General features: G+C 54.1%; 53 protein-coding genes, 1 tRNA gene and 1 pseudogene (2 of these 55 only partly in view). 42 read left to right on the top strand and 13 right to left on the bottom strand.

Annotated features, from left to right (window positions below; translation table 11 throughout):
• The 4 genes from NI21_RS0101980 to NI21_RS0101995 all read left to right on the top strand — a co-directional run.
• Positions 1 to 328: the 3' portion of a hypothetical protein gene (locus NI21_RS0101980; protein ID WP_033124561.1), read on the top strand. It extends 44 nt beyond the left edge of the window; only the last 328 of its 372 coding nucleotides appear in the window; its start codon lies off the left edge, out of view; its stop codon occupies positions 326 to 328.
• Positions 329 to 354: 26 nt separating this feature from the next.
• Positions 355 to 840: an RNA polymerase sigma factor gene (locus NI21_RS0101985; RefSeq protein WP_033124562.1), complete on the top strand. Its 486-nt coding sequence runs from the start codon at positions 355 to 357 to the stop codon at positions 838 to 840.
• Complete coding sequence (locus NI21_RS0101990; RefSeq protein WP_052083798.1) at positions 833 to 1,681, top strand: hypothetical protein; 849 nt, start codon at positions 833 to 835, stop codon at positions 1,679 to 1,681. Before NI21_RS0101985 ends, NI21_RS0101990 begins: the two co-directional genes overlap by 8 nt.
• Positions 1,682 to 1,913: 232 nt before the next feature.
• A complete protein-coding gene (locus NI21_RS0101995; RefSeq protein ID WP_081957936.1) occupies positions 1,914 to 2,534 on the top strand; it encodes a PepSY domain-containing protein in 621 nt (206 codons plus the stop codon).
• 153 nt (positions 2,535 to 2,687) lie between these two features.
• On the opposite strand, the gene aroD is transcribed toward NI21_RS0101995, so the two are convergent.
• Positions 2,688 to 3,455, bottom strand: coding sequence for a type I 3-dehydroquinate dehydratase (aroD, locus tag NI21_RS0102000; protein WP_033124563.1), 768 nt, complete (start codon positions 3,453 to 3,455; stop codon positions 2,688 to 2,690).
• A gap of 14 nt (positions 3,456 to 3,469) precedes the next feature.
• Complete coding sequence (locus tag NI21_RS0102005; RefSeq protein ID WP_033124564.1) at positions 3,470 to 4,369, bottom strand: shikimate dehydrogenase; 900 nt, start codon at positions 4,367 to 4,369, stop codon at positions 3,470 to 3,472.
• A gap of 175 nt (positions 4,370 to 4,544) precedes the next feature.
• On the opposite strand from NI21_RS0102005, the gene spoIVA reads away from it, so the two are divergent.
• From spoIVA to NI21_RS0102060, 11 genes are all read left to right on the top strand, one after another.
• Positions 4,545 to 6,017: a stage IV sporulation protein A gene (gene spoIVA / locus NI21_RS0102010; RefSeq protein ID WP_033124565.1), complete on the top strand. Its 1,473-nt coding sequence runs from the start codon at positions 4,545 to 4,547 to the stop codon at positions 6,015 to 6,017.
• Positions 6,018 to 6,294: 277 nt separating this feature from the next.
• A complete protein-coding gene (locus NI21_RS0102015; protein WP_033124566.1) occupies positions 6,295 to 6,993 on the top strand; it encodes an ABC transporter ATP-binding protein in 699 nt (232 codons plus the stop codon).
• Positions 6,990 to 8,558: a putative ABC exporter domain-containing protein gene (locus tag NI21_RS0102020; RefSeq protein WP_033124567.1), complete on the top strand. Its 1,569-nt coding sequence runs from the start codon at positions 6,990 to 6,992 to the stop codon at positions 8,556 to 8,558. The genes NI21_RS0102015 and NI21_RS0102020 overlap by 4 nt, the downstream gene beginning before the upstream one ends.
• 34 nt (positions 8,559 to 8,592) lie before the next feature.
• Positions 8,593 to 9,069, top strand: coding sequence for a methylglyoxal synthase (locus tag NI21_RS0102025; RefSeq protein WP_033124568.1), 477 nt, complete (start codon positions 8,593 to 8,595; stop codon positions 9,067 to 9,069).
• Positions 9,070 to 9,825, top strand: coding sequence for a class I SAM-dependent methyltransferase (locus tag NI21_RS0102030; protein WP_033124569.1), 756 nt, complete (start codon positions 9,070 to 9,072; stop codon positions 9,823 to 9,825).
• 85 nt (positions 9,826 to 9,910) lie between these two features.
• Positions 9,911 to 10,798, top strand: coding sequence for an Hsp33 family molecular chaperone HslO (hslO, locus tag NI21_RS0102035; protein ID WP_033124570.1), 888 nt, complete (start codon positions 9,911 to 9,913; stop codon positions 10,796 to 10,798).
• A 15-nt stretch (positions 10,799 to 10,813) separates the two neighbouring features.
• A complete protein-coding gene (locus NI21_RS0102040) occupies positions 10,814 to 12,745 on the top strand; it encodes an NAD(+) synthase (RefSeq protein ID WP_033124571.1) in 1,932 nt (643 codons plus the stop codon).
• The gene (locus tag NI21_RS0102045; RefSeq protein WP_033124572.1) at positions 12,742 to 13,644 is read left to right on the top strand and encodes a hypothetical protein; all 903 of its coding nucleotides are present in this window, start codon (positions 12,742 to 12,744) and stop codon (positions 13,642 to 13,644) included. The genes NI21_RS0102040 and NI21_RS0102045 overlap by 4 nt, the downstream gene beginning before the upstream one ends.
• Positions 13,625 to 14,056: a C-GCAxxG-C-C family protein gene (locus tag NI21_RS0102050; protein ID WP_033124573.1), complete on the top strand. Its 432-nt coding sequence runs from the start codon at positions 13,625 to 13,627 to the stop codon at positions 14,054 to 14,056. The genes NI21_RS0102045 and NI21_RS0102050 overlap by 20 nt, the downstream gene beginning before the upstream one ends.
• A gap of 46 nt (positions 14,057 to 14,102) precedes the next feature.
• Positions 14,103 to 14,456 (top strand): hypothetical protein, encoded by a 354-nt coding sequence (locus NI21_RS0102055; RefSeq protein WP_147581154.1) that lies wholly within the window; start codon positions 14,103 to 14,105, stop codon positions 14,454 to 14,456.
• Positions 14,450 to 16,435: an FUSC family protein gene (locus tag NI21_RS0102060; RefSeq protein WP_052083800.1), complete on the top strand. Its 1,986-nt coding sequence runs from the start codon at positions 14,450 to 14,452 to the stop codon at positions 16,433 to 16,435. The genes NI21_RS0102055 and NI21_RS0102060 overlap by 7 nt, the downstream gene beginning before the upstream one ends.
• Here NI21_RS0102060 and NI21_RS0102065 read toward each other — a convergent pair.
• Together NI21_RS0102065 and NI21_RS0102070 are read right to left on the bottom strand one after the other, a co-directional pair.
• Positions 16,432 to 17,472, bottom strand: a complete 1,041-nt coding sequence (locus tag NI21_RS0102065) for a helix-turn-helix domain-containing protein (RefSeq protein WP_033124575.1) — start codon at positions 17,470 to 17,472, stop codon at positions 16,432 to 16,434. The two genes, NI21_RS0102060 and NI21_RS0102065, sit on opposite strands and share 4 nt — an antisense overlap.
• Positions 17,473 to 17,816: 344 nt before the next feature.
• A complete protein-coding gene (locus tag NI21_RS0102070) occupies positions 17,817 to 18,500 on the bottom strand; it encodes a S1 RNA-binding domain-containing protein (protein WP_033124576.1) in 684 nt (227 codons plus the stop codon).
• Between the two features lie 192 nt (positions 18,501 to 18,692).
• Here NI21_RS0102070 and NI21_RS0102075 point away from each other — a divergent pair, with 192 nt between their 5' ends.
• Both NI21_RS0102075 and NI21_RS0102080 read left to right on the top strand, forming a co-directional pair.
• Positions 18,693 to 20,327 (top strand): putative manganese-dependent inorganic diphosphatase, encoded by a 1,635-nt coding sequence (locus NI21_RS0102075; protein WP_033124577.1) that lies wholly within the window; start codon positions 18,693 to 18,695, stop codon positions 20,325 to 20,327.
• 13 nt (positions 20,328 to 20,340) lie between these two features.
• A complete protein-coding gene (locus tag NI21_RS0102080) occupies positions 20,341 to 20,916 on the top strand; it encodes a flavin reductase family protein (protein WP_033124578.1) in 576 nt (191 codons plus the stop codon).
• Here the strand turns inward: NI21_RS0102080 and NI21_RS0102085 are convergent.
• Positions 20,886 to 22,208: a polysaccharide biosynthesis protein gene (locus tag NI21_RS0102085; protein ID WP_033124579.1), complete on the bottom strand. Its 1,323-nt coding sequence runs from the start codon at positions 22,206 to 22,208 to the stop codon at positions 20,886 to 20,888. The genes NI21_RS0102080 and NI21_RS0102085 overlap by 31 nt on opposite strands.
• A gap of 170 nt (positions 22,209 to 22,378) precedes the next feature.
• Between NI21_RS0102085 and NI21_RS0102090 the strand changes: the two genes are divergently transcribed.
• The 10 genes from NI21_RS0102090 (at position 22,379) to gpmI (ending at position 32,519) form a co-directional block, all read left to right on the top strand.
• On the top strand, positions 22,379 to 22,840 hold the full coding sequence (locus tag NI21_RS0102090; RefSeq protein WP_033124580.1) for an Rrf2 family transcriptional regulator: 462 nt from the start codon (positions 22,379 to 22,381) through the stop codon (positions 22,838 to 22,840).
• Between the two features lie 54 nt (positions 22,841 to 22,894).
• Positions 22,895 to 24,079 carry a cysteine desulfurase NifS gene (gene nifS / locus NI21_RS0102095; RefSeq protein WP_033124642.1) on the top strand — a complete coding sequence of 395 codons (1,185 nt, stop codon included), beginning with the start codon at positions 22,895 to 22,897 and terminating at the stop codon, positions 24,077 to 24,079.
• Between the two features lie 50 nt (positions 24,080 to 24,129).
• Positions 24,130 to 24,573: a Fe-S cluster assembly scaffold protein NifU gene (gene nifU, locus NI21_RS0102100; RefSeq protein ID WP_033124581.1), complete on the top strand. Its 444-nt coding sequence runs from the start codon at positions 24,130 to 24,132 to the stop codon at positions 24,571 to 24,573.
• Between the two features lie 18 nt (positions 24,574 to 24,591).
• Positions 24,592 to 25,680 carry a tRNA 2-thiouridine(34) synthase MnmA gene (mnmA, locus tag NI21_RS0102105; protein ID WP_033124582.1) on the top strand — a complete coding sequence of 363 codons (1,089 nt, stop codon included), beginning with the start codon at positions 24,592 to 24,594 and terminating at the stop codon, positions 25,678 to 25,680.
• Between the two features lie 59 nt (positions 25,681 to 25,739).
• Entirely contained in the window at positions 25,740 to 26,543 is an 804-nt protein-coding gene (locus tag NI21_RS0102110; protein ID WP_033124583.1) for a histidinol-phosphatase HisJ family protein, read from the top strand.
• 128 nt (positions 26,544 to 26,671) lie between these two features.
• Complete coding sequence (gene gap, locus NI21_RS0102115) at positions 26,672 to 27,685, top strand: type I glyceraldehyde-3-phosphate dehydrogenase (RefSeq protein WP_033124584.1); 1,014 nt, start codon at positions 26,672 to 26,674, stop codon at positions 27,683 to 27,685.
• 130 nt (positions 27,686 to 27,815) lie between these two features.
• Positions 27,816 to 29,009 (top strand): phosphoglycerate kinase, encoded by a 1,194-nt coding sequence (gene pgk / locus NI21_RS0102120; RefSeq protein WP_033124585.1) that lies wholly within the window; start codon positions 27,816 to 27,818, stop codon positions 29,007 to 29,009.
• 236 nt (positions 29,010 to 29,245) lie between these two features.
• Positions 29,246 to 29,995, top strand: coding sequence for a triose-phosphate isomerase (tpiA, locus tag NI21_RS0102125; protein ID WP_033124586.1), 750 nt, complete (start codon positions 29,246 to 29,248; stop codon positions 29,993 to 29,995).
• Between the two features lie 116 nt (positions 29,996 to 30,111).
• Positions 30,112 to 30,945: an alpha/beta hydrolase gene (locus NI21_RS0102130; RefSeq protein WP_033124587.1), complete on the top strand. Its 834-nt coding sequence runs from the start codon at positions 30,112 to 30,114 to the stop codon at positions 30,943 to 30,945.
• Positions 30,946 to 30,980: 35 nt separating this feature from the next.
• Positions 30,981 to 32,519, top strand: a complete 1,539-nt coding sequence (gene gpmI / locus NI21_RS0102135) for a 2,3-bisphosphoglycerate-independent phosphoglycerate mutase (protein ID WP_033124588.1) — start codon at positions 30,981 to 30,983, stop codon at positions 32,517 to 32,519.
• A 96-nt stretch (positions 32,520 to 32,615) separates the two neighbouring features.
• On the opposite strand, the gene NI21_RS0102140 is transcribed toward gpmI, so the two are convergent.
• A complete protein-coding gene (locus NI21_RS0102140) occupies positions 32,616 to 36,890 on the bottom strand; it encodes a 2-hydroxyacyl-CoA dehydratase (protein WP_033124589.1) in 4,275 nt (1,424 codons plus the stop codon).
• A gap of 272 nt (positions 36,891 to 37,162) precedes the next feature.
• Here NI21_RS0102140 and NI21_RS0102145 point away from each other — a divergent pair, with 272 nt between their 5' ends.
• The 7 genes from NI21_RS0102145 to NI21_RS0102175 all read left to right on the top strand — a co-directional run bounded on the left by NI21_RS0102145 (position 37,163) and on the right by NI21_RS0102175 (position 44,330).
• Positions 37,163 to 38,020, top strand: a complete 858-nt coding sequence (locus NI21_RS0102145; RefSeq protein WP_033124590.1) for a hypothetical protein — start codon at positions 37,163 to 37,165, stop codon at positions 38,018 to 38,020.
• A 160-nt stretch (positions 38,021 to 38,180) separates the two neighbouring features.
• A complete protein-coding gene (gene pyk, locus NI21_RS0102150) occupies positions 38,181 to 39,617 on the top strand; it encodes a pyruvate kinase (RefSeq protein WP_033124591.1) in 1,437 nt (478 codons plus the stop codon).
• Between the two features lie 250 nt (positions 39,618 to 39,867).
• The gene (locus NI21_RS0102155) at positions 39,868 to 40,584 is read left to right on the top strand and encodes a TrmB family transcriptional regulator (RefSeq protein WP_033124592.1); all 717 of its coding nucleotides are present in this window, start codon (positions 39,868 to 39,870) and stop codon (positions 40,582 to 40,584) included.
• Complete coding sequence (locus NI21_RS0102160) at positions 40,584 to 41,855, top strand: diaminopimelate decarboxylase (RefSeq protein WP_033124593.1); 1,272 nt, start codon at positions 40,584 to 40,586, stop codon at positions 41,853 to 41,855. The genes NI21_RS0102155 and NI21_RS0102160 overlap by 1 nt, the downstream gene beginning before the upstream one ends.
• A 69-nt stretch (positions 41,856 to 41,924) precedes the next feature.
• Positions 41,925 to 42,578: a YgdI/YgdR family lipoprotein gene (locus NI21_RS0102165; RefSeq protein WP_242842797.1), complete on the top strand. Its 654-nt coding sequence runs from the start codon at positions 41,925 to 41,927 to the stop codon at positions 42,576 to 42,578.
• A gap of 297 nt (positions 42,579 to 42,875) precedes the next feature.
• The gene (locus NI21_RS0102170) at positions 42,876 to 43,748 is read left to right on the top strand and encodes a sulfite exporter TauE/SafE family protein (RefSeq protein ID WP_033124594.1); all 873 of its coding nucleotides are present in this window, start codon (positions 42,876 to 42,878) and stop codon (positions 43,746 to 43,748) included.
• 189 nt (positions 43,749 to 43,937) lie between these two features.
• Positions 43,938 to 44,330 carry a class I SAM-dependent methyltransferase gene (locus NI21_RS0102175; protein ID WP_052083802.1) on the top strand — a complete coding sequence of 131 codons (393 nt, stop codon included), beginning with the start codon at positions 43,938 to 43,940 and terminating at the stop codon, positions 44,328 to 44,330.
• Here NI21_RS0102175 and NI21_RS0102180 read toward each other — a convergent pair.
• Positions 44,321 to 45,823, bottom strand: coding sequence for a recombinase family protein (locus NI21_RS0102180; protein WP_033124595.1), 1,503 nt, complete (start codon positions 45,821 to 45,823; stop codon positions 44,321 to 44,323). The two genes, NI21_RS0102175 and NI21_RS0102180, sit on opposite strands and share 10 nt — an antisense overlap.
• Complete coding sequence (locus NI21_RS0102185; RefSeq protein WP_033124596.1) at positions 45,820 to 46,173, bottom strand: helix-turn-helix domain-containing protein; 354 nt, start codon at positions 46,171 to 46,173, stop codon at positions 45,820 to 45,822. Before NI21_RS0102185 ends, NI21_RS0102180 begins: the two co-directional genes overlap by 4 nt.
• A gap of 336 nt (positions 46,174 to 46,509) precedes the next feature.
• Between NI21_RS0102185 and NI21_RS16845 the strand changes: the two genes are divergently transcribed.
• Positions 46,510 to 46,719 carry a hypothetical protein gene (locus NI21_RS16845; protein WP_033124597.1) on the top strand — a complete coding sequence of 70 codons (210 nt, stop codon included), beginning with the start codon at positions 46,510 to 46,512 and terminating at the stop codon, positions 46,717 to 46,719.
• Positions 46,720 to 46,860: 141 nt separating this feature from the next.
• On the opposite strand, the gene NI21_RS0102195 is transcribed toward NI21_RS16845, so the two are convergent.
• From NI21_RS0102195 to NI21_RS0102215, 4 genes are all read right to left on the bottom strand, one after another.
• Positions 46,861 to 48,111: an MFS transporter gene (locus NI21_RS0102195; protein ID WP_033124598.1), complete on the bottom strand. Its 1,251-nt coding sequence runs from the start codon at positions 48,109 to 48,111 to the stop codon at positions 46,861 to 46,863.
• Positions 48,112 to 48,453: 342 nt separating this feature from the next.
• A complete protein-coding gene (locus NI21_RS0102205; RefSeq protein WP_052083803.1) occupies positions 48,454 to 49,179 on the bottom strand; it encodes a class I SAM-dependent methyltransferase in 726 nt (241 codons plus the stop codon).
• A gap of 29 nt (positions 49,180 to 49,208) precedes the next feature.
• Positions 49,209 to 49,565 (bottom strand): nuclear transport factor 2 family protein, encoded by a 357-nt coding sequence (locus NI21_RS0102210; RefSeq protein WP_033124600.1) that lies wholly within the window; start codon positions 49,563 to 49,565, stop codon positions 49,209 to 49,211.
• On the bottom strand, positions 49,537 to 50,391 hold the full coding sequence (locus NI21_RS0102215) for a helix-turn-helix domain-containing protein (RefSeq protein ID WP_052083805.1): 855 nt from the start codon (positions 50,389 to 50,391) through the stop codon (positions 49,537 to 49,539). The genes NI21_RS0102210 and NI21_RS0102215 overlap by 29 nt, the downstream gene beginning before the upstream one ends.
• 297 nt (positions 50,392 to 50,688) lie before the next feature.
• Between NI21_RS0102215 and NI21_RS0102220 the strand changes: the two genes are divergently transcribed.
• The 4 genes and pseudogenes from NI21_RS0102220 (at position 50,689) to NI21_RS16850 (ending at position 52,976) form a co-directional block, all read left to right on the top strand.
• Positions 50,689 to 51,099, top strand: coding sequence for a cysteine-rich VLP domain-containing protein (locus NI21_RS0102220; protein WP_033124601.1), 411 nt, complete (start codon positions 50,689 to 50,691; stop codon positions 51,097 to 51,099).
• 108 nt (positions 51,100 to 51,207) lie between these two features.
• Positions 51,208 to 51,604 (top strand): annotated as a pseudogene (locus tag NI21_RS15790) (replication initiator protein A).
• A 188-nt stretch (positions 51,605 to 51,792) separates the two neighbouring features.
• Positions 51,793 to 52,734, top strand: a complete 942-nt coding sequence (gene mobV, locus NI21_RS0102230) for a MobV family relaxase (RefSeq protein ID WP_033124602.1) — start codon at positions 51,793 to 51,795, stop codon at positions 52,732 to 52,734.
• Positions 52,735 to 52,808: 74 nt separating this feature from the next.
• Complete coding sequence (locus NI21_RS16850) at positions 52,809 to 52,976, top strand: hypothetical protein (protein WP_190324812.1); 168 nt, start codon at positions 52,809 to 52,811, stop codon at positions 52,974 to 52,976.
• A 105-nt stretch (positions 52,977 to 53,081) separates the two neighbouring features.
• Here NI21_RS16850 and NI21_RS0102240 read toward each other — a convergent pair.
• A tRNA-Leu gene (locus NI21_RS0102240) sits at positions 53,082 to 53,164 on the bottom strand.
• Between the two features lie 170 nt (positions 53,165 to 53,334).
• Here NI21_RS0102240 and polA point away from each other — a divergent pair.
• The 3 genes in view from polA to NI21_RS0102255 are tightly spaced (at most 22 nt apart) and all read left to right on the top strand, a layout consistent with a single transcriptional unit that may run on beyond the window.
• Entirely contained in the window at positions 53,335 to 55,950 is a 2,616-nt protein-coding gene (gene polA / locus NI21_RS0102245; protein WP_033124604.1) for a DNA polymerase I, read from the top strand.
• 12 nt (positions 55,951 to 55,962) lie between these two features.
• Positions 55,963 to 56,574: a dephospho-CoA kinase gene (gene coaE / locus NI21_RS0102250; protein WP_033124605.1), complete on the top strand. Its 612-nt coding sequence runs from the start codon at positions 55,963 to 55,965 to the stop codon at positions 56,572 to 56,574.
• Positions 56,575 to 56,596: 22 nt separating this feature from the next.
• Positions 56,597 to 57,042 carry the 5' portion of an MBL fold metallo-hydrolase gene (locus NI21_RS0102255; protein WP_033124606.1) on the top strand. 352 nt of this gene lie beyond the right edge of the window, so the window shows 446 of its 798 coding nt (coding positions 1-446); the start codon lies at positions 56,597 to 56,599; its stop codon lies off the right edge, out of view.

The following is a 57,042-nucleotide window of genomic DNA, read 5'->3' on the forward strand; positions in this document are numbered from 1 at the left end:
CATGATCGGAGGAACAGCGGTCTTTGCGGCGGGACCCGGGTATGGCGCAGCCGGATCCGGATATGGAAGCGGCGGAAACTGCCAGGGAAGCGCTGGCTTGGCCGGGCAGAGCACACGGGTCTGCGAGTACTGCGAGCAGTATGGCGGGCATTACACGGACAGCGACGGGGACGGCATCTGCGACCACTATCAGGCCATGACAGAAGGGAATACAGTCGGTGGCAGCGGGCAGGGCAGACATCTGAGCGGACACCGGGGCGAACACTGGGGCGGGCACCAGGGTGAACACGCAGGAGGACATCACCAGGCGGAGTGTATCTGGCGCTGAAAGGCAAAGTGAGGGTATGAAGGGGCATGCGCAGTGAGGAAGAGGCAAACAGGGCCATAGAGCTCTATGCGGATACTGTGAAGAGGATCTGCATGGTACATTTGAAAAACAGGGCGGACACAGAGGACATCTTTCAGACTGTCTTTCTGAAATATGTCCTCAGCTCCCAGGTCTTTGAGAGCCCGGAGCACGAGAAGGCGTGGATCATCAGGGTGACAGTGAACGCCTGCAGGGATCTTTTGAAGAGCTTTTTCCGGACAAGGACCGTGCCCCTGGACCAGCTGCCCGAGAGGGCCAAGGGTCAGAAGGAGGACTACAGCGAGCTGCTGGAGGCGGTCCTGTCCCTGCCGGAGAAATATAAAGATGTGGTGTATCTCTATTACTATGAGGGGTACAAAGCAGAAGAGATCGGCCGCCTTCTGGGAAAAAAGGTCAACACTGTTTACACACTCCTTACGAGGGCCAGACACCTGTTAAAAGAGAAGCTGGAAGGGGTGATGGACATTGAGTGAAAAATGGAGAGAGGCCTTTGACCAGGTCCGGGCCGATGAAGAGCTGAAGGAGCACACAAGGGACTATCTGCAAAAAAGAGTGTACAGCAAAAAGAGGATCGGGGGAATTCCTGTCAGGGCAGCGGTGGCGGCGGCAGCCTGCCTTGTTCTCGTGGCTCTCGCATCGGGGGGCAGCTATGTCTTTTTCACCCCCACGGCCTACATCAGCATTGATATCAATCCATCCCTGGAGCTTGGCATCAACCGGTTTGACAGGATCGTGTCCGTGGAGGGCTACAACGAGGAGGCAAAGGAGCTGCTGGATGAGCTGGACATCCGCTTCCTGCCCTACCAGGAGGGGATCCAGGAGCTTCTGGACAGCACATGGCTGCAGGACTATCTCGCCCAGGACGGTCTTCTCTCCTTCACGGTGGCGGGAGACAGCGATGAGCAGAGCAGCCAGATACTGGACCACGTGGAGACCTGCGCCAGAGGCCACCAGAACATGCAGTGCCACTTAAGCGGCATGGATGAGATGGAGGCGGCCCACCAGGAGGGCATGTCTGTGGGAAAATACAGGGCCTACCTGGCGCTGAGGGATGTGGATCCGTCTGTGACCCTGGAGGAGGTCAGGGGGATGTCCATGCGCCGGATCCAGGAGCTGCTGGAGTCCTACGGCGTGGATCCCGAGGCGGTTCAGTCTGAAGAGGACTGTGAGAATGGCCAGACAGAGGGCAGCGGCCAGTCCGGGACAGAGGAGGATGCAGGGACCGACACAGAAGAAGACGAAGGAGAGAGCGAAGGCAACAGATACCGCCATCACGGAGAAAATGAAGAGGAGGGCGGACACGGGCACCAGTGAATGTAATCCAGTGGCTGCCCGGTATGGTGAGTGCCGGGCAGCCTGCTCTTAAAGCGGATAGCGGGCAGGATAGGGTATCCAATGCGCTACAGTTTAAAAAAATTACAAATTCTATCTTGTTTTAATCTTTCTTTAATCTTTTCTGGTTATAGTAAGTACAACAAAGGAACACAGCAATCAAATAATCAGGAAAGGGACCGGCCCGGGCAGGGCCGGGAAAGGGAAAGAAAAGATGAGAAGATATAAGAGATTGGCAACAGCACTTCTGGCCGCGGCACTGGCGGCAGGTATTGTGACAGGATGTGGAGCCTCCGGCCGGGATATCGGCCAGGACGAGGCCAAGAGGATCGCCTTTGAGGACGCGGGGGTTAGCGAGTCCGACACATCCAGGCTGAAGGTGGAAAAGGACAGGGATGACGGCATCCTCCAGTATGATGTGCAGTTCAGCGTGGACGAGAAGGAGTACAGCTATGACATCAACGGCGCCAACGGCGAGATCCTCAGCGCGGATGTGGAGACGAAGGGCACAGCCGGCCAGAGCGCAGCAGCCCCTGGCCAGGACAGTGCAGCCGCCGGGACAGGTGATGCGCCGGCCGGCGAAAACGCGGGGAATACCGGGAATGCAGGAAATGCAGCGGGGGCAGCCAATGTGGCTGTCAGTGAGGCGGACGCAAAAGCCGCGGCCCTGGAGAGAGTGCCGGGCGCCACTGAGGCGGATCTCCGCATGGAGCTGGACTTTGACGACGGCTACTACATTTACGAGGGAGACATCATCTACAACCAGAAAGAGTATGAATTTGAGATCGATGCTCAGACAGGCAGCTTCCTGAAGTGGAGTGAGGAGAGACATTAGATTTCAGCATGTTCAGACATGGCAAACACAAAAGCTAGGGCAGGCGCCGGACAAAAGAGTAAGTCCGGCGCCTGCCCTTTAAAATTTTATTTATACAGATGCCCTGCGGGATGTCCGCAGCTGTCTCGCGGCCCTTGTAAGCCTGTGCTTATTTTACACGCCAAGGGCATTGTGGACGGATGTCAGGACCTGGCGCAGCTCCTCGGCGCCGATCTGCCCCGGAGCGGATGCCATGGAGCCTGAGCCGAAGGTGAGGCAGGAGCCGAAGACCTCGCAGGAGAGACGGCTGATGCTGCCAAGGCCGGACATGGACATGGTGATGATGGGCCTGTCCGCATAGTCGGAGGCCATCTCCTCTGTGGCGGCAAGCAGAGTGAGCACGTCCTTTTTGCTTTTTGGCATAACGGCGATCTTGGGGATGTCTGCTCCCATATCCTGCATCTTGCGCAGCCGGTAGACGATGTCGGATTTGGCCGGAGTCTTGTCAAAGTCGTGGTTGGATGCCACCACCTTTGTGCCGGATGCGTGGATGGCGCTGATGAGATCAGAGACGATCTCATCTCCCGTGAAAATCTCCACGTCGATCAGATCCGCCAGGCCTGTGGCGGCCACGGCCTTGTTGAGGGATACGTAGGCGGCAGTGTCCATCTCATGGACGCCGCCCTCTTTCTTTGTGCGGAAGGTGAAAAGAAGAGGAGTGTCCCCCAGCTTTTCCCTGACGCCGGACAGCACGTCCAGCACAGCCTGGGTGTCCTCCACGGCCTCAAACCAGTCCACGCGCCACTCCATCAGGTCCATGGACATGGACTTGTACTGCTCTGTGAGGGAGAGGATTTCCTCCTTCGTCTTTCCCACATTTGGGATGCACACAGCCGGGATGCCGCTTCCCAGCTCCAGATTTCTTACCTTTACTGTATTCATGAACCTTTTCCTCCCTAGTCCTCGTCATCGTCTGTGTAGACATAGGAGATGCCAAGCTTCTCCTTCATGTACTCGCTGTCCACTCTCTGGCCCAGCATCAGCTCGATGGCCGCGATGGCCTGGAAGAGCATCATGCCCTGGCCGTTCATTGTCTTGCAGCCGGCCTTTCTGGCCATTTTCAGCATGGCTGTCTCGTGGGGAGAGTACACTACATCTGTCACGATCAGATCCGGGCGGAAGAAGGAGGCGTCCGGAATGTAGGTGATGCCCTCCAGCGGCTTCATGCCCACGCCGGTGGCGTTTGTGAACAGATAGCTGTCAGCCATCTCCGCTTTTAAGCGGTCCAGATCCTCCAGGGGATAGAAGACAGCCTTGCAGTCTGTGTTCTCGTTGATCTTTCTCACGGTCTCGATGGCGTTGTCTTTAAATTTATCATCCCTTGCGAAGATGGACATCTCGGCCACGCCGTCCAGGGCGGACTGGATCTGCACAGCTGTGGCGGCTCCGCCGGAGCCCACGATAGTGACCTTCTTGCCTGTAGGGTCAATGCCGTTGTCCTTCAGGGACTGCACATAGCCGATGCCGTCCGTGTTGTGGCCGATCAGGTATCCGTCCTTGTTCACGATGGTGTTGACGGCCCCGCAGAGCTTGGCGGCGGGAGACACCTCGTCCAGATATTTGTGGACGATGGTCTTGTTCGGCATGGAGATATTGGAACCACGCATTTTCAGGGCTCGGAGGCCTTTGATGGCGTCCTCCAGGTCGTCTGCGTCCACCTCGAATGCAAGGTTGACAATATCCACGCCCAGCTTTTCGTAGGCGGCATTGTGGGTAGCAGGTGACTGAGAATGGCGGATTGGGTAGGCCATAAGTCCGATCAGCTCTGTGTGCCCGGTGATCTGGTGTCTTTCCATAATTCATCTCTCCTTTATGATAAAAACTTTGTATGTCTTTATTTTAACAAAACAGGCATTGTCAATCAAATACTTAATATGCATGGAAATCATAGATGAAATCTATCAAATGAAAATTCTAAAAGGGACAGCGCCGGCATATATTCTAACAGCACATGTGGAAGGGGCGCGAACTATGGATCACTATAAGTTATACAAGGACATACAGGTCAGGACAAACGGGGAAATATATATAGGAGTGGTGGGGCCGGTTCGAACCGGAAAGTCCACCTTTATCAAGCGGTTTATGGATGTGCTCGTCCTTCCCCACCTGGAGGATGAGAACGTAAAGGCCAGGACGGTGGATGAGCTCCCCCAGTCTGCCTCCGGCAGGACCATCATGACTACAGAGCCCAAATTTGTCCCCAAGGAGGCGGCAAAGATCGATCTGACGGAGGATGTGTCGGTGAAGATCCGCCTCATCGACTGTGTGGGCTACATGGTGGAGGGGGCGTCGGGACACGAGGAGGAGGGGCAGGAGCGGAAGGTGAAAACTCCCTGGTTTGACTATGAGATACCCTTTACAAAGGCGGCTGCCGTGGGAACGGAGAAGGTCATCCACGAGCACTCCACCATCGGCATTGTGGTGACCACCGACGGCAGTATCGGGGAGATCCCAAGGAGCAGCTACGAGGAGGCGGAGGGGAAGACCATCCGGGAGCTCCAGGGGATCGGGAAGCCCTTTGTGGTGCTGGTGAACAGCCGCCGCCCGGCGGGGGAGGAGGCCAAAAGGATCACGCAGCACATCCGGGATACCTACCAGGTGCAGGCTCTGCCAGTGAACTGCGAGCAGCTGAAGGAGGAGGATATTCACCGGATCATGGAGGCTGTGCTCTTTGAGTTTCCTGTGTCGGAGCTTCAGTTCTTTATCCCCAGGTGGGCGGAGATGCTGCCGCCGGATCACAGGATCAGGCAGGACCTGACAGCCTGCGCCCGGGAGCTGTTGGAGAGAATCGGTCAGATACGGGACGCTGTCTCGGGAATAGACACGCCGGAGAGCCCCTACATAGAGGAGATGCGTCTGGAAAAGATCGAGATGGACACAGGCTGCGTGAAAATACGCATAGACATCGGGGAAGAGTTCTACTACGAGATGCTCAGCGAGATGACCGGGGCACAGATCCAGGGGCAGTACGGCCTCATCTGCGAGCTGAAGAAGCTGTCCGCCATGAAAAATGAGTACGAGTGCGTCAAGGGAGCCTTTGACAGTGTCAGGATGAAAGGCTACGGGGTGGTAAAGCCGGGCCGGGATGAGATCACCCTGGATGAGCCGGAGATCATACGCCAGGGCAACAAGTACGGTGTGAAGATCCGGTCCCACGCCCCCTCCATTCACCTCATCAGGGCGAACATAGAGACAGAGATCGCGCCCATTGTGGGCAGCGAGCAGCAGGCGGAGGACCTGATCCGGTATATCAGGGACAGGAAGGACACAGAGGGAGGTATCTGGGAGACGAATATTTTCGGGAAGACCATCGAGGAGCTGGTGATGGACGGCATGCAGAGCCGGATCTCCATGATCGGAGATGACAGCCAGGCGAAGCTGCAGGACACCATGCAGAAGGTGGTGAACGACATCAATGGGGGGATGGTCTGCATCATTCTGTAGAGGAGGCGTGTTTTCCCGGACTGCCTTAAGGACTTCGCAGGCGCGGAGTCCTTTTCCCGTACGGGCTGCTGACACGGACGAAGGGGGAGTACGAGCCCTATGGGAAGGGGGCGGTGGAGGCAGAGCAGATCCTCCCCTTCCTATACCGGCGGGAGAGAAAGAGTGACTGGGCCTGCCGCGTTCCATTTTTGCTGTTGACAGAGATGGTTTTCGTGCGTATAATTGTATTATAATATTAATACAAAAAACATCGCGGAATGCACAGGGGGAAGAGACCATGTTAGAGGTACAGGGACTAAGGAAAATGTATGGGAAAAACCTGGCGGTGGATCAGGTCAGCTTTTTTGTGCCGGACGGGAGGATAGGCATCCTTCTTGGCCCCAACGGCGCGGGAAAATCCACTATCATCAAGAGTATAGCGGGGCTTCTCAGGTACGAGGGGCTGATACGGATACAGGGCATCCCCTCCAGGGAGCTGGCGGCCAAAAGGATCTTTGGCTACGTGCCCGAGATCCCCTCTATGTTCGAAGCGCTGTCCGTGCGGGAGCATATCGAGTACATCCGGATGGCATACAGGAGCTCCATCACTGACCAGGAGGTGGAGAGCCTTCTTCAGAGATTTGAGATGACAGACAAGGCGGACAAGCTGGGCGGCGAGCTGTCCAAGGGGATGATGCAGAAGGTCAGCATCCTCTGCGCCCTGGCGGTCAAGCCTCAGGTCATCCTCTTTGACGAGCCCATGGTGGGCCTGGATCCCCAGGCCATCCGGGAGCTCAAGGAGGTCATACTGGAGCTGAAGAGTCAGGGGGTGACGGTCCTTATCAGCACCCACATGCTGGAGATGGTGGAGGAGCTCTGGGACGTCATGTTCGTGATGGAGAAGGGACGTATCAAGGCCTCCTTCCGGAAGGAGGATGTGGGGGACAGGGATCTGGATGACCTGTTCTTTGAAGTGACAGGCGGTGAGAAGAGATGAGGGCGCTTTTGTATCTGACAAAGAGAAGCTTTATCAACCGGGCGAGGAAGGCGGTGCGCAAGCCGGTGACCTACCTCTATATCGCGCTGGGCATCTTCTATGTGGTGGGGATCCTGGCAGCCTTTGCCTCCCTGGCGGCGGCCGGTGGCATTGCCTACAAGCAGGGGATCGTCTACGTCATGACAGTGTGGCTCTACTTTATCTTCTGCAGCAATTTTCTGTCCTACGCAAAGCTGAAGGGCGTGATCTTCAGGCCCAGCCACGCCCATTTTATCTTCACCGCGCCCATCAGCTCCAAGCTGGTGCTGCTCCACGGGGCGATTTTGAACTACACGGTATCCCTTGTGGCAGATTTTTTGTTCTCCGTGGCGGCAGTGACGATCTTCCACGTGGAGCCGGTCAGGGCTATTCTGCTTTTTGTCTTCTGCTTTGTGTTTGAGACGGCATTTGAGACCAGCCTGATGGTCTTTCTCTACTCCGGGGAGGAGAGGTTTCAGGGGCTGATCCGCCTTCTGCGGCTTCTGATCTATGTCCTTGTGGGAGCGGTGGCCGCGGTGGTGGCCTGGTATCTTGTGAGAGGAGGGCTGAATAAGGAGTCAGTCCTTGCCCTCTTTGAGTCCCCGGCCCTCAGGCTCCTTCCGGTGGCGGGCTGGGAGGTGTCGGCGGTAAGCCTTCTCGTGACGGGGCCGGACCGGTGGAATGTGATCGGGACTGTCCTCTTTCTTCTGGCCTGCGCGGGGATGCTCCTGGTGGCCCGGAGGATCCGGTGTACAGGAGCCTACTACGAGGACGCGGCTAAATTCGCGGATGACTACGCGGAGCTGAAAAGGAGGAACCAGAAGGGGGAGAGCAGTGTAGGCTTTGGAAAGAAGAAGCTGAAAAGGGCGTCCCTCGCGGGCTGGGGCACGGGGGCCAAGGCGATCTTCAGCCGGCAGCTCCTGGAGTACAAAAAGGAGCGGTTCTTCATTTTTACAGGCTTTACCCTGGCAGCCCTCATAGGGGCAGTGGTCTGCATCTTCTTTGTGGGCAGGCCCGACGAGGAGCTGCCACCGGATCTTCTGCTCATGGGGATCGCCGTCTACATGGTCTTTGTGGGCACCGGGTACATGGGAAAATGGGGGAAGGAGCTGGAGCTGCCCTACATTTACCTGATCCCCGAGCCGGCGGCAAAGAAGCTCTGGTACGCCACCTGCACGGAGCACCTGAAGGCCCTGGTGGACGCGGTTATCTTCTGCGTCCCCGTGGGACTGGCCTGGGGCATTTCCATCTGGAAGATCGCGGCCATCATCCTGTCCTATGTGGTGCTCCAGGCCAACCGGCTCTACATCAAGGTGCTGGGGGACAGCCTTCTGGGCGATACCCTGGGGACTACGGGAAAGCAGTTCTTCCTGCTGGGAGTCCAGGGAGGCATCCTGGGCATCGGAGCCCTGGCCAGCATCCCGGCGGCCTACCTGATAAATGCAAATTTGCTCTTTTTAATCGTGCCGATTTATAGTATGATAATTACAGTGCTGATTGCTGCTCTCACCGTTCCGAGATTTGAGTGCATGGAGCAGTGGGATTAGGAAAATAAGGACAGCATGCAAGGAGGGTCACACAATGTTGGATGAAGAATTTGTCACGCTTGAGATCGGAAAGACAAAGCATATCGCTCTGGTCGCTCACGACGGCAAGAAGAAGGAGCTGGTGGACTGGTGCGACAGGAATAAAGAGATACTGAAGGGCCATTTTCTCTGCGGGACAGGGACCACGGCCAAGCTCATCGCCGAGAAGACGGGGCTGCCGGTGAAAGGGTTCTGCAGCGGTCCCCTGGGAGGAGACCAGCAGATCGGTGCCAAGATCGTGGAGGGACAGATCGATTTCATGATTTTCCTGTGGGATCCGCTGGAGGCACAGCCCCACGACCCGGATGTGAAGGCGCTTTTGCGCATCGCTGTGGTCTATGACATCCCCATCGCCAACAACCTGGCTACCGCGGATTTCATGCTTAATTCCAGATACATGTCAGAGCCCTACGCGAGAAAGATCGAGAATTTCAACAGGACGATCCAGCAGCGTGTGGAGAGGATGAAATAGATGGCTGAGGCATACGGCAGCTTTTCGGAGGTCTATGACACTTTCATGGATAATGTGCCCTACCGGGAGTGGGCCGGCTACATAGAGGAAAAGCTGAGGCAGCAGGGGATAGAGGAGGGCCTTGTCCTGGATCTGGGATGCGGGACGGGCAGCATGACCGAAGAGCTGGCGGACGCCGGTTACGACATGATCGGGGTGGACAGCTCCACGGAGATGCTGGAGCAGGCCTTTGAGAAGAAGGAAACAAGCGGCCACGACATCCTCTACCTTCTGCAGGATATGCGGGAGTTTGAGCTCTACGGCACCGTCCGGGCAGTTGTCAGCGCCTGCGACTGTGTCAACTATATCACAGACCCGGAGGAGCTTCTGGAGGTGTTCCGGCTTGTGAACAATTACCTGGACCCGGGAGGCATCTTTCTCTTTGACTTCAACACAGAGTACAAGTACAGGGAGGTGCTGGGCGAGCAGACCATCGCCGAGGACAGGGAGGATTGCAGCTTCATCTGGGACAACTATTACGATGAGGAGGGGCGGATCAACTCCTACGAGCTGACTCTGTTTATCCGGGAGGAGGGGGATCTCTACCGGAAATATAAGGAGCAGCATTTCCAGAGGGCCTACACTCTGGAGGAGATGAAGGAGCTCCTTAAAAGGAGCGGCCTGACCTTTCTGTCAGCCCAGGAGGGCTACACGGACAGGGAGGCGGGGCCTGGCAGCGAGAGAATAACCATCATGGCGAGGGAGTGCGGAAAATGATCCGCGCTCCCTTGTCAAGTATGGGAAAAAATATTAAAATGGTACATGAGTCAAAAAAGAGAACAAGAGAAAGGATCAAGAATAGATGACACAGAACACAGATTACATCGTAAGGGCAACCGCCGCGGGAGGGCAGATCAGAGCCTTCGCGGCCACCACAAGGGACCTGGTGGAGGAGGCCAGGAGACGCCACAACACAAGTCCGGTGGCCACAGCGGCCCTGGGGCGCCTGCTGACAGCGGGCGTTATGATGGGCAGCATGATGAAAAATGACACCGACGTGCTGACTCTCCAGATTAACGGCGACGGCCCCCTGGGAGGCATCACAGTGACAGCGGACAGTCAGGGGAATGTGAAGGGCTACGTGCAGAACCCGGACGTGATCCTGCCCCCGAAGAACGGGAAGCTGGATGTGGGGGGAGCCGTGGGCATCGGCCTTCTCACCGTCATCAAGGACATGGGCCTTAAGGAGCCCTACTCGGGCCAGACCATCCTTGTGACAAGCGAGATCGCAGAGGATCTGACCTACTATTTCGCCAATTCAGAGCAGGTGCCCTCCTCTGTGGGGCTGGGCGTGCTCATGGAGAAGGACAACACGGTAAAATGCGCGGGGGGCTTTATCGTGCAGCTCATGCCCTTTGCCGAGGAGAAGGTGATCAGCCGCCTGGAGGAAAATGTGGGAAAGATCACCTCTGTGACAAAGCTTCTGGAGGAGGGCTACACGCCCCAGCAGCTTCTTTCGGATCTGACAGAGGGGCTGGATCTGGAGGTCACAGACACCATGCCCGCCCGGTTCTACTGTAACTGTTCCAAGGAGAGAGTGGAGCGGGCCGTGGCCAGCATCGGGGCAAAGGATATCCAGGAGATGATCGATGAGGGGAAGGATATTGAAGTGAAGTGTCACTTCTGCAATACAGCCTACAATTACTCAGTGGACGAGCTGAAGAGCATACTGAAAAGAAGCAGAAAATAGAGAGGAGTGTGGACCTTGAGACATGGTTTTGTAAAGGTGGCGGCAGCCACCCCGGACATCCGTGTGGCGGATGTGGCGTATAACAAAGAGCAGATCTGCCGTCTCATCGATGAGACGACAGCGGAGGGAGCCAAGATCGTGGTGTTTCCCGAGCTGGTCCTCACCGGCTACACCTGCGGGGATCTCTTTACCCAGGATGTGCTCCTCGGGGAGGTAAGAAGAGCCATCAAAGAGGTGTCAGCGGCCACGAGGGAGAAGGATGCCCTCATCTTTGTGGGCATGCCCCTGGCAGTGGAGGGGGAGCTCTACAATGTGGCGGCGGCCCTGAACAGGGGGAGGATCCTGGGATTTACCACCAAGACCTTTCTGCCCAACTACGGAGAATTCTACGAGATGCGCCAGTTCCGGGAGGGGCCGGAGGACGTGCGGTACATCCCGTTTGAGGGGGAGAAGATCCTCTTTGGCCCCCGGATCCTCTTTGAGGCAGATGCCATGCCGGACCTGATCGTGTCGGCGGAGATCTGTGAGGACGTCTGGTCTCCGGTGCCGCCCAGCATTGACGCGGCCAGAGAGGGGGCCACGGTCATTGTCAACTGCTCCGCCAGCGACGAGACTATCGGCAAGGCGGCCTACAGGAAGAGTCTCATCGAGGGACAGTCGGCCCGGCTCATGGCGGCCTACATTTACGCCAACGCCGGGGAGGGAGAGTCCACCACAGATCTTGTCTTTGGCGGCCACAACATCATCTCCGAGAACGGTACCACCCTGGCGGAGGGAGAGCGGTTCAGAAACGGCGTCATCTACGCCCAGATCGACGTAAAGCGGCTGATCAGCGAGCGGAGGAAGAACACCACCTTCAAGACAGCCCGGGACCGCCATCTTCTGAGAGTTCCCTTCCATGTGGAGATGACCCGGACGCAGCTTTCCAGAAGGTTTCCCTCCCGTCCCTTTGTGCCGGACGCCAAGGAGGAGAGGGACAGAAGATGCGAGGAGATCCTCACTATCCAGGCTATGGGGCTGAAGAAGCGCCTGGCCCACACCCACGCGAAGAGTGCGGTGGTGGGCATCTCCGGAGGCCTGGACTCCACCCTGGCCCTCCTTGTGACAGCCCGGGCCTTTGACAGGCTGGGCATGGACCGGGGACAGATCATCGCTGTCACTATGCCCTGCTTCGGCACCACAGACAGGACCTACAACAACGCCTGCCAGATGGCGCTGAAGCTGGGGGCCAAGCTCCGGGAGGTGCGGATCGCCGACTCGGTTGCCAGCCATTTCAGGGATATCGGCCACGACATGGAGGATCACAGCGTCACCTACGAGAACTCCCAGGCCAGAGAGCGGACCCAGGTGCTCATGGACATCTCCAACCAGACAGGGGGCCTTGTGGTGGGCACAGGGGATATGTCTGAGCTGGCTCTTGGCTGGGCTACCTACAACGGGGACCACATGTCCATGTACGGAGTCAATGCCTCCGTGCCAAAGACGCTGGTGCGGCATCTGGTGCGCTACTGCGCGGACACGGAGAAGGATCAGGAGCTTAAGGCTGTGCTCTACGACGTGCTGGACACGCCGGTGAGCCCGGAGCTCCTTCCTCCCAAGGACGGACAGATCGCCCAGAAGACGGAGGATCTGGTGGGGCCCTACGAGCTTCATGATTTCTATCTGTACTATTTCCTCCGCTTCGGGTACGAGCCCTCCAAGATCTACCGCATCGCCAAGGAGGCTTTCGCGGGCGAGTACGATGAGGAGACCATCTACAAATGGCTGCGCACCTTCTGCTGGAGATTTTTCAGCCAGCAGTTCAAGCGGTCCTGTCTTCCCGACGGCCCCAAGGTGGGTACGGTGGCCCTCTCGCCCAGAGGGGACTGGCGGATGCCCAGCGACGCCTGCGTGGATGTGTGGATCCGTGACCTGGAAAAAGAGGCGAAAGGAGATGGGGTACAATGACAGTGGAAGAAATGACAGCGGTGGATCAGCGGGAGGTTGACAGGAGAGTGCGGCGCTGCCGCTTAAGGCAGTGGCTGGGATGGGCTGCCTACGCTCTGGTAGCTATCCATCTTCTCTGGATGATTTTGAGCAGCAATTTTCCCGTCCGGCTCTGGGTGAGTGGATATAAATGGGATATGCTGCAAATCTGCATGATCATCACACACTTTGCGGTGCTCTTTATCCTGGCTCTTGTAGCGAAGACCGGGACCACCTGGATCTACGGGGCGCTCCAGAAGGAGTGCGACCCCTTCCTCTTTGAGGCCTGCGTCTACCACATGGGCTTTATGGGAAATGAGAACCTGAAGCGGCTGAACCTGGCCATTGCCCAGTACTACCAGGGGAATTTCCAGCAGGCCATGGACACCATCATGCACACGGATCCCTCTTCCTTCAAGAAGACCAACCGGCTGAATTACTATGCCCTAAAAAGCGGCCTCTGCTTCCGCTTTGGCATGGGGGACAAGGTAAGGGAGCTGGAAAACGAGTTCCAGAGAAGAATCAGCGGCAAGCAGGACACAAAGAACATGCGGCTCCTCTGCGCCATGAACAATCTGAAGCGGGCCCGGGCGAACAAAGACTATGAGTCCGCCTGGCGCTTCTACCAGGAGTGGCTCCACCTGTCCGACCCGGTAAGCCAGCAGCTCTGGTCAAAGGTGGGAAGAGCCTGGCAGCAGGCGGTTCTGGAGCAGGACTGCGGGAACGAGGCGGGGGCACGGGCGGCCTTTGCCTATGTGGAGAAGTACGGGAACCGCCTGATGTTCGTGAAGGACGCGGCCCGTTTCCTGCACCCCCAGGAGACGGCTGCGGATAAAACAGAGAGCGAAGGAGTGAAACGCGATGGAGGAACTGAAGCTTAGGGAGAAAGCGGCGGAGAATTTTAATAAGATCTACAACTGCTGTCAGTCTGTGGCCTGCACGGTCTGTGAGAGATACGGGGTGAGCCAGGAGGATATGTTCCGCATGACAGAGGGGTTCGGGTCCGGCATCGGCGGGTTGAAGGACACCTGCGGAGCGGTCGTGGGGATGTTCCTCATCATCAGCCTGGCGAACAGCGCCGGGGACATGGAGGATCCCACCCGGACAAAGCTGGATACATATGCTAAATTCCAGGAGGCGGCAGAGATCTTTAAGGAGAGGAGAGGGTCGCTGTACTGCCGGGACCTGAAGACCCAGGACGGTCCCCAGCCCCTTCCCTGCTGCATGGCCTGCGTGGAGGACGCGGCCCAGATTTTGGAAGAGCTTCTGAAAAAATGGGACATTCTGTCATAAAATAGAAAACAGGCGCATATATATGATCACAGGAGGAAATCAGATCATGGGAACAGAAAGAGAAATGAAAGCTGTCGTATGCCTGCACCACATTGCCACCTTTATGTCTGTGGCAGCCGGCGGATGGGCAGTCATAAAAGGAACGGGAAGCAAAGTGAAGGATGCGCTGGCAGGGATATTCCTGGCAGTCCAGCTCTTTGCCCTTCTCAAGGTCATTCTGGAGACGGCGGGGAAGAGGGAGGAGACGCTGGGGGACCAGGTCGGGCGGCTGCGGGCGCAGATTGAGAAGACCAGGGGCGGCCGGGCGGCCGCGGAGGCCTGCACAGCGCTGATGCTTCTTTTGTCTCTTCTCTTTAAGATCGGTGTTCCCCTCTGCCTTCTGGAGAGGAAGAAATGCTAAGAGAGCGTCTGGAAGGCCAGGCCCGGCTTGTCTGGAAAAGCTTCCTTAACGCCCTCCCTGTGATCTGCTTTTACCTGTTTTTGTTCTGCACGGTTTTGCTTTTGTTCGGGACACAGTACATCATGGTGGTGTCCCTCGTGACAGTGCTCTTCCAGACCAATTACCGGAAGAGAAGGTCCTGGGGGAGTCTTGCCCGGGCGGCGGCAAGCCAGCTGGGCCTCAGTCTGCTGGCCTGGATCGCCACCTGGTCCTTTCCGCTGTCTGCAGGGCTCAACCTGATCGTGCCCTTTGCCCTTGTGTTCCTGAAGGCCACCCGGTTCAACCGGATGGGCTATTTTTCCGGGCTCATGACCTTTACCTTTCTGCAGCTCCTGCCAGTGGACCTGGCGGGATTTTTTGTGCAGACAGAGGCCATGCTGTATTCCCTGGCCTGCTTTTTCCTGTTGGTGAAGCTGTACCAGTGCCGGTATCCCCAGGAAAAGAGCTACAGAAGAGAGCAGGAGGGTCTGTCTGTCCTGGCAGATTGCCTGCGCCGGCAGCTCCGGGGAGAGGAGAAATCCCCGGAGAGCCTTGGGGATCTCTATGAGCTGCAGCAGCTCCAGTACCAGGAGACCTACGCCAAGCGGGGCGTCAGGGAGGTGGCTACCCGGGAGGGGAAGATCTCCTACATGTTCGCCCTCCTGTTCCAGCGGGCCTCCTACTTTGTGGGCAGCAGGTACGCCCCGGCCATGCTGGAGCAAAAGGGAGCCGCCGAACTGGTGGAAAAGACAGCCGTCTATCTGGAGAGGGCAGCATCCACAGCCTTCTGGGAAAAGACGGCGAGAACGGCGTTGGAGGAGGCGGGAGAGGCATTGCTTCTGGAAGCAGGGGCAGGGGAGGACGAGATCCATATCTCGGTTCAGAATTTTCTCCAGCCCTTCCTCATCATCCTCCGGAAATTTGACGAGGGAGAGAGGGAGGAGGCAGGGGCTTCCTGGCCCATGCCAAGGCACCAGCGGCCTTTGGGGAAGCTGCTGTACCAGATGCGGCCGGACGGCTTTGAGATGCGGTTTGCCCTGCGGATGAGCGCGGTTTTGACCCTCAGCTTTCTCTTTGTGCACATAAGCGGCGCCGACCACGCCTACTGGCTGCCCCTCAACGCCTTTCTGCTCCTGCGGCCCATGTACGAGGACAGCCGCTATCGCATGCTGACCCGGTTTCTGGGAACTGCGGGAGGCTGCGTCATCATGAGCCTGCTCTTTCCTGTCATGCCCGGAATGGCAGGACATTTTGTCCTGGCGGCACTCATGGTCATCTGCATGTACACCGCCACGCCGGGAACCTGCGTGCACGCGGTCTGTGTGACTTGCTTTGCCCTCTCCATGGTGACCCTGGCCATGGGGGAGGAGACAGCTGTGGAGCTTCGGATGATCTATGTGATGGGGGCTGTCGCCCTTGTCCTTGTGATCAACCGGTTTTTCTTCCCCACCAGCATGGGGCAGCAGTTCCGATACAATCTCACCGTGGTCTTCCATATGCACCACATGTACCTTAGGATGCTGGAGAGGGCTCTGGAGCGGCCCACGGATTACGGGACTATCTGCGATGCCCAGGTGGAGTACCATCTGGTTCACGGACAGATGATGGAGTATCTGGACAAGAGGCGGGGACAGCCCTGGGAGACCTACCGGGAGCTTCTTAAGATATCCTGGGAGATGGTGGCGGAGATGGAGCAGATTCTGCTCTTTGTCAATTCCGGACACTTGAGCGAGGGGGAGGATGAAGAGATGGAAAACTATATTTCCCACGCCCAGTATGTGCTGGTGCAGATCCAGAGGCTGCTGGGTCTGCGGGGCGAAAAGACGCTGCCGGAGGTGAGAAGGGTCAGCTACAGCCGGGCGGATGCCGGGCAGCAGGAGCTGTCCTATTTTCTGACAGCCTACTCAAGCCATGTCTCCAGGATGTACCGGCTTGCGCTGGAACACAGATCCGATATTTAAGCCTTTCGTTGTGCCAGCAGCTCTTCAAATTCCGGACCGCCGCGGAGAAATGCGTACTCCTCATCGTTTGCCAGCTCATCGGTGATCGCCTGGGTCAGCTTGCCTGAAAAGAATGTGGAACTGCCGGCATCTGTATGACGATATAAGGGGCAATCCTGCGGAGCCCATTCCTGCTTCATGGCAGGCAGCATTTTTTGGAGGACAGACAGGCTCCTGTCCTTATCTTTTCTTGCGAGGGCGAGTTGCAAATGGGCATTGTAGCGCATCCACTCCGGAAGACAGAACCAGCGGGTAAGGGACTCGTACCTATCAGCGAAAAAGTCCGCGTCCTTTTCCCGGTTTTCCAGTAACGCGATTTCCAGCATGTTTAGTAAAGCGGTCTGTATCCCGGTCACGCCGTTAAGCACCCGGCGCTCCCAGATTTTTTCCGCCTCCTGGTATCGTTTCTGCTGCTGGCAGAGGATGGCGGATTGCTCCTCTCTATCTATTGAGGAAAATGGCAGTGCGTTTATCAGCGCCTCTGCCTCTGCAAAATCTCCCCGGTTACGGGCATAGGAGATCAGCATACTGGTTGCGGTATCCTTTATTTCCGGATTTTCACTTGCAGACAGACGCCTGTAAAATGCTTCAAATGTCTCCCGGTATTGCGGGGCTTCAGGTGCGTTGTAGAGAACAAGCGCTCCCTCCAGATAGAGAGTGACCGAATAGATCAGCTTTTCACAGGTGGGGTATTCCTGTATTTTGCGGATCGCTTTCTGGAAAGCGGCATCATAGTCCTGCTCCCGGACCGTCTGGTCGACTTCGTCAACAAAATCTTCAATCTCAATATCTGTCAGATCGTTATGGAAGGACAGCAGGGTGTTCAGGTCGGTCTTGAGCAGACGCGCCAGCGCCGGCAGGAGGGTGATGTCAGGGTAGGTGCTGCCTTTTTCCCACTTGCTTACAGCCGGCGTGGAAACGCCCAGATAATCTGCAATCTGCTCCTGTGTCAGGGACAGCTCCTTTCGCTTTTCCCGAATGACCTGGTTAATCTTCATGGCGGACCTCCTTTGCGTTTATGCCCTTATGATAGCAGAGCGGGTTTTACAGGACAATAGAGCTGTCGTTAAATTGCTGACTGAAAAAATGAACCGGAAGTTAAAAAACGGGTAAATTCAAATTCGGAGCGTTTAGAATAATCGAGAAAAATTGCGAAAGAGATAACCAGCGCATATGCTGAGATTGGTTTGAAAGGGGGAGGGGAGTGATGAAAGATATGATAAAGAATAGTGGAAGAGAATGGCAGGTATTGGCCAATCATTTGAATTGATGATTGGCCAATACCTGCTTCTTTTGATATTTGTACGGCTGCGGTAACGGCGTTACCGCCTGCCAGGAAGATTTACAGCTTGATGTTCTTGAACAGGTCGCCCAGGCTTGTGCCGATGTTCTCGGACTTGGGGATCTCCACCTTGATGTCTTCCTCCTCGTCCTTCTCCTCCAGAGCCTTCATGCTGAGGCTGATCTTGCCGTCCTTGAGGCCGATGATCTTCACAGTCACCTCATCGCCCACAGAGAGAACGTCCTTGGGGGATTTCACCCGCTTTCTGCTGATCTGGGACACGTGTACAAGTCCGGAGAGTCCGTCCTCCAGACGGACGAAAGCGCCGTAGGTCTGCAGGCTCTCCACCTTGCCCTTCACAACGCTGCCCACCTTCACGTTAGCGATCTTCTCCTCCATGGCCTTTTTCTCCTTCTCCCGGAGGATCTCTCTTGCGGACAGGATAAGGCGGTTCTCAGCCTGGTTGACTTCGATGACCCGGACCTCGATGTCCTTTAAAAGATATGTCTCCAGATCCTCGATATAGGATAAGGATAACCTGGATGCGGGGATAAATCCGCGCAGGCCTTCCACCATGGCGATGGCGCCTCCGTTCACGATCCCCTCCACCTTTACCGGAAGGGTAGTCTTGTTCTCCATGTAGCGCTGTACCACGTTCCACGGATTGGCATCGTCAAGATGCTCCTCGTAGTCAGCCATTGTCTCTTCCGGTTTGTTTTCCTCTTGTAATAATTCTTCGCTCATTTTGTTAGTCCTTTCTCATAACCGTATTTATGTGTTTCCACATACTAGTAACAGTATATCACGAAAAGGGGACTTTGTTCAAAGAAAAAAGCAAAGTATCCGGGAATTTTTAGTTGACTGGAAGTGGAAAAAATGGCAAGCTTATTTTACAGATCAAAAATTTGGAAAAGATACAAGCAGGGAGTTGAAGATATGAGAAAAGTTTATGTTGTAGGGCACAAAAATCCGGACACGGATTCCATCTGCTCTGCCATTGCATATGCCGGGCTGAAGAAGGAAGTCACGGGGAAGGAGTTTGTGGCAAAGCGGGCTGGCCAGATCAATGAGGAGACACAGTACGTGCTGCGCAGGTTCAAGGTGGACGCTCCGAGGCTTCTCCAGGATGTGAAGCTCCAGGTGAAGGACCTGGACATCCACAAGATCACCGGGGTGGCCCCGGGCGTGTCCATCAAGGAGGCGTGGGAGCTGATGAAAACCCAGTCTGTCAAGACCCTTCCGGTGCTGAAGGACGGGGAGCTGGTGGGGCTGATCTCCACCGGGGACATCGCGAAATCCTACATGGACGTGTACGACAACACCATCCTGGCAAAGGCCAGGACCCAGTACCGCAATATTGTGCGCACCCTGGACGGGGAGATCGTCACAGGAAATGAGCACGGCTGTTTTGTGAAGGGAAAAGTGGCTGTGGGGGCTTCCACCACGGACAGAATGGCCGAGTTCATAGAGAAGGACGACCTGGTGATCCTGGGAAACAGGTACGAGTCCCAGGCCTGCGCTGTGGACATCAACGCCAGCTGTCTGGTAGTCTGCCATGGGGCGGAGATCTCCGAGGAGCTGATCCAGAAGGCGGAGGAGCAGAGCATCGTGGTCATCAAGACGCCTCACGACACCTTTACCGCGGCAAGGCTCATTAACCAGAGCATCCCGGTGAAGTATTTCATGAGCAAGGGCCCCCTGACCGTGTTCCACATGGACGACTATGTGGACAACATCAAGGAGGAGATGACGAAGAAAAAATTCCGCGATTTCCCCATTCTGGACCGGCACGGCAACTTCAAGGGCTTTATCTCCAGGCGGCGCTTCCTGGACGCCAGGAAGAAGCAGGTCATCCTTGTGGATCACAACGAGAAGTCCCAGGCTGTGGACGGCATCGAGGAGGCGGACATCCTGGAGATCATCGACCATCACAGGATCGGGAGCATTGAGACCATGGGGCCGGTGTTCTTCCGCAACCAGCCTGTGGGCTGCACGGCCACCATCGTCACCCAGATGTACGAGGAGTACGGCGTGGAGATCCCGCCGACGACGGCAGGGCTCCTCTGCGCGGCCATCATCTCGGACACCCTCCTTTTCCGCTCCCCCACCTGTACCGAGATGGACAGAAGGACCGCAAATAAGCTGGCCGAAACGGCGGGGGTCGTCCTGGAGGATCTGGCCGCGGAGATGTTCAACGCAGGCAGCAACCTGAAGGGCAAGAGCGCAAAGGAAATCTGCTTCCAGGACTTCAAGCAGTTCACAGTGGGCGACACAGTGTTCGGCGTGGGGCAGATCAACTCCATGAGCAGCGATGAGCTGGAGGATATCAGGGAGAAGCTGCTCCCCTATCTGGATCAGGCCCGGGAGGAGCACAAGCTGAACATGGTCTACTTCATGCTCACCCATATCCTTCACGAGTCCACAGAGCTTCTCTGCTCCGGGGCAGGGGCGCGGGAGACTGTGCTGGAGGCCTTTGAGCTGCCGGAGGATATGGACCCTGTCCTCCTGAAGGGAGTCGTGTCCAGAAAGAAGCAGCTCATCCCGGCGCTGGTGAGCGCGCTGCAGCAGTAAGGAGGAGAGAGGTATGGCAAAAGAGATATGGAAACCGGGCAATATGCTCTATCCCCTGCCCGCAGTGATGGCAAGCTGCGGGGACCAGGAGGGAAGGACCAATATCATCACTGTGGCCTGGACGGGAACGGTCTGCACTAACCCTGCCATGGTCTACATCTCTGTCCGGCCCCAGAGGTACAGCTATGACATCATCCGTAGGAGCGGAGAATTTGTCATCAACCTGACCACAGAAAAGCTGCTCCGGGCGGCGGACTGGTGCGGCGTCAGATCCGGCAGGGACGTGGATAAATGGAAGGAGATGCACCTGACGCCGGGAAAGGCCGCTAAGCTTGCCTTTGCCCCGGTCATAGAGGAGTCCCCTGTCAACATCGAGTGCCGGGTGACGGAGGTGAAGGAGCTGGGGAGCCACCACATGTTCCTGGCCCGGGTGGAGGCTGTGCAGGCGGACACAGCCTACATGGACGAGGCCGGACGGTTTCATCTGAATGACGCAGGTCTTGTAGCCTACTCCCACGGGGAGTATATGGAGCTTGGAAAGAAGCGGGGCAGCTTTGGCTACAGCGTGAAGAAGAAAAAGCGCAGGTAGGCCAGGCAGAGGGCGAAGACGGTGGCCTGGCTGGCCAGCAGCCCCCACAGATACCCCTGGATGCCGAAGAGGGGAATGAGGAGGAACACACTGCCGATGCGAAGGAGGAGCCCCGTCACATTTACGGCAAAGGAAATATTGGTTTTCCCCAGGCCGTTCAGGATGCCAAGGAGGCACCCGTTTGTGTAGAGAAAGGGGCACATCCAGGCCAGGGTGATGATGAAGTGTCCCGCGGCGGCGCTGTGAAAGAGGAGCCTGCCTATGAAATTTCCCGTCACTACAAGGGCCAGGCAGAAGAGGAGCCCCAGGGAAAAGCAGCAGAAGAAGACCTTCTTTATGACTCGCTTCATAGCCGGGACATCCCCGGTGACCTGGATCTCCGCCACTGTGGGCAGCAGCATAGTGGCGATGGAGTTTGTCATGGCGGAGGGAAAGAGGACGCAGGGGAGGGCCATGCCCGTCAGGACGCCGTAGGTGCTTAAGGACTCCCCGGCGCTAAGGCCGAAGGCCTGAAGCTTTACAGGGATGGAGACGGCCTCCACGCTCTGCAGGATATTGAGGAGCACACGGCTGCCGGTGAGAGGGACTGCCAGGGAGAGGATCTCCCCCAGTCCCTTTTTGTATGCCCCAAGGGGCAGGCGCCCCGGGGAGGCCATGTCCCCGGCTTTGCACAGATTTCCCAGGCAGTACAGGGCGGCGGCCGCCTCCCCGGCCACGATGCCGGCGGCTGCCAGGGCGATCCCGGTGTGGACGGAGCGGTCCATGAAAAACCAGTACAGAAAGACCACAGCCCCTACCCGCACGGTCTGTTCAAGGAGCTGGGACAGGGCGGGGAGCTTTGTGCGCTTCTGGCCGATATAGTAGCCGTAGATGCAGCTGTGCATCACCGAGAAGGGGAGGGCCAGGGAGAGAATTACAAGGAGAGGGGCGCACCGGGGCTCACCCAGAAAGCGGCAGGAGAGGTAGTCCGCCTCCTTCTGGATGAAGAGCATGAGGGCAAAGGCAAGGAGGAGGGACAGGGTGAAGCCGCTGTACAGAGCGGCCTTTGTGCGGCCCGGATCCTTCAGGGAGCGGCTGGCGGCGGTGCTGCGGGCGATGGCTGTCTCTATGCCGGCGGCGCAGAAGGAGAAACAGAGGGCGTAGATCGGGAAGGCCAGCTGGTAGAGGCCCACGCTCTCCTCCCCGAAGGCGCGGCTTAAAAAGATCCGGTAAAAAAAGCCCATCAGGCGGGTGACGACTCCGGCCAGGGTCAGGACAAAGGCCCCCTTTATGATCGTATTTTTCTGTATCATGGCAGACTCCGGAACATTTTTATTACAGCATATTCAGAAAAATGGGAGTATATGCGGACGTCCGGATGCAAAAAATGAGGAAAGGTGCTTGACAGACAGACAGGCCGGTGCTATCCTACTAACAGGAATTCCAAGTAAAATACTAGGAATTAAAAAGGAGGGTGAGGACAATGAAGCTATCCACAAAAGGGAGGTACGGCCTGGGGGCTATTGTGGATCTGGCCAGGTTCAGTGAGAGCGAACCGGTCTCCATCAGCAGCATCTCCTCCCGGGAGGACATCTCCGAGGGATATCTGGAGCAGCTCATGGCTCTCCTGAAAAAAGCCGGTCTCGTAAAGAGCATCCGGGGAGCCGCGGGGGGATACGTGCTGGCCCGCCCGGCCGGACAGATCTCCGTGGGGGATGTGCTCAGGGCCCTGGAGGGAAAGCTGGAGCCCGCCGAGTGCGCGGCCTACCACCCGGATGAGGGCTGCCAGGCAGCGGACAGCTGTGTCACCAAGTACGTGTGGAAGAAGATCAACGACAGCATCAACGACACGGTCAACGGGATCATGCTGGATACCCTGGCAGAAAAGAGCAGACAGCTGCGGCCTGAGGAAGAGGAGAAAGAAAAGGCCTGCAGCCGGAGATAGACCTGGAAAAAGAGAACAAAAAACAAAATGAAATACAAGGCAGGAGGATACAAGATGGACAGACTGATTTATCTGGATAACGCGGCGACAACAAAGACAGCCCCTGAGGTAGTGGAGGCCATGCTCCCCTATTTCAGCGAAAACTACGGAAATCCGTCCAGCGTCTACAGCTTTGCTTCAAAGAACAAGGACGCGGTGACAGGGCAGAGGGAGATCATCGCCCGGGCGCTGGGAGCAAAGACCAATGAGATCTATTTCACAGCAGGCGGCACGGAGAGCGACAACTGGGCCCTGAAGGCAACAGCCGAGGCCTACGCCTCAAAGGGAAAACACCTCATTACCACAAAGATCGAGCACCATGCCATCCTTCACACAGGAGAGTACCTGGAGGGGAGAGGCTTTGAGGTGACCTATCTGGACGTGGATGAGAACGGCCTTGTGAGGCCGGAGGAGGTGGAGGCGGCCATCCGTCCGGACACCATCCTCATCTCCGTCATGTTCGCTAACAATGAGATCGGCACCATCGAGCCTATCAAAGAGATCGGCCGGATCGCCCATGAGCACGGAGTCCTTTTCCACACAGACGCGGTGCAGGCCTTCGGGCAGGTGCCCATCGACGTGGACGAGCTTGGCATTGACATGCTCAGCGCCAGCGGCCACAAGCTGAACGGGCCGAAGGGGATCGGCTTCCTCTACATCCGCAAGGGCGTGAAGATCCGCTCCTTTATTCACGGCGGCGCACAGGAGAGAAAGCGCCGGGCAGGCACAGAGAATGTACCCGGCATCATCGGCCTTGGCAAGGCGGTGGAGAGAGCCGTTGCCACCATGACAGAGAGGTCCGCAAAGGAGATCGAGCTTCGGGACTACCTTATCGGTCGGGTGCTGGAGGAAATTCCCTATTGCCGTCTCAACGGAGACCCGGTGGACAGACTGCCCAACAACGCCAACTTCAGCTTTGAGTTCATTGAGGGAGAGTCCCTTCTCATCATGCTGGACATGAAGGGCATCTGCGCTTCCAGCGGCTCGGCCTGCACATCAGGCTCCCTGGATCCCTCCCACGTGCTGCTGGCCATCGGCCTGCCCCACGAGATCGCTCACGGCTCCCTGCGCCTGACGCTTGGCGAGGAGACCACAAGGGAGGATATTGACTACGTGGTGGACAGCCTGAAGGAGATCGTGGCCCGGCTGCGGGAGATGTCTCCTCTCTACGAGGATTTTGTAAAGAAGAACAGCCTGTAAAAACAGAAGAACAGCCGCCCGGCGGGGCGGCATATTAAGGAGGAATAAACATGTACACAGAAAAGGTAATGGATCATTTTCAGCATCCCAGGAATATGGGAGAGATAGAGAACGCCAGCGGCGTGGGAACAGTGGGAAATGCAAAGTGCGGGGACATCATGAGGATTTATCTGGACATTGACGAGAACCAGATCATCCGGGACGTGAAGTTCAAGACCTTTGGCTGTGGTGCCGCGGTGGCCACCAGCAGCATGGCCACAGAGCTGGTGAAGGGCAAGAACATAAAGGAGGCCATGGAGGTCACCAACAAGGCGGTGATGGAGGCCCTGGACGGACTTCCGCCGGTGAAGGTACACTGCTCGCTTCTGGCAGAGGAGGCCATCCATGCGGCTCTCTGGGATTACGCCCAGAAGAACGGCATCAAGATCGAGGGACTGGAAAAGCCCAAGTCTGACATCCACGAGGGCGAGGAAGAGGAAGAAGAGGAGTATTGATCCGGAAGGATAAAGACAATGGAGAAGAAGAAGGTTGTGGTCGGCATGTCCGGGGGAGTGGACTCCTCCGTGGCGGCCTGGCTTTTAAAAGAACAGGGATATGACGTGATCGGCGTGACCATGCAGATCTGGCAGGACGAGGAGGAGGCAGTCCAGGAGGAGAACGGGGGCTGCTGCGGCTTAAGCGCCGTGGACGATGCCAGGAGGGTGGCCGCAAGACTTGAGATCCCCTACTATGTGATGAATTTTAAGGATCAGTTCCGGCGCAGCGTCATCGACTATTTTGTGGGCGAGTACGTTTGCGGCAGGACCCCCAACCCCTGTATTGCGTGCAACCGGTACGTGAAGTGGGAGTCCCTCTTAAAGAGGAGCCTGGATATCGGGGCGGACTATATTGCCACCGGACACTATGCCCGGGTGGAGCAGCTGCCGGGGGGCCGTTGGTCCCTTCGGACCTCCGCCACAGCCAGGAAGGATCAGACCTACGCCCTCTACAATCTCACCCAGGAGCAGCTTGCGAGGACGCTGATGCCGGTGGGGGCCTACGCGAAGGAGGAGATCCGGCAGATGGCCCTTAATCTGCAGCTTCCCGTGGCATCCAAGCCGGACAGCCAGGATATCTGCTTTGTGCCTGACGGGGACTACGCCTCCTTTATCGAGAGAACCGTCTGTCACAAGTTCCCGGAGGGGAATTTTGTTCTCTCGGACGGGACAGTGGTAGGGAGGCACAAAGGCATCATACACTATACTGTGGGGCAGAGGAAAGGGCTGGGACTGGCTCTTGGACGCCCGGTCTTTGTGCTGGAGATCCGCCCCGACACCAACGAGGTGGTGGTGGGCACGGGCGAGGAGTCCATGTCCAGGTACGTGACGGCGGATCACATCAACTTTATGTCCGTTTCCGACCTGCCGGAGCCCAGGCGGCTTTTCGCCAAGATCCGGTACAATCACAGGGGAGCCTGGTGCCAGGTGGAGAAGACAGGCGACGACCAGATCCTGTGCACCTTTGACGAGCCTGTGCGGGCCATCACGCCGGGACAGGCGGTGGTTCTCTACGACGGGGAGTACGTCCTCGGAGGAGGGACTATCACAGGCAGCAGGCCCTAGCCCGGCCTGGCCTGGGGCGGGGATAACAGGCAAAATAAGAAGGAAAGAAGGGTAAGATAATGAGGGCAGACGTACACATGCACACATCCTTTTCCCACGACTCAGAGGCGGAGCCAAGGGAGATGATCGAGGGGGCCATCGCCAAGGGCCTGGAGGTCATCTGTTTTACCGATCACTACGACAAGGACTACATGGGCTGGGGGGACGAGAGCATCTTTGACGCGGACGACTATTTCCGGACCCTGCGTCCGCTTCAGGAGGAGTACAGAGGAAGGATCGACATCCGTATCGGTGTGGAGCTGGGCATGCAGCCTCATCTGGGCGGATTTTTTACAGAGTTTACCAGGAAATATCCCTTTGATTTTGTCATTGGCTCCCTCCATGTGGTGGACGGGGACGACCCGGCGCTGGGAACTGTGTTTGAGGGACGCACCGATGAGGAGGTGTACAGAAGCGCCTTCCGGGAAATGCTGGAGGATATAAAAAATACGCCGGACTTTGACGTGCTGGGCCACATCGACTACGTGGTGCGCTACGGGAAGAACGGCGCGGCGGACTACTCTTACCAGAAATACGCCGACGAGATCGACGCCATTCTGCGGGCGGTCATCGAGCGGGGAAAGGGCATTGAACTGAACATGGCCGGGCTCAAGTACGGCCTTCCCTTTGCCCATCCCCATCCGGACATCCTGCGGCGCTACCGGGAGCTGGGAGGCGAGATCATCACCGTGGGGGCCGACGGACACAGGCCGGAGCACATTGCCTGGGATTTTGAAAAGGCGGATGACATTTTAAAGTCCTGCGGTTTTCGGTATTACACTGAATTTAAGGGGAGAAAGCCTGTTTTCAAACTCCTTACATAAAATTGGAAAATGCTCTTGAATTTTTGTATGAGATTTAGTACAATTGGTAGTGGTTGAGAGTTCTTTAACAAAGTTGAAGGACGACAAGAGCTGTGAAACAGTAAATAGACTTTAGGAGGAATGTAATCATGGCAGTAAAAGTAGCAATCAACGGATTTGGACGTATCGGACGTCTTGCTTTCAGACAGATGTTTGGAGCTGAGGGATATGAGGTAGTTGCCATCAACGACCTGACAAGCCCGAAAATGTTAGCTCACCTGTTAAAATACGATTCTTCTCAGGGCAAATACGCTCTGGCTGATAAGGTAGAGGCTACAGAGGATTCCATCATCGTAGATGGAAAGGAAATCAAAATCTATGCAAAGGCTAACGCAGAGGAGCTTCCCTGGGGCGAGATCGGCGTAGATGTTGTCCTGGAGTGTACAGGCTTCTATACATCCAAAGAGAAAGCTTCTGCTCACATCAAAGCAGGCGCTAGAAAGGTTGTTATTTCCGCACCAGCAGGAAACGATCTGCCGACTATCGTATATAACGTTAACCATGAGACACTGAAGCCGGAGGATACAGTTATCTCTGCCGCTTCCTGTACAACAAACTGCCTTGCACCTATGGCAAAGGCTCTGAACGACTGCGCACCGATCAAATCCGGTATCATGTGCACAATCCACGCTTACACAGGCGATCAGATGACACTGGACGGACCGCAGAGAAAAGGCGATCTGAGAAGATCACGTGCCGCTGCATGCAACATCGTTCCCAACAGCACAGGAGCTGCTAAGGCTATCGGCCTTGTTATCCCTGAGCTGAACGGCAAGCTGATCGGTTCCGCACAGCGTGTTCCGACTCCGACAGGATCCACAACAATCCTGACAGCAGTTGTTGAGGGCAATGTGACAGTTGATCAGATCAACGCTGCAATGAAGGCTGCTTCCAACGAGTCCTTCGGATACAACACAGATGAGATCGTATCCAGCGATATCGTAGGAATGAGATATGGTTCTCTGTTCGATGCAACACAGACAATGGTTCTGCCGCTTGACAACGGAACAACAGAGGTTCAGGTTGTTTCCTGGTATGACAATGAGAACTCATACACAAGCCAGATGGTAAGAACAATCAAATACTTCGCAGAATTAGCATAATTCAGACTCACGAAAGGGTCCGGTCTTCAGTGGACCGGACCCTTTTTTATGAGATGCCCTGCCGGGAGGGAGAAGGCCCGCCTGGCATGAGCGTGACCAACATTTATAAGGTTCATAAGGAGGCAGTAGCATGCTTAACAAAAAATCAGTAGACGATATCAATGTAAAAGGAAAAAGAGTCCTTGTGAGATGCGATTTCAACGTACCTCTCATTGACGGAAAGATCACAGATGAGAACCGTCTTGTTGCGGCTCTTCCCACCATCAAGAAGCTGATCGCTGACGGGGGGAAGGTAATCCTCTGCTCTCATCTTGGAAAGCCAAAGGGAAAACCCGTGCCGGAGCTCTCTTTAGCGCCTGTTGCGAAGCGCCTTTCCGAGCTGCTCGGACAGGAAGTGAAATTCGCCGCCGATCCTGAGGTGGTAGGACCTAACGCAAGAGCCGCTGTGGAGGCTATGAAGGACGGAGATGTGATCCTCCTCGAGAATACGCGTTACAGAGCGGAGGAGACAAAGAACGAGGACGCCTTCTCCAAGGACCTGGCTTCCCTTTGCGACGTGTTTGTAAACGATGCCTTTGGAACAGCTCACAGAGCGCACTGCTCCAACGTGGGCGTGACAAAATATGTGGACACAGCGGTTGTTGGATATCTGATGCAGAAAGAGATCGATTTCCTCGGCAATGCGGTCAACAATCCGACAAGACCTTTCGTAGCCATCCTTGGAGGAGCAAAGGTTTCCAGCAAGATCTCCGTGATTGAGAACCTGCTTGACAAGGTGGACACATTGATCATCGGCGGTGGCATGGCCTACACATTCGCAAAATCCCAGGGAGGAAAGATCGGTACATCCCTCTGCGAGGATGATTACCTTGACTATGCTTCCAACATGCTGAAGAAGGCCAAGGAGAAGGGCGTGAAGCTGCTTCTTCCCGTAGACAACAGGATCGGAGATGAGTTCTCCAACGATGCCAACATCAGGATTGTGCCCACAGGGGAGATCCCGGACGGATGGGAAGGCATGGACATCGGACCGGAGACAGAGAAGATCTTTGCTGACGCTGTGAAGGATGCAAAGACAGTTGTCTGGAACGGACCTATGGGATGCTTTGAGATGCCTAACTTTGCACACGGCACAGAGGCAGTGGCAAAGGCGCTTGCTGAGACAGATGCAGTGACCATCATCGGCGGCGGCGACTCCGCAGCGGCTGTAAACCAGCTCGGCTACGGCGACAAGATGACACACATCTCCACAGGCGGCGGCGCTTCCCTCGAGTTCCTGGAGGGCAAAGAGCTCCCAGGCGTAGCCGCTGCTAACGATAAGTAAGCACTTAATGAGCCCAAGTCCGAAGGACGCCGGGCGAATTCTAGTGCGCACTTAGTTCACCGCACTTAGCGAGGACAAGCCCCGCAGGGGCGAAGTCCGAGCTTAGTAAGGTGAACATCCCACCCCCCTTAATGAGCCCAAGTCCGGAGGACGCCGGGCGAATTCTAGTGCGCACTTAGTAAGGTGACCACCCCACTAAAAATTTAAAAGAAATAAAGAAAAGAGTGAAAATAACAATGGCAAGAAGAAAAATTATTGCAGGTAACTGGAAAATGAACAAGACTCCCAGCGAGGCTGTTGCTCTGGTAGAGGAGCTGAAGCCACTGGTAGCCACAGAGGACGCGGACGTTGTCTTCTGCGTGCCGGCTATCGACATTATTCCTGTTGTAGAGGCTTGCAAGGGAACAAACATCCAGGTTGGCGCTGAGAACATGTACTTTGAAGAGAGCGGAGCCTACACAGGCGAGATCTCCCCGGCCATGCTCACAGACGCAGGCGTGAAATACGTTGTTCTCGGACATTCCGAGAGAAGAGATTACTTCGGCGAGACAAACGAAGATGTAAACAAGAAGGTGCTGAAGGCATTTGAGCACGGCATCACACCGATCATGTGCTGCGGCGAGACTCTGGAGCAGAGAGAGCAGGGCGTGACTATGGACTTCATCCGCCAGCAGGTAAAGGTTGGCTTCCAGAACGTGACAGCTGACCAGGCAAAGACAGCAGTCATCGCCTACGAGCCTATCTGGGCGATCGGAACAGGCAAGACAGCCACAACAGAGCAGGCAGAGGAAGTGTGTGCAGGCATCCGGGCATGTATCGCTGAGATCTACGACGAGGCCACAGCAGAGGCCATCCGTATCCAGTACGGCGGATCTGTCAACGCCGGCAACGCGGCTGAGCTGTTTGCCCAGGCTGACATCGACGGCGGACTTGTGGGCGGCGCTTCTCTGAAAGCTGACTTCGGCAAGATCGTAAACTACAAATAAAACATGAGGTTGACCCGCAGGGGACTTGAAATACCAGGCCCTGCGGGATTTTGGTTCTATACATGCAAAAGAAAGCAGCCCCTGGGCAGCTTTCGGAAGAGCTAAGGAGGCTGGATATGATACTGGAAACTGTAAAACTGAAGGAGGAGGGTTCCCTTCCGGACGCCCATGTGGTGTTCTACATCCTGGATACGCCGGGAGAAAAGCTCTTCATACAGAAAAGGCCTCTTGTGATCCTCTGTCCAGGCGGGGGATATGAGAGGACCAGCTTCCGGGAGGGGGAGCCCATTGCCATGTATTTCCTGGGAAAGGGATACCATGTGGCGATCCTGCGGTACTCCACGGCCCCGGCTGTGTTCCCGGCAGCGCTTCTGGAGCTTGGAAGGACCATGTCTCTGATCCATGAAAACGCGGAAAACTGGAAGGTGGACGAGAAGCAGATCTTTGTCCAGGGCTGCTCGGCGGGAGGGCATCTGGCCGGCTGTCTGGGCGTCATTTGGCAGGAGTCCTTTCTGGCGGAGCAGCTCCACGTAAAGGCGGAGCTCTTAAGACCTGCCGGTCTTCTTCTCTGTTACCCCGTCATCTCTTCAAAAGAGGGGGTGGCCCACCAGGGGAGCTTCCGGGCTCTTCTTGGGGAAGCCTGTGAGGAGAAGAAGGACAGCCTTTCCCTGGAGGAGAGGGTGACAGAGCATATGCCGCCCTGTTTCCTGTGGCACACCTTTGCGGACGCCACCGTGCCGGTGGAGAATTCTCTTCTGATGGCCGGGGCCCTTCACCGCTTCGGGGTGAGAACGGAGCTCCACATTTTCCAGGAGGGGATACACGGGCTGGGAGCGGCGGACGAGCTCTCCAGAAGGCCTGACGGCAGCGGAGTCCAGGAGGAGTGCCAGTGCTGGACGGAGCTGGCATACCGCTGGATGGAAGGCATCCGGCGTCAGGATCAGAAATGATAAACTAAAACAAGAGGAAAGTAGGGAGATTGAAAATGAGTAAGAGACCAACAGTGCTTATGATTTTAGACGGCTATGGCCTGAGAGATAAAGTGGAAGGAAACGCGGTGGCAGAGGGAAAGACTCCTGTCATGGACAAGCTGATGGCTGAGTGCCCCTTTGTGAAGGGAAATGCCAGCGGTATGGCCGTCGGACTTCCCGAGGGACAGATGGGAAACTCTGAGGTAGGGCATCTGAATATGGGAGCCGGCCGCATCGTTTACCAGGATCTGACAAAGATCACAAAGGCCATCCAGGACGGCGATTTCTTTGAGAACAAGGCGCTTCTTTGCGCCTGCGAGAATGTGAAGAAAAATGGCTCCGCGCTCCACCTGATGGGCCTTGTGTCCGACGGAGGCGTGCACAGCCACAACACTCACATCTACGGACTTCTGGAGCTGGCAAAGCGTCAGGGCATTGAGAAGGTGTACGTACACTGCTTCCTGGACGGCCGTGACACGCCGCCGGAGTCCGGAAAGGGCTACGTGGAGGAGCTGGAGGCAAAGATGAAGGAGATCGGCGTCGGAGAGGTAGCCACTGTCATGGGACGCTACTATGCCATGGACAGGGACAACCGCTGGGATCGTGTGGAGAAGGCATACAGAGCCCTCGTATACGGTGAGGGCGAGCAGGCCGTATCCGGGCCCGAGGGCATCCAGACATCCTATGACAAGGAGACCACAGACGAGTTCGTTCTGCCCACTGTCATCGTGAAGAATGGAGCTCCCACAGCCACAGTAAAGGATGGCGACTCCATTATCTTCTTCAACTTCCGCCCGGACCGCGCAAGGGAGATCACAAGGACCTTCTGCGATGACGAGTTCACAGGCTTTGACAGAGGAGAGCGCGTAAAGACCACATTCGTGTGCTTCACCGACTATGATGTGACGATCCAGAACAAGCTGGTGGCCTTTGTGAAGGAGGAGATCACCAACACCTTTGGAGAGTTCCTGGCTGCCAACGGACTGAAGCAGGCCCGCATCGCCGAGACAGAGAAGTACGCTCACGTGACCTTCTTCTTTAACGGCGGCGTGGAGGAGCCAAACGAGGGCGAGGACCGCATCCTTGTGAAATCCCCGAAGGTGGCTACCTATGACCTGAAGCCGGAGATGAGCGCCTACGAGGTGTGCGACAAGCTGGTGGAGGCCATCAAGTCCGGCAAATACGATGTCATCATCATCAACTTTGCCAACCTGGATATGGTGGGCCACACAGGTGTTGAGGCGGCTGCCATCAAGGCCATCGAGGCTGTGGACGAGTGCGTGGGCAGGGCCGTGGATGCCATCAAAGAGGTGGATGGCCAGATGTTCATCTGCGCGGATCACGGAAACGCGGAGCAGCTCATCGACGAGGAGACAGGAGAGCCCTTCACAGCTCACACTACCAATCCGGTTCCTTTCATCCTTGTCAACGCAGATCCCTCCTACAAGCTGAGAGAGGGCGGCTGCCTGGCAGATATCGCTCCCACACTGATCGAGCTGATGGGAATGGAACAGCCAAAAGAGATGACAGGAAAGTCTCTGATCGTAAAATAGAGAACAGCATGACAACAATAAAGAAAGTGAAAATCCCCGGCAGAAAGCTCTGCCGGGGATTTTATTATTTATCTGTATTTTTTGTATTTCTACTTTTTATCCAGCGATTTCTTCCTCTTCTCCCTCTGCCTTCTCCAGATTTTTGTTGGCAGTGGAGAGCATCAGCTTGATGCGGTTCAGCTGGTTGACTTCGCTGGCACCCGGGTCGTAGTCGATGGCCACGATGTTCGCCAGAGGATATCTGCGGCGCAGCTCCTTGATGACGCCCTTCCCAACTACGTGGTTGGGAAGGCAGGCAAATGGCTGCGTGCAGACGATGTTGGTGGCGCCGCTGTGGATCAGCTCCAGCATCTCGCCGGTCAGGAACCAGCCCTCGCCGGTCTGGTTGCCGAGCGACACGATCTCCGAAGCCATCCGGCCCAGGTCGTGAATGTCAGCCGGCGGATCGAAGTGCTTGCTCTCCTTAAAGGCCTTGCTGGCCGGAGAGCGGAACCACTCCAGAGCCTTGATGCCCAGGTTTGCCACAATGGCCTTTGACTTGGCAAAGCCCAGCTTCTCCACCTTGAAGTTCTGGTTGTAGAAGCAGTAGAGGAGGAAATCAAGGAGATCCGGCACAACGGCCTCCGCTCCCTCGCTCTCCAGCAGATCTACCAGATGGTTGTTGGCTGCCGGCAGGAACTTGACGAGGATCTCGCCTACCACGCCGACGCGGGGCTTCTTCACATCCAGCAGCTCGATGTTGTTGTCGAAATCCTGGATAATATCCCGGCAGAGCTTCTTGAATTTCCGCCTGGAAGGATAGCCCTGGGATACAAAGTCGGAGCACACCTTCACCCATTTCCGGTGCATGGCCTCCACGGAGCCCGGTACAGCCTCGTAGGGCCGCAGCCGGTACACGCACTTCATGAAGATATCGCCGAACACGGCGGCGTAAATGCCCCGCAGCGCCAGCATGGGCGTGATCTTAAAGCCCGGGTTGCCCTCCAGACCGCTTAAGTTGATGGAGATCACGGGGATGTGCTCATAGCCCGCTTTCTTCAGGGCCCGGCGGATGAAGCCGATGTAGTTGGAGGCCCGGCAGCCGCCGCCGGTCTGGCTGATGATAACGGCGATCTTGTCCGTATCGTATTTGCCGGACAGGATGGCCTCCATGATCTGTCCCACTACCATCAGAGAGGGATAGCAGGCGTCGTTATTAACATACTTGAGTCCCACGTCCACGGCCTGCTTGTTGTCGTTTGGCAGCACCTCCACGTGGTAGCCGGAGGCGTTGAATGCGGGCTCCAGCAGCTCGAAGTGGATAGGAGACATCTGGGGACAGAGGATGGTGTAGTCCTTTCGCATCTCCTTTGTAAAGGGCACCTTTGTGATGGCGGAGGAGTGGATCTCCCTCTTCTGGTTTCTCTGCTCCCGCACGCGGATGGCCGCCAGGAGAGAGCGGATACGGATCCTTGCGGCTCCCAGGTTGTTGACCTCGTCGATCTTCAGGGATGTGTAGATCTTGTCAGATCCGGTCAGGATATCAGCCACCTGGTCTGTGGTGACCGCGTCCAGACCGCAGCCGAAAGAATTGAGCTGGATGAGATCCAGGTTATCCTTTGTCTTCACAAAGTTTGCCGCCGCGTAGAGGCGGGAGTGGTACATCCACTGATCCATGACATTTAAGGGGCGCTCCACCTGGTGCAGGTGGGAGACAGAGTCCTCTGTCAGGACCGCGATGTTGTAGGAATTGATAAGCTCCGGTATGCCGTGGTTGACCTCCGGGTCAATGTGGTAGGGGCGACCGGCCAGGACAATGCCCCGGTTTCCTGTCTTGTCCAGGAAAGCCACTGTCTCCTCGCCCTTTTTGCGCATGTCGTTCCGGCACTCCTCCAGCTCGATCCAGGCCTTGTGGACCGCCTCCTTGATCTCCGATGACGTGATGGAGAACTTTTCGCCCAGCTCCTCGATGAGGCGGGAGGACAGTGTCTCCTCGCTTGCGAAGGAGAGGAAGGGGTGGATAAAGTCCACCTCCCCGTTCACGATGGGATCCATGTTGTTCTTGATGTTCTCCGGGTAGGAGGTGACGATGGGGCAGTTGTAGTGGTTGTTGGCCTCTTCAAACTCGTTCCGCTCGTAGGGGACGGAGGGGTAGAAGATGTGCTGTACGCCCTGGTTTATCAGCCACTGCACGTGGCCGTGGGCCAGCTTGGCCGGATAGCACTCGGACTCGCTGGGGATGGACTCAATTCCAAGCTCGTAGATCTTCCTTGTGGAGGCCGGTGAGAGCACCACCCGGAAGCCAAGAGCTGTGAAAAATGTGAACCAGAAGGGATAGTTGTCGTACATGTTCAGCACCCTGGGGATACCGATGACGCCCCTCTTTGCGTCCTCCTCGGCGAGAGGGATGTACCCGAAATAGCGCTGGCTCTTGTACTCGAACAGGTTGGGAAGATTGTTCTTTGTCTTCTCCTTTCCCAGACCCTTCTCGCAGCGGTTGCCTGTGACAAATTTTCTGCCGCCGCTGAAGTGGTTGATCGTCAGACGGCAGTTGTTTGTACAGCCCTTGCACTTGGTCATGGTAGTGCGGTACTCCAGGCTCTCGATGTCCTCGATGGAGAGCATGGTAGTGCCCTCGCAGTCCACATACCGTTCCCTTGCGATCAGGGCAGCGCCGAAGGCGCCCATGATGCCGGCGATGTCGGGGCGGATGGCCTCGCAGTTCGCGATCTTCTCAAAGCTGCGGAGCACGGCGTTGTTGTAGAAGGTTCCTCCCTGCACCACAATGTGCTTTCCAAGCTCAGAGGCATCGGACACCTTGATCACCTTGAAAAGAGCGTTCTTTATGACAGAGTAGGCCAGGCCGGCGGAGATGTCGGAGACCTCCGCGCCCTCCTTTTGGGCCTGCTTGACCTTGGAGTTCATGAACACAGTACAGCGGGTTCCCAGATCGATGGGGTTGTGGGCAAAGAGAGCCTCCTGGGCAAAATCCTCCACTGTGTAGTTGAGGGATTTCGCAAAGGTCTCGATGAAGGAACCGCAGCCTGAGGAGCAGGCCTCGTTGAGCTGCACGCTGTCCACGGTCTGGTTCTTGATCTTGATGCATTTCATATCCTGGCCGCCGATGTCCAGGATGCAGTCCACATCCGGCTCAAAGAAGGAGGCGGCGTAGTAGTGGGCCACTGTCTCCACTTCCCCCTCGTCCAGCATGAGGGCCGCCTTGATGAGGGCCTCCCCGTAGCCGGTGGAGCAGGAGTGGACGATCTCTACACCCTCCGGAAGCTGGCTGTAGATGTCCTTGATGGCGGAGATGGTGGTCCCTAAGGGATCTCCCTCGTTGTTGTGGTAGAAGGAGTAGAGGAGCGTGCCGTCCTCCCCCACAAGGGCCGCCTTTGTGGTGGTGGATCCCGCGTCAATGCCCAGGAAGGCCTTTCCTCTGTAGGTGGCCAGATCCTTTACGGGAACCTGATGCTTGGCGTGGCGGGAGATGAATTCATTGTACTCCGCCTCGGAGGCAAAGAGAGGCTCCATTCTCTCCACCTCGAACTCCATCTGGATCCTTCTGGCCAGACGCTCCTGCAGCTCCCGGATGGGTACCACGGGCTCCTTTTCGGAGTTCAGGGCAGAGCCGATGGCGGCAAAAAGGTGGGAGTGGTTGGGAGCGATGGTGTGCTCATCGTCCAGGTTCAGGGTGCGCACAAAGGCTGCCCGGAGCTGGTCCAGGAAATGTAAGGGGCCGCCCAGGAAAGCCACGTGTCCCCGGATGGGCTTTCCGCAGGCCAGCCCACTGATGGTCTGGTTGACCACAGCCTGGAAGATGGAGGCGGCCAGATCCTCCTTGGAGGCGCCGTCGTTGATCAGAGGCTGGATGTCAGACTTGGCAAACACACCGCAGCGGGCTGCGATAGAGTAGAGGGCCTTGTAGTTTTTCGCGTACTCATTGAGGCCGGAGGCATCTGTCTGAAGAAGAGAGGCCATCTGGTCGATGAAGGAGCCTGTACCGCCGGCGCAGACGCCGTTCATGCGCTGCTCGATGCTGCCTCCCTCGAAATAGATGATCTTGGCGTCCTCGCCGCCCAGCTCGATGGCCACGTCCGTCTGAGGCGCGTAGTCCTGCAGGGCTGTGGACACAGCTACCACTTCCTGGACAAAGGGGACGCCCAGGTGCTTGGCCAGGGTCAGTCCGCCGGAGCCTGTGATGACGGGGGATACGCGGATAGAGCCAAGTTTATAGATGGCTCTCCCGAGAAGGTCGGAGAGAGTCTCCTGGATGTTGGCATAGTGTCTCTCATAGTCGGAGAAAACGACATCGTTCTGATCGTCCAGAACAGCGATCTTCACGGTAGTGGAGCCGATGTCGATTCCCAAAGTAAATAATTCCTGTTGACTCATATTATGTACTCCTTAATCTTCAATTTGAAAATCTATGGGGAGAAGGCCTCCCGCTTGGAAATATGTGGGTTCTTTCCTATTAAAAAGTAAAACGGCTTTTCAGCCTGTAACATTATACGACAAAATAGTCTAAAAGACAATTAACAAATGTTATAGAAATATTAAAATACCGTAAAACTTAGGTGGTATAATTGACAAAAGCATAGTGAAACGGTAGAATGAACTACAGTATTTACTTTTTTTTACAATGACAGGAGGCAGGTATTTTTTCTATGAGCTGGCTGGATAAACTGGAACGCAGATTTGGCAGATATGCCATTCATAATCTGATGTATTACATTATTATACTATATGTTGTGGGACTGGTTGTTCAGCTTTTTGCCCCTTCCTTCTATTATCAGTATCTCTGTCTGGATGTAAATGCCATCCTGCACGGACAGATCTGGCGGATCGTGACCTTTATCATACAGCCGCCCCAGACCAACTACATCTTTATGATCTTTGCCCTCTATCTCTATTATATGCTGGGCAGAGAGCTGGAAAACACCTGGGGCGCGTTCCGTTTTAACCTGTATTTCTTCGCGGGGATGCTTTTCCATGTGATCGCCGCCTTTGCGGCATACTTTATAACCGGCGTGTCCTTTCCGCTTGGTACATGGTATCTGAATATGTCACTTTTCCTGGCCTTTGCGGCCATTTATCCGGAGATGCAGTTCTATCTGTTTTTCATGATCCCGGTGAAGGCGAAGTGGCTTGGATGGCTGGACGGCCTCTATTTCCTGTATACCATTGCACAGGCCTTTCTGCCTGCCTACGGGGGGAGCGTGTTTGGCTTTGTCTACCAGTCAAACGCCATCGCGGCTGCTGTATCCATCCTCAATTTTGTCATCTTCTTCCTGGGCTCCAGGAATATGCGGCGGTTTTCGCCGAAGCAGCAGAGGAGGAAAAGGCAGTTCCGGCAGAGGATGCGCCCGGAGCACCACTATGCGAACGGCGCCCGGCACCGCTGCGCTGTGTGCGGCAGGACAGAGCTGGACGACCCCTCTTTGGAGTTCCGGTACTGCTCCAAGTGCAACGGGAACTATGAGTACTGTCAGGATCACCTGTTTTCCCATATCCACGTAAAATAGCAGATGGAAACAGCGGGAAAATACAGATAAAGAGAAGGCTGGAAGGACAGCCGGGATGTTTTCGGGGCGCAAAGCCCGATCTTATAGAATGTACATCGAATGTATATCTGAGTCATGAGTAAAAAGGAGTAAAGAAGTGGAGGAAAAAAGAGAAATGCGTATGAAAAAAACAAAGATCATTTGTACCATGGGACCTAATACAAATGATGAGAGCCTTATGAGGGCGCTTGTGAAAAGTGGAATGGATATTGCCAGGTTCAACTTCTCCCACGGGGATCACCAGGAGCAGAAGATGAGAATGGACATGCTCAAGAAGATCCGGGAGGAGGAGAATAAGCCTGTTGCCATTCTTCTTGATACAAAGGGACCGGAGATCCGCACCGGCCTTCTGAAGGACGGGAAGAAGGTGCAGCTCCAGACAGGAGATAAGTTCACTCTGACTACAGAGGTGACGGCCGGAGATGAGAAGGGGGTATCCATCTCATACCCGGGCCTTGTGGACGATGTGTCTGTGGGGAGCACGATCCTCATTGACGACGGCCTGATCGAGCTGAAGGTAACTTCAAAGTCAGAGAAGGACATTGTCTGCAGGATTGAAAACGGCGGTGAGCTGGGGGAGCGCAAGGGCGTGAATGTGCCCAACGTTCCGGTGCGCCTGCCGGCCATCACAGAGAAGGACCGGGAGGACCTGCGCTTTGGCGTGGAGCAGGGGATCGACTTTATCGCCGCTTCCTTTGTCCGCAACGCGGAGTGCATCGTGGAGATCCGCGCCTTCCTGAAGGAGTGCAATGCTCCCTACATCCCGATCATTGCAAAGATCGAGAATGCGGAGGGAATTAAAAATATCGATGAGATCATCCGCTGCGCGGACGGCATCATGGTGGCCAGAGGCGACCTGGGTGTGGAGATCCCGGCGGAGGAGGTTCCCTACCTTCAGAAAATGATTATCCAGAAGTGCAATTACTACTACAAGCCGGTCATCACAGCCACCCAGATGCTGGACTCCATGATCCGCAATCCCCGTCCCACGAGAGCTGAGGTCACAGACGTTGCCAACGCCGTTTACGACGGGACAGACGCGGTCATGCTCTCCGGTGAGACAGCCCAGGGCAAGTACCCGGTGGAGGCGCTTCAGATGATGGTGCACATTGTGTGCAACACAGAGGAGCATCTGGACTACGACACACTGCTCAAGAAGGCGGAGGAGCACCGGATGAAGGGCATATCCACAGCTATCGGACATGCCTCCGTCACAACAGCCTACAATCTGGGCGCGAAATGCATCATTACACCATCCGTGTCGGGAGCTACCGCCAGAGTGGTGTCCAAATTTAAACCGAAGACCCCCATCATCGGTGTGACACCGGATGAGAGGACGCTGCGCAGGATGCAGATCTACTGGGGTGTGTATCCCATGAAGTCCATCCAGTTCAACTCCACCGAGGACATCTGCTCCAGCGCCATCGAGCTTGTGTGCGCAAAGCAGCTGGCAGAGACAGGGGACGTGGTCGTGCTGACCGCGGGGCTGCCTTCTCGCAATGCGAACAAGGGCCGTGAGGGGGCCAGCAATATGATGCGCATCGCTGTCATCGAGTAGAGCCGCAGCGGCTGAAAAAAGGAAAATACAAAAGAAGCCCGGAAGGCAGACAAAAAGGTTCTGCCGCCGGGCTTTTTCTATTCCGCAAAAAAGCCTTTCCTGTCCCCGCCTTTTGCGCCGGATGTGCCAGATTCCGAAACAGCTTCTGCGCCGGAACAGAAAAGGATTGACAAGAGGCCCCGGACGTACTATAGTGTTTCTGTAAAGAACTACTAAAGTGACAGAGAAGTGTCGGGAAAGAGGCGGATTTATGGAGCATGGGGCCTACACAGATCGACTGATGGAATTCGGACTCACGCGTCAGGAGGCCACCTTGTACTATTGCCTGCTGGACGAGGGAAAGTGCAGCGGCTATGAGGCGGCCAAGCTGACAGGGATTTCCAGGTCCAACGCCTACGGAGGGCTGGCGTCCCTGGCGGACAAGGGAGGAGCCCGCATGATGGAGGAGGGCCATACACGGAAATACGTGGCTGTGGATGTAGAAGAATTCTGCAGCAACAGGATCCGGAAGCTGCAGGAGACAGAGGAGTGGCTCCGGAGGAATGCCCCCGAGAGGAGGACGGCGGAGGAGGGCTATATCACCATCGAGGGCGAGCACAATATCGTGGATAAAGTAAAGCACCTTCTCTCCTCGGCCCGGGAGAGAGCCTATGTGGTGTGCGCCTGTGAGCAGCTGCCTCTCTTTGAGAAGGAGCTTGAGGCTCTGGCTGCATCGGGGAGGAAGACCGTCCTTCTCACAGACAGAGAGTTCCCTTTGGCGGGAGAGCAGGTAAAGGTCTATCCGGATATGCAGGGAGGAAACCAGATCGGCGTCATCGTGGATTCCAGGTCGGCTCTCACCGGGGAGCTGGGGCCGGACAGCACGAACACCTGTCTCTACTCCGGACAGAGAAATTTTGTGGAGCTCTACAAGCGGGCGCTGGCAAATGAGATTGAACTTTTGAAATACAGGAAAGGAGAAAAGTGATGACAAAGAAACCATTTGTGACAAAAGAACAGCTGGAGGAGATCGTAAAAGAGTATCCGACTCCCTTCCATCTCTATGACGAGAGGGGGATCCGGGAAAACGCAAAGGCTCTCAAGGAGGCTTTTGCCTGGAATAAAGGGTACAAGGAGTATTTTGCCGTGAAGGCCACTCCCAATCCCTTCCTCATTCAGATCCTCCGGGACTACGGCTGCGGCTGCGACTGCTCCTCCTACACGGAGCTGATGCTGTCGGACGCCATGGGTGTGTCCGGGGAGGATATCATGTTCTCCTCCAACGACACGCCGGCGGAGGATTTTCAGCTTGCGGACAAGCTGGGGGCCATCATCAATCTGGACGACATCACCCACATTGAATTCCTGGAGAAGGCCATTGGCCACATTCCGGAGACTATCAGCTGCCGCTACAATCCGGGCGGGATCTTCAAGATCAGCAACGATATCATGGACAACCCGGGAGACGCCAAGTACGGTATGACGACAGAGCAGATCTTTGAGGCCTTCAAGATCCTGAAGGAGAAGGGGGCAAAGGAGTTCGGCATCCACGCCTTCCTGGCCAGCAACACAGTGACGAACGAGTACTATCCGATGCTGGCAAAGGTGCTCTTTGACCTGGCAGTGCGACTGCACCAGGAGACGGGAGTCCACATCAAGTTCATCAACCTGTCCGGCGGCATCGGCATCCCCTACAAGCCGGACCAGGAGCCCAACGACATCCGCGTCATCGGCGAGGGCGTGCGGAAGGTATACGAGGAGGTTCTCGTGCCGGCGGGCATGGGGGACGTGGCCCTGTACACAGAGCTGGGCAGATTTATGCTGGGACCCTACGGCTGTCTTGTGACAAGAGCGATCCACGAAAAGCACACCTACAAGGAATATATCGGCGTGGACGCCTGCGCGGCCAACCTGATGCGCCCGGCCATATACGGCGCCTACCACCACATCACCGTGATGGGGAAAGAGAATGAGCCCTGTGACCACGTCTACGATGTGACCGGCTCTCTGTGCGAAAATAACGACAAGTTCGCCATTGACCGTCATCTGCCGAAGATCGACATCGGGGATCTGCTGGTGATCCACGACGCCGGGGCCCACGGCTTTTCCATGGGCTACAACTACAACGGAAAGCTCCGGTCAGCGGAGGTTCTCCTCAGAGAGGACGGTACCACGCAGCTTATCCGTCGGGCCGAGACGCCAAAGGATTATTTTGCCACCTTCGATTGTTTTGAAATTGGTAAAAAGTTGGTAAAATAGATAGACGATTTCCTCCTTTTAGTGTAAACTGTCCATAAAGAGTTTACTTGATATGAGGAGGAAATGAATATGAAAATGAAAAAAAGAATTCTTTCAGTCATTCTCGCCGCCATGATGATGCTGGCCCTCACTGCCTGCGGAGGCATGACGACGGATGACGCCAGGACCTATGTGCAGTCCGTTCTGGATGCCAGCTATAAGGCGGATTTTTCGGAGTACACAGAGCAGACCGATTCCACGGAGGAGGAAGCGCAGCAGCTCTTCGATGACAACCTGGACAACATCATGTCCATGGGCGGCTTTACGGACGCAGGGCTGTCAGAGGAGCTGTCCGCCAACTACCGCCAGCTCTTCCAGGACATGCTGGCCCAGGCGAAATATGAAGTGGGCGACGCGACAGAGGGAGAGAATGACGGATTTGTGGTAGAGGTGAGCGCAGAGCCCTTCACCGCGTTTGACGGCCTCCAGGACGAGGTGATGAGCGCAGTGCAGGCAGAGATGGCGAACATCACAGACATCTCCCAGCTGCCGAGCGACGAGGAGATCAACGAGATGGTGTTCCAGAAGATGTACGACATTTTGGTGCAGCGGGTGGCAGAGCCCACCTACGGGGAGGCTCAGACAGTAGAGATTCACGTGGAGCTGAACGACAATGTGTACTCCATCAACCAGGATGATCTGACGACACTGGACGGTATTCTTTTCCCGGCAGACAATCTGTAGGAATAGAATCATAGAATGTAAGAATGAAAGGGCGGATCCCGAGAGGGATCTGCCTTTTTTGGATTTCGGAGATTGTGAAGGGAGTGTTGCAGCCATAATGAAAACTGTGCAAATATAATGGGACTAATCTGACATATGAAGTGAATATTGAGTTGCGAGAGGAATATAATCTGTCAAAATTGCATATATAAGAATAAAAACTAAAAATTTTCTTGACTAATTTTTGACAAAGAACTATAATGGTTTCATGCATTAGTTAGTTATAATGCACAAAAAAGGTTTTTGGAGGGAAAAAGTATGAGCGCATCAACAATATTACTCATTATCATGTGGATCTTTGCCGCAGTATTTTTTGTGGTGCTGGTCAGGGATATTCTGGCCCACAGAGATGAACTGGACAAGAGCAAAATGGGGTACAATGTAATTGTCAGCATGGTAGCAAACTTTTTTGACACACTGGGGATAGGAAGCTATGCTATTGCCACATCGGCCTGGAAATTCAATAAATCTGTGCGGGACGATCTGATTCCGGGGACTCTGAACGTGGCATTTGGTATTCCGATCTGCGTGGAGGCGACGATCACAATGACCAGAATCGAGATGGACTCCCTCACGCTTGTTCTTATGATCGCAGCGGCCATCATCGGATCTATCCTGGGCGCAAAGATCATTTCCAGACTGGACATTATGAAGATAAGGGTTGTCATGGGCGTAGCTCTTATTCTTGTGGCTCTCATCACCCTGTGCAAGATAAATGCTGTGGGGCCCTTTGGTATCCTGGGAACAGCGAGAGGGCTGGAGGGCGGCATGCTGGCTCTGGGCGTGATCGCAAACTTTATCCTCGGCATCCTGATGACGGCCGGCATTGGGCTGTATGCTCCCTGTATGGCTATTGTCCTTCTGCTGGGAATGAGTGCGGACGTGGCTTTCCCGGTCATGATGGGATCCTGCGCATACCTCTGTCCGGCCTGCGGCATTACATTTATCAAGGAAGGAAAATACAACCGGGCCTCAACAATCCCCATGATCATAAGCGGAGCTATTGGCGTTTTGATCGCGGGCTTTATCGTCACATCTCTTCCTCTTACTGTGCTTACATACCTGGTGTGCGTTGTCATGGTGATCTGTGCGGTGATGTTCTTCCACGATGCGAGAAAGCAGAAGGGCTAGAGCGACGGAAACAAAAAGCAGAAAGATGGAATCATGAGAGAAAATTGAATAGAGAGGATAAAGGCCTGCGGGTATCACCGCAGACCTTTTCCGCTTTTACTCCTGATAAATGCGGTAGGTTTCTAGCAACTCCTGCGTGCCTTTGATTTCAGCAGCTACAATAGCGCTCATGCGCTGGAGATTTGCCACATGATATGGATTGGCCTTATCTCTCCACTGTTCCGTATTCTGATTTGTGAGGAGTGTCCCGATGCGAGATTATATGGAATTGATATATCAAAAGAAATGCTGAAACGGGCGAAAGCGAGTACAGACTCCTTCCATCACTATCCGAATCCCCAGCAGGCTGTGGATGAGTTCTACCGGATGTTGAAGACAGGTAAATTTTTGGTTCTCTGTGATTTCTGGAAACCGTTCCCAATACGCCAGATCATGAATATTTTCCTTCCATACAGTAATGAGGGGGATGTTAAGGTCTGCTCAAAACAGGAGATTATTCGCTTTCTGCAAAAAAGTGGATTTAAACATATTGATTATTCACAGACGGATCGTTCAGGATACTGTGTTATAGCTCAAAAGTAAATGAAAAAGCTCTTCAGCCAGAAGCTGAAGAGCTTTTTTCCTGCACCGAGTACGGATAAATCCGAACCCTCAACCTCCGCCAGTGTGATGGTCTTAGAACCGTCCTTATAGTTGAAAGTAAGGATTATCTTGTCCTCGTAAAGATACACTGCATTTACAAAGCTGTCAATCAGTCTTTGCCGCTGTTCCCGCTTTGTTACATCAAACTTGCGGAAACGGTAAATGAAAAATGCAATCTGCTCTCTGGTAAGCAAAGGCTTGTGCATCTCCTCCTGCAAAATGCTGACTTCAAGCTGGCTTTTTGTTTCTTCCAACTCGTCCAGTCTTTGCTTGGTGGACGGGGTAAAAATCCCTGCTTGAATAGCGTTGAGCATATTGTTAATACCTTTTTCCGTTTCTGCAAGCTGTTTTTTCAAAAGTGGTAGGTCGGTGCTTTCTCTTTTCTGCAATTCCATCAGCGTATCAATCAGCCGTTCCATGACTTCATCATTCATTATCGCTTTCATGGTGTAGCTGACAACTAAATCTTCAATCAAGTCTTTCTTGACCGCTTTCTTGTCACAGAGTTTCTTTTTCTTGGTATTCACACAACGATAATAACGGTGCACTTTCATGGTATGGCTTGTGCCGCTTTCCCCTACCATGAAAGAGCCGCACTTCCCGCAATACAGCTTCGTTGTCAACAGATAATCGTCCTCGGCTTTGTGACGAGCGGGAGCCTTTTTGTTTTTCGCCAGCCGTTCCTGCACTCGTTCAAACAACTCTTTCGGGACAATCGATGGAATACCGTCCTCCTTGACTACATCACGATAGCTGTATTCTCCTATGTAACGGCGGTTCTTCAAAAGATGGTTCATAATATTCAATGTGATTTTCCCACCACGAATAGAACGCATACCCCGGCTATTTAACAGATTGACAAGTTCCTGCATGGTCGCACCCTCGCTGTACTTTGTAAACATTTCCAGTACCACCGGGGCGGTCTTGGGGTCGATTTGATAATACTGCTGGTCGTCAATGTAGTATCCCATCGGGACAGTACCGCCGTTGTATTTACATTTCAGCGCATTGTCGGTCAGACCTCGGATAACCTTTTCAGAAAGCTCCGCAGAATAGTATTCTGCATACCCCTCCAGCATAGCTTCCAAAATAATTCCCTCGCTGCCCTCGGAGATATTTTCCCTTGCGGAAATGACTTTCACACCGTTCTTTTTCAAGAGATTTTTGTAGCGTGCGCTATCATAACGGTTTCGTGCAAAGCGGTCTAACTTCCACACAAGGACAACATCAAACAAGCCCTTTGCGCTGTCTTTAATCATCTTCTGAAATTCAGGTCGGTTGTCCGTTTTGGCTGATAGTGCCCGATCAATGTAAGTTCCTAAAATCGTGATACCGTTTCGTTCTGCATAATCCTTACATTCTCGCAACTGCCCCTCAATACTTTCTTCTCGTTGATTATCGGAAGAATAGCGGGCATAGATCACACCTTTCATTTGTCCACCTCCATCATTTGAAGAAGCGTCTGCTTTAACTTCTCACTCATTGGCGATTGCGGGTCAAAACACATTTCAATAAACTGCCGCATTTCCTCACTGCCCGTTGCAATCTTAGGGCGGTATTCGTACAGCTTGCCTTGGGGCTTATCCGTCCGGGCAAACAGGTAATCCATAGACACATCAAAATAATCTGCATACTTCACAAGCGTTTCCAAAGACGGAGCAGATTGTCCCTGTTCATAGCGGTTAATGCTGGACTGTTTTACTCCCAGCAAATCCGCCATCTTTACCTGTGACAGCTTCACGCTCTCCCGCAATATCCGCAGGCGTTCTCCCAATTCTTTCATAGCAGCGACCTCCCTGTTTTCTCTGTGCTTATTATAACATTTATACGTTTGGTTTTCAACCCGTATCAAGCATAACAATTATGAAAATTATTCGTATAGAGAACAGAGAAAACAGGGACAGCAGAAAGAAAATAAGCGGTCAATCTGACTGTGATGTTACAGCAGACTGAAACCGATTATTTTGCGTTTTGCGGGGAATATGGGTACACATGACCGCAAAACAGGGTTTCCAAAGGGTATCCCTTTGGCACACGACTTTGCTTGCAAAGTGTAGTGTGTTATACGCTCTGTCGGCGTTGCTACGAAAATGAAGTTGCCGGGGGAGGGCAAGTACATTTGAAGCAGCAGGAAAACAGGGCTGTGATTGCGTGGCGTGGAGCCGCAAGCGCAGGGCTGGTTTCATCAGCAGACAGGGCGTATAGGAAAGCCCCCGTCCCTCTTCCCGCGTTGGACTTCGGAACAAAATGTCCCGAACTTGTGGACACACTCACGAAAAAGCGGTCGGGTTTTTCTCTCAAAATTGAAATGGGCGGGAAGCCATTTTAAGGGCTTTCCCGCCTTGATTGCCTGTCAGCAAAGGTGGGCGAAACTGTCAACGGCGGCGCATTTATGCGCCGTTCATCTTGACCGCCCGCCGGCTCGGCTGGCTTTGCAATTTCCCATCACTTTAATAAATGCGTTTTCTTTTCAATCGCCGCTTTTACAAGCAAAACTGTTTGGGGATTGACAATCAACATTTCGTAAAACTGGCAATATGAAAACCAAAACGGCAACCGCAATAATCCCTATTCCACAAAGTAAAAACCATTTTTCTACACCAATTCGTTCTGCAAAAATACCGGAACACAGCAAACCCAGCGGCATGGCAAAGGACATCACGCTTCCGAGCAATGAGAAAACCCGTCCCAGATATTCCGGTGGAAGCTGCTCTTGAAACAAGGCGTTTTGTACTCCGTAAAATGGAGAAGTTAACCCCATGACCGTACAACAAATTACAAATATAAAAAACGCATTGGTGGGCAGCAAACCGGAAATCGCAATGCTTACCCCCATCACAAGAACCGATAGACCGATTGAAAAAATCCGGTTCTTGAATCCACCCCAAACGCTGAGCAAAATTCCCCCTGCAAGCATACCGCCTGCAAAGGCAATTTCTGCTATGGACGCATGGGTAGGTGTTCCACGAAAGTATCCCATGCTCATCAAAGGGTACAATGCACTGATAGGCATAAAGAAAAACATATATGCCGTTCCAATCCAAAGTAATGCGAACAAACCCTTGTTTTTCTTTAACTCAAAATATCCCTCCTTCATATCCCGGAAAAAGCTGTTTTGGCTTTCGCCTGTGCATATTGGCGGATTTGGAATCGACAGAACCACAACAACGCCGCAAGCCAGAACTGCGCCGATAATATCCAATAGAATAATCGTGCTTAATGACCAGACACTATATAAGAAAGCGGCAGCGGCTGGGCTAATCAGGGACACGGCGGCCTGCATGGTCTGATTATAACCGGCACACTTTGTTAGCTGGTCTTGAGGAACCATAAGCGGCGTAACTGCGCTGGACGCAGGAGAATGAAAAGCGTTGCCGATACTTCTGACAAATAAGACCAGCATAATGAGCCATATGGGCAGTTCCATAAATATCGAAACGACTGCCAGGAATCCTCCTGTTGCGGCAATCATAAGGTCTGCTCCAATCATCACTCCTTTGCGGCTATGGCGGTCCACAAAAGTCCCTGCAAAGGGGCCGATCACAGCTTGAGGAAGAAAGCCCATCAAGGTTGCAATGGATAAGACCATAGCGGAATTTGTTTTTGCTGTGAGATAGAATATAATGGACATTTGCAAAATCCCGCTTGTAATGAGAGAAACGCTCTGTCCCGCCAGCATAGTAAAATACTTCTTTTTCCAAAATTTAGTTTCTGTTGTCATATCAATACCTCCTGTTTTTGTCACATACTCTTTCCTGTGCAACAAAAAGCAGGTATATGCTCCACTATGGGCATATACCTGCATAACAAAAGGCACGACAAGAAATCCTCTATGACAATCATTGTCATAAAGAATTGACCTATGTGTTTCTCTGTACGCACGACAAAAAAGCCCATCACATGGAATGAAAAACCGACTTTTTGTTGTTTATTAGCGTACAAAAATTAACACACGTAAGCCTCCTTTCAACTTCAAACTGATTGACAGAATATCATATAACAGATAGATTGTCAATCAGTTTGAAAAATTTTTGAAGTGGATTGGTTTGTTATAACTGAAAATTTAATTTCTTTGAACCTGCAGGGAATGGCATGCTCCGCTTACTTTTTTAGCCCTAACAATTATAATATCTGGAATTTCCTTGTTAAAATAGCATTCTTCATAAAAGCCGTCAATTACAAAACCAGTGTCAAAACAAATATTAAAAATATCCTGCAAAGAACGATGATAGTAACATTGCTTTTGTGGTTGGCCTTCAATCGCAATATCATAGTAGCTGTGTGGTGTCATGTATTTATCTGTCAGTGTAACAAAGCACGGATGCTGTGTTGCAAATACGAAAACTCCGTTATCCTCAATCAGTTCGTAAACTGAGGTAAAAAGCGGCTTAATATTTGTAATATCCATGACTGCCATATTGGAAACCGCTTTTGTGAACATTCTGTTTCTTTTTAATGCCATCAGACTGATTTCATTAGTGGCATCTGCTACACAAAATTCAATTTTATCCATATTGCGTTTTCGTCGTTTCTTTGCCAGTTTAATCATTTTTTCACTATAATCAAAACCTACAACCGAAACACCTTTTTCTGCAAGATATGCCGAATAGTTTCCGTTTCCGCACGCAATATCTAAAATATAATCTGTAGGATTGGGATTTAGGAGTTCTGTGACCTTTGGACGAACCACGTTTCTGTGAAAATCATTTGATTCATCACCCATTGTATAATCCCAAAATTCAGCATTTTGATCCCATATCATTTTACTTTCTTCTTTTGAGTACCGCATAGTTCCTCCTTCAATTAGAAGTTTTCTATCTATTCAATAGGCAAATTATGTTGTTTCAAAAAGGATAGTTTATCCCAGTAACCTCTTTGAAATAAAATTTTCCCATTCACAACATGGAAAAATCCGCAGCCTCTTAATCCTAATGGGTCTCTCCATTCTAAAATTGCCCACTGCCCATCTTCAAATATATTTTCTACAATGGCTGTCATATCAGCTGTGGTAAATTCTGTTGTGAACATTTCTCTGATTGCCTCTATCCCAATCACCGGTTCATTTGTTACCTGATGATTGATTGCGTTATCATGGTACAGACTCACGATTGCCTCAACATCGTGGTCGTTAAAAGCATCTACCCATTTACATACTACTTCTTTTGGTCGTAACATCATGATTTCCTCCATCTATCTTTGTTTCCTTGCCTGCCAGTTCAATCATTTTCTTCGCCAACTGCTGGAACTGCCCGGCAGTTTCCTCGTCCATCGGAAGAAGCTGCCCGACCTGTCCGGCGATCATAGCGGTCACATCATCCATAGAAAGCGGCTCCTGCTGGTGGTTTTTCATGGCTTCCTGCATAGTTTGGAACATGGTGGCGGTAATGGTTTCTCCCGGCTGCTCGCTGCTGTCCATCTCTTTCTTAATGTCCCGCAGGATAGTAAGGAACACATTTTTGATTTTTTCAATCTCTGCTTCATGGTCGCCCATCTTCTGTGCGTTCAAGAACTGCAAGTCCTGTCTTGCTTCTGCCCGGTGTTCCGGGTGTTCTTTCATCAGATCAGACAGGGAAGCCGTTGCCATTTCAATCAGCTGGTTTCGTGCCATAATGCCCTTTGCCGCTGTGTCCTGAAAATAAATCCGTATCAAATCCATCAGCTTGGGGAAATTCCTGTGTTCCAGCAAGCGATTTAGGATCTGCACATTCACAGCACCCGTCACAAGCCCTTTGACTGCTCCCTCGGACAAGCCCAGCTCGGATATATCATAGCTTTTGCGAACGCTGATATTGGATAGCCCCAGTATGTAGTCGGTGGACACCTTAAATTCCTTTGCCACACCGATGAGAATATCGCTGCTGACTGTCCTTGTTTCGCCGCTGACAATGCGGCTCAACTGGGAAGCGGAAACGCCGATCTTCTCTGCAAGTTCTTTTTGTTTGATTTTGTTTCCGTTGCATAAATCGGAAATCCTCTGTCCGGGTGTTCCGGGTAAAGCCATAGTACGCACCTCCTCCGTATAACTCTATTATACACCAAAATTGCAAAAATGCAATTTTCAAAGTGTAAACTTCACAGAAATGCAATTCTCGCAAAATTCCGAGGATTGCATTTTTTTCGTGTAGACTTAGGGTAGTTCATCGATGAGCTGCACCTTGAAAACAGAATGACCGTCCGAAAAGGAATATTTCTCCCGGCGAAGTATCGCATTTGCGTACCAACGGAGAACACACGCCGCAGAAATGGGGCAGGAAACCTTTTCGGGGAAAACGGCAATCAGACAAAGCGGAGGACACACATGGAAAACAATCTCAAAAAGCTGCCGCCGTTGGAGCGCAAGCCGGACGGCTCTCTGCACCGCATGACCCCAGCACAGCGGAAACGGGCAAACGCCTTGATTCGCCGGGAATGTTGCAGCTATGATAGCGGCAACTGCATTGTGCTGGATGATGGCGATACCTGTATCTGTCCGCAGACGATTTCTTTCTCGGTCTGCTGCAAGCATTTCCGCTGGGCTGTCCTGCCGCTGGATCGGACGCTGGAAGCAGAGATTTTCCGGGATAAGGACGCAAAACGGTGTATTGTCTGTCGGAAAGCTTTTGTTCCCGGCTCTAATCGGGCGAAATACTGTCCCGACTGCGCCGCCAGCGTTCACAGGCGGCAGAAAGCAGAAAGTGAACGGAAAAGGAGGGCGAGCGTGGACAATTAGGGGCGAAAAAGCCTGTATTTATGGGGCTTTCCGAACACCAAACCGGGGCAGGTGGTATTCTTTATCGCTAACCCTCAAAACAGGGCTTCTAATTGTCCATAAGACACTATGACAAAGTTTATCTATCACTACCAACAGGAACGGGCACAGAGCTTCACCCAGCTTCCCAATTTCCTGTTTGAAGCACCAACCTATCAGCCGCTGTCCAATGAAGCAAAGCTGCTGTATGCCTTTATCCTGCGCCGGGCAGACCTATCCCGCAAAAACGGATGGGCGGACGAGTACGGGCGGATTTACCTGTACTATCCCATCTGCGAGGTGGTAGGGCTGCTTCACTGTGGGCGGCAAAAGGCGGTCAACACCCTGCGGGAATTACAGTATGCAGAGCTGATCGACATCAAGAAACAAGGCTGTGGAAAACCCAACCGCATTTACCCAAAATCCTATGAGGGCAGTTCCAATCCCTGACTTCTTGAATTTCCGTTTTGGTACGCCGGAGGGCTGAAAACCGTACTTGACGAGTACGAAAATCAGCCCTCTTGGAGTACCGAAATCGGACGGTATATAGAAATACAGAGATTAAAATGATTTATTTATATCGATTCCATTCCAATCCTATCAGAGCTATTTTCAGGGGGATTTTCCCTGTGGAAAACCCCGGAACGGAAGGGAAAGGAACGAGGAAAGGAGTTTATGGCACAACACGCAATTTTACGATTTGAAAAGCACAAGGGCAATCCGGCAAAACCGCTGGAAGCCCATCACGAACGGCAAAAGGAACAGTACGCCAGCAATCCCGACATTGACACCAGCAGGAGCAAGTACAACTTCCACATTGTCAAGCCAGAGGGCAGATACTACCATTTCATTCAAAACCGCATTGAACAGGCTGGCTGCCGTACCCGTAAGGACAGCACCCGGTTTGTGGACACGCTGATTACCGCCAGCCCGGAGTTTTTCAAGGGCAAGCCCCCAAAGGAGATACAGGCATTTTTCCAGAGGGCGGCTGATTTCTTAATCGGGCGGGTAGGGAAAGAAAATATTGTGTCTGCGGTGGTACACATGGACGAAAAAACACCCCATCTGCATTTGGTCTTTGTTCCGCTGACGCAGGACAACCGGCTGTGTGCAAAGGAGATTATCGGAAACAGAGCCAACCTCACAAAGTGGCAGGACGATTTTCACGCCTATATGGTGGAGAAATATCCCGACTTGGAGCGTGGAGAAAGTGCCAGCAAGACAGGCAGGAAGCATATCCCTACCCGGCTGTTCAAACAGGCGGTCAATCTCTCCAAACAGGCAAGAACTATTGAAGCCACGCTGGACGGCATTACCCCGTTCAATGCAGGGAAGAAGAAAGAGGAAGCCCTCTCCCTACTGAAAAAGTGGTTTCCCCAGATGGAGAATTTCGACCGGCAGCTCAAAAAATACAAGGTCACGATCAATGACCTGTTAGCTGAAAATGAAAAGCTGGAAGAACGAGCCAGAGCCAGTGAAAGCGGCAAGATGAAAGACCGTATGGAACGGGCAAAGCTGGAAAGTGAACTACAGAACATTCAAAAATTTGTTGACCGTATCCCGCCGGAAGTGCTGGCGGAATTGAAACGGCAACAGCGACACACAAAGGAAAGGTGATTGATTATAAGCAGATTTTTACGCCGCCCCTATGCGGCATTGTACCTTGACAACTGAATAAAGAAAGGCGAGCTATGGCAGAAAAGCACTCGGACAAAACCCCACAGCATGAGATAAATGCCCTTGCCCGGTGCTTGCTTCCCGAAATTCAGAAATTCTTTGCCAGCCCGGAGGGGCAGAAAGAATTTGAAGAATGGAAAGCACAGAGGGCAAAGGAAGCAGAACAACATAAAAGCGTATAACAAAAGCGGCGGTATCGTTATGATACCGCCGCTTTTGCTTTAGCATAGATATACTAAAAATCCGAATCCGTCCCCGATTGGAACCGGGTTCGGATTATCATGGTCTGGTGCCGCTGATGGGACTCGAACCCATATGGTTTCCCGTACGATTTTGAGTCGTATGCGTCTGCCAATTCCGCCACAGCGGCGCACATAACAGGGTCCTGGGCGCACCAAGACTGGAATAAATTATATCATATGGAAAACAGGATTACAATCATTTTTTGAGTTATGCCTTTCAAAAAATGTCAGTTTGTTGTATAGTAAATAGCAGCAGCGTCTGAATAGACAGGGGCTGACAGAAAAATGGAGAGAAAGAATGGCTGAAAAGATAGTATTGATTGATGGACACAGTATATTGAACCGGGCATTTTTCGGACTCCCGGATCTGACTAACGCCGAGGGGCTCCACACAAATGCCATCTACGGCTTCCTCAACATTATGCTGAAGATACTGGAGGAGGAGAAGCCGGAATATCTGACTGTGGCATTTGACGTACACGCCCCCACCTTCCGCCACGAGATGTACGCGGACTACAAGGGGACGAGAAAGCCCATGGCAGAGGAGCTGCGCCAGCAGGTGCCGGTGATGAAGGAGGTTCTGACGGCTATGGGCATCCGGATCATCGAAAAGGCTGGCCTGGAGGCGGACGACCTGCTGGGCACCATCGCAGGAAGATGCGAGGCCTCGGGGATGGAAGTCTCCGTCATCAGCGGGGACAGGGACCTTCTGCAGCTTGCCACGGACCACACCAAGATCCGCATCCCCAAGACGAAAAGAGGGGGAACACAGATCGAGGACTACTACGCGGCGGACGTGAAGGAGAAGTACGGCGTGACGCCCCATGAGTTTATCGACATGAAGTCCCTGATGGGAGATACCTCCGACAATATTCCGGGAGTTCCCAGCATTGGCGAGAAGACGGCGGCCAAGATCATAGCGGAGTATCATTCCATAGAAAACGCCTATGAGCACGTGGATGAGCTGAAGCCTCCCAGAGCTTCCAGAGCTCTGAAGGAGCACTGGGACATGGCGGTCATGAGCAAGACTCTGGCCACTATCTGTGTGGACGCAGATATAGACTACGACATTGAGGGGGCAAGGCTGGGAAATATTTTTACCGAGCAGGCCTATCCTCTTTTCCAGCGGCTTCAGTTCAAGAACCTTCTCGGCAGATTTGAGGTGGAAGGGCCCAAAAACGAGGTGGAGGATCACTTTCGTATAATATCCTCCAGAGCCGAGGCCGAAACCGTCTTTGAAAGGGCCCGGAAGGCGGAAAGAGTGGGAGCCGCCATCCTGAAGAATACAGCGGATGTGCCGCCTCTTTTTGCCTCCCAGGCGAAGGCCGGGGGCGCGGCGCTGTGCTTTGGAGAGGAGGAGATCTACTGCATCTGTGCCGGGGAGGAGCTTGCGGCAAAGGAGATTCTGGAAAAGCTGGGACAGACGGCGGCCGGGGCCGGCTGCTTTGCCATCTTTGGGCTGAAGGAGGCCATGGCCAGCTTTACGCCAGGCCGGCAGGACAACTGCTTTGACGGGATCATAGCGGCCTACCTTCTCAATCCCTTAAAAAGTGACTACACCTTTGAGGATGTGGCCAGGGAGCAGCTCTCCCTTCTCCTGGACGAGAAGCAGGAGGATGAGGCTCGGGCCTGCTACGAGGCCTACTGTGCCTGGAAATCCCAGCCCATCCTTGCGGATAAGCTTGAGGAGGCGGGGATGCTCCGGCTCTTTGAGGAGATAGAGATGCCTCTTGTGTTCACCCTGTTCGACATGGAGAGGAACGGAGTGAAGGTGGAGGCAGCCGAGCTGAAGGACTACGGCGACAGGCTGGCCGTCCAGATCGAAAAGCTGGAGCAGGAGATCTACCAGGAGTCCGGGGAGGTGTTCAACATCAACTCTCCCAAGCAGCTGGGCGTGATCCTCTTTGAGAAGATGGGGCTGAAGGGCGGAAAGAAGACCAAGACCGGCTACTCCACAGCGGCGGATGTGCTGGAGAAGCTGGCGCCGGATTATCCCTTTGTGGCGAAGATCCTGGAGTACCGCCAGCTGGCTAAGCTGAAATCCACCTACGCAGACGGGCTTGCCGTCTTCATAGGGGAGGACGGCAGGATACACGGAAAGTTCAATCAGACCATCACCGCCACGGGAAGGATCAGCAGCACAGAACCCAACCTGCAGAACATCCCGGTGCGGATGGAGCTGGGCAGGCTGATCCGGAAGGTGTTCGTGCCCGAGGAGGGCTATGTGTTTGTGGACGCGGACTACTCTCAGATCGAGCTGAGAGTCCTGGCCCACTGTTCCGGCGACCGGCAGCTCATAGAGGCCTACCGGGAGGAGAAGGACATCCACCGGATTACAGCTTCCCAGGTGTTCCACACACCCTTTGACCAGGTGACGGACCTGCAGCGCCGGAACGCCAAGGCGGTCAACTTCGGTATCGTCTACGGCATCAGCTCCTTTGGGCTGAGCCAGGACCTGAGCATCACGAGGAAAGAGGCAGCCCAGTATATAGAGCAGTACTTCAAGACTTACCCGGGCATCAAGGTGTTTCTGGACAACGCGGTGGCCCAGGCAAAGGAGAAGGGCTATGTGACCACTCTCTTTGGCAGGAGGCGCCCGGTGCCGGAGCTCTCCTCCAGCAATTTCGCCCAGCGCTCCTTCGGGGAGCGGGTGGCCATGAACTCGCCCATCCAGGGGACGGCGGCAGATATCATGAAGATCGCCATGATCGGCGTGGAGAGGCAGATGAAGGAGAGGGGCATGCGCTCCCGGCTTGTGCTTCAGGTCCACGACGAGCTCCTTGTGGAGGCCTGGGAGCCTGAAGTAGAGGAAGTCAGGAAGATACTGAAGAATGAAATGGAGCATGCGGCGTCCCTGGAGGTGCCGCTGGAGGTAGATATGCATACTGGCATGAGCTGGTATGAAGCAAAATAGGAGTGACAGAAGATGAAGATCATAGGAATTACCGGGGGGATCGGATCAGGAAAAAGCCAGGTGCTCACGTACCTGGAGAAGACTTATGGCGCCGCCTGCTGTCAGGCGGACCAGGTGGCAAAGAGGCTCCAGAAAAAGGGCACGAAGTGCTATAGAAGGATTGTGGATCACTTTGGAGAGGGCATACTGGACGGGGAGGGCAGGCTGGACCGGGCCGCGCTGGGGAACATTGTCTTTTCCAACAAGGCCCAGCTGCGCATCCTGAACGAGATCGTGCACCCTGCGGTGAAGGAGAAGATCCGGGAGATCATCCGGAAGGAGGAAAAGAAGGGAACTTCTGTCTTTGTTCTGGAGGCGGCGCTTTTTATAGAAGAAAATTATAATGCCATGTGCGATGAAGTGTGGTATATTTATGCAGATGAGGAGACGAGAAAAAGGCGTCTGACAGCCTCCCGGGGCTACAGTGAGGAGAAGATCGAAGGGATCTTTGCCTCCCAGATGTCCTCCTCGGACTTCTTTGCCGGCTGTGACAGAGCCATTGACAACTGCAACTCCTTCCAGGAGGCCTGCGGTGAGATCGACGATGTCATGGCGCAGATTGGCATTAAAAAAATACATGAATAACAGGCAGGAGAGATGACAGACAATGAGACTATGCAGCATAGCAAGCGGCAGCAGCGGCAACTGCATTTATGTGGGCAGCGATCACACCCACCTTCTGGTGGACACCGGCATCAGCAAAAAGAGGATCGATGAGGGGCTCCACACCCTGGGCATCAAAGGGGAGGAGCTGTCCGGCATCCTGATCACCCACGAGCATTCGGACCACATCCAGGGGCTTGGGGTGTTCAGCAGAAAGTATGGAATTCCGGTGTACGCCACAAAGGGAACGCTGAAGGGCATCATGGAGTACAGAAGTCTTGGAAAGATGCCTGAGGGGCTGCTCCACGAGATACAGACAGACACGGATTTCCTTCTGGGAGACCTCTGTGTCCACCCCTTTGCCATATCCCACGACGCCTACGAGCCGTCCGGATACCGGATCGTCTGCGGGGAGAAGTCGGTGGCGGTGGCTACGGACCTGGGAATATA

This window comes from Eubacterium sp. ER2, assembly GCF_000765215.1.
GTDB classification, from domain to species: Bacteria; Bacillota; Clostridia; order Lachnospirales; family Lachnospiraceae; genus Claveliimonas; species Claveliimonas intestinigallinarum.

What these genes read in the sequence shown, in the direction of transcription:
- NI21_RS0102020 (WP_033124567.1), top strand. Translation starts at nt 6,990, where the DNA reads ATGAGGGCGCTTTTGTATCTGACAAAGAGAAGCTTTATCAACCGGGCG.
- NI21_RS0102070 (WP_033124576.1), bottom strand. Translation starts at nt 18,500, where the DNA reads ATGAGCGAAGAATTATTACAAGAGGAAAACAAACCGGAAGAGACAATG.
- NI21_RS0102140 (WP_033124589.1), bottom strand. Translation starts at nt 36,890, where the DNA reads ATGAGTCAACAGGAATTATTTACTTTGGGAATCGACATCGGCTCCACT.
- NI21_RS0102175 (WP_052083802.1), top strand. Translation starts at nt 43,938, where the DNA reads ATGATATGGATTGGCCTTATCTCTCCACTGTTCCGTATTCTGATTTGT.
- NI21_RS0102130 (WP_033124587.1), top strand. Translation starts at nt 30,112, where the DNA reads ATGATACTGGAAACTGTAAAACTGAAGGAGGAGGGTTCCCTTCCGGAC.
- NI21_RS0102030 (WP_033124569.1), top strand. Translation starts at nt 9,070, where the DNA reads ATGGCTGAGGCATACGGCAGCTTTTCGGAGGTCTATGACACTTTCATG.
- pyk (WP_033124591.1), top strand. Translation starts at nt 38,181, where the DNA reads ATGAAAAAAACAAAGATCATTTGTACCATGGGACCTAATACAAATGAT.
- coaE (WP_033124605.1), top strand. Translation starts at nt 55,963, where the DNA reads ATGAAGATCATAGGAATTACCGGGGGGATCGGATCAGGAAAAAGCCAG.
- NI21_RS0102005 (WP_033124564.1), bottom strand. Translation starts at nt 4,369, where the DNA reads ATGGAAAGACACCAGATCACCGGGCACACAGAGCTGATCGGACTTATG.
- NI21_RS0102085 (WP_033124579.1), bottom strand. Translation starts at nt 22,208, where the DNA reads ATGATACAGAAAAATACGATCATAAAGGGGGCCTTTGTCCTGACCCTG.
- NI21_RS0102195 (WP_033124598.1), bottom strand. Translation starts at nt 48,111, where the DNA reads ATGACAACAGAAACTAAATTTTGGAAAAAGAAGTATTTTACTATGCTG.
- NI21_RS0102025 (WP_033124568.1), top strand. Translation starts at nt 8,593, where the DNA reads ATGTTGGATGAAGAATTTGTCACGCTTGAGATCGGAAAGACAAAGCAT.
- NI21_RS0102055 (WP_147581154.1), top strand. Translation starts at nt 14,103, where the DNA reads ATGGGAACAGAAAGAGAAATGAAAGCTGTCGTATGCCTGCACCACATT.
- mnmA (WP_033124582.1), top strand. Translation starts at nt 24,592, where the DNA reads ATGGAGAAGAAGAAGGTTGTGGTCGGCATGTCCGGGGGAGTGGACTCC.
- NI21_RS0102210 (WP_033124600.1), bottom strand. Translation starts at nt 49,565, where the DNA reads ATGTTACGACCAAAAGAAGTAGTATGTAAATGGGTAGATGCTTTTAAC.
- NI21_RS0101995 (WP_081957936.1), top strand. Translation starts at nt 1,914, where the DNA reads ATGAGAAGATATAAGAGATTGGCAACAGCACTTCTGGCCGCGGCACTG.
- NI21_RS0102045 (WP_033124572.1), top strand. Translation starts at nt 12,742, where the DNA reads ATGACAGTGGAAGAAATGACAGCGGTGGATCAGCGGGAGGTTGACAGG.
- nifS (WP_033124642.1), top strand. Translation starts at nt 22,895, where the DNA reads ATGGACAGACTGATTTATCTGGATAACGCGGCGACAACAAAGACAGCC.
- NI21_RS0102060 (WP_052083800.1), top strand. Translation starts at nt 14,450, where the DNA reads ATGCTAAGAGAGCGTCTGGAAGGCCAGGCCCGGCTTGTCTGGAAAAGC.
- NI21_RS0102015 (WP_033124566.1), top strand. Translation starts at nt 6,295, where the DNA reads ATGTTAGAGGTACAGGGACTAAGGAAAATGTATGGGAAAAACCTGGCG.
- NI21_RS0102090 (WP_033124580.1), top strand. Translation starts at nt 22,379, where the DNA reads ATGAAGCTATCCACAAAAGGGAGGTACGGCCTGGGGGCTATTGTGGAT.
- aroD (WP_033124563.1), bottom strand. Translation starts at nt 3,455, where the DNA reads ATGAATACAGTAAAGGTAAGAAATCTGGAGCTGGGAAGCGGCATCCCG.
- NI21_RS0102165 (WP_242842797.1), top strand. Translation starts at nt 41,925, where the DNA reads ATGAAAATGAAAAAAAGAATTCTTTCAGTCATTCTCGCCGCCATGATG.
- nifU (WP_033124581.1), top strand. Translation starts at nt 24,130, where the DNA reads ATGTACACAGAAAAGGTAATGGATCATTTTCAGCATCCCAGGAATATG.
- NI21_RS0102110 (WP_033124583.1), top strand. Translation starts at nt 25,740, where the DNA reads ATGAGGGCAGACGTACACATGCACACATCCTTTTCCCACGACTCAGAG.
- NI21_RS0102205 (WP_052083803.1), bottom strand. Translation starts at nt 49,179, where the DNA reads ATGCGGTACTCAAAAGAAGAAAGTAAAATGATATGGGATCAAAATGCT.
- NI21_RS0102170 (WP_033124594.1), top strand. Translation starts at nt 42,876, where the DNA reads ATGAGCGCATCAACAATATTACTCATTATCATGTGGATCTTTGCCGCA.
- NI21_RS0102185 (WP_033124596.1), bottom strand. Translation starts at nt 46,173, where the DNA reads ATGAAAGAATTGGGAGAACGCCTGCGGATATTGCGGGAGAGCGTGAAG.
- NI21_RS0102075 (WP_033124577.1), top strand. Translation starts at nt 18,693, where the DNA reads ATGAGAAAAGTTTATGTTGTAGGGCACAAAAATCCGGACACGGATTCC.
- NI21_RS0102080 (WP_033124578.1), top strand. Translation starts at nt 20,341, where the DNA reads ATGGCAAAAGAGATATGGAAACCGGGCAATATGCTCTATCCCCTGCCC.
- hslO (WP_033124570.1), top strand. Translation starts at nt 9,911, where the DNA reads ATGACACAGAACACAGATTACATCGTAAGGGCAACCGCCGCGGGAGGG.
- NI21_RS0102220 (WP_033124601.1), top strand. Translation starts at nt 50,689, where the DNA reads ATGGAAAACAATCTCAAAAAGCTGCCGCCGTTGGAGCGCAAGCCGGAC.
- NI21_RS0102215 (WP_052083805.1), bottom strand. Translation starts at nt 50,391, where the DNA reads ATGGCTTTACCCGGAACACCCGGACAGAGGATTTCCGATTTATGCAAC.
- NI21_RS16850 (WP_190324812.1), top strand. Translation starts at nt 52,809, where the DNA reads ATGGCAGAAAAGCACTCGGACAAAACCCCACAGCATGAGATAAATGCC.
- polA (WP_033124604.1), top strand. Translation starts at nt 53,335, where the DNA reads ATGGCTGAAAAGATAGTATTGATTGATGGACACAGTATATTGAACCGG.
- mobV (WP_033124602.1), top strand. Translation starts at nt 51,793, where the DNA reads ATGGCACAACACGCAATTTTACGATTTGAAAAGCACAAGGGCAATCCG.
- tpiA (WP_033124586.1), top strand. Translation starts at nt 29,246, where the DNA reads ATGGCAAGAAGAAAAATTATTGCAGGTAACTGGAAAATGAACAAGACT.
- gap (WP_033124584.1), top strand. Translation starts at nt 26,672, where the DNA reads ATGGCAGTAAAAGTAGCAATCAACGGATTTGGACGTATCGGACGTCTT.
- NI21_RS0101985 (WP_033124562.1), top strand. Translation starts at nt 355, where the DNA reads ATGCGCAGTGAGGAAGAGGCAAACAGGGCCATAGAGCTCTATGCGGAT.
- NI21_RS0102155 (WP_033124592.1), top strand. Translation starts at nt 39,868, where the DNA reads ATGGAGCATGGGGCCTACACAGATCGACTGATGGAATTCGGACTCACG.
- NI21_RS0102050 (WP_033124573.1), top strand. Translation starts at nt 13,625, where the DNA reads ATGGAGGAACTGAAGCTTAGGGAGAAAGCGGCGGAGAATTTTAATAAG.
- NI21_RS0102145 (WP_033124590.1), top strand. Translation starts at nt 37,163, where the DNA reads ATGAGCTGGCTGGATAAACTGGAACGCAGATTTGGCAGATATGCCATT.
- gpmI (WP_033124588.1), top strand. Translation starts at nt 30,981, where the DNA reads ATGAGTAAGAGACCAACAGTGCTTATGATTTTAGACGGCTATGGCCTG.
- NI21_RS0102180 (WP_033124595.1), bottom strand. Translation starts at nt 45,823, where the DNA reads ATGAAAGGTGTGATCTATGCCCGCTATTCTTCCGATAATCAACGAGAA.
- spoIVA (WP_033124565.1), top strand. Translation starts at nt 4,545, where the DNA reads ATGGATCACTATAAGTTATACAAGGACATACAGGTCAGGACAAACGGG.
- NI21_RS0102160 (WP_033124593.1), top strand. Translation starts at nt 40,584, where the DNA reads ATGACAAAGAAACCATTTGTGACAAAAGAACAGCTGGAGGAGATCGTA.
- pgk (WP_033124585.1), top strand. Translation starts at nt 27,816, where the DNA reads ATGCTTAACAAAAAATCAGTAGACGATATCAATGTAAAAGGAAAAAGA.
- NI21_RS0102065 (WP_033124575.1), bottom strand. Translation starts at nt 17,472, where the DNA reads ATGAAGATTAACCAGGTCATTCGGGAAAAGCGAAAGGAGCTGTCCCTG.